At 69.6% G+C, this 57671-nt stretch carries 45 protein-coding genes and 1 tRNA gene (1 of these 46 running past the window's edge); 34 read left to right on the top strand and 12 right to left on the bottom strand.

The window, feature by feature from the left end; all coding sequences use genetic code 11:
* From NS354_RS00935 to NS354_RS00925, 3 genes are all read left to right on the top strand, one after another.
* Window positions 1-929, top strand: partial view of an ABC transporter ATP-binding protein gene (locus NS354_RS00935; RefSeq protein ID WP_058592749.1) — the 3' portion only. 184 nt of this gene lie to the left of the window's left edge; 929 of the gene's 1113 nt are visible here — the last part of the coding sequence; its start codon lies beyond the left edge, outside the window; its stop codon occupies window positions 927-929.
* Between the two features lie 89 nt (window positions 930-1018).
* A complete protein-coding gene (locus tag NS354_RS00930) occupies window positions 1019-1825 on the top strand; it encodes an ABC transporter permease (RefSeq protein ID WP_058592748.1) in 807 nt (268 codons plus the stop codon).
* 32 nt (window positions 1826-1857) lie between these two features.
* Complete coding sequence (locus NS354_RS00925) at window positions 1858-2613, top strand: ABC transporter permease (RefSeq protein ID WP_193750675.1); 756 nt, start codon at window positions 1858-1860, stop codon at window positions 2611-2613.
* An 80-nt stretch (window positions 2614-2693) separates the two neighbouring features.
* Here the strand turns inward: NS354_RS00925 and NS354_RS00920 are convergent, their stop codons facing one another.
* Both NS354_RS00920 and NS354_RS00915 read right to left on the bottom strand, forming a co-directional pair.
* Window positions 2694-3692, bottom strand: a complete 999-nt coding sequence (locus NS354_RS00920) for a LacI family DNA-binding transcriptional regulator (RefSeq protein ID WP_058592746.1) — start codon at window positions 3690-3692, stop codon at window positions 2694-2696.
* A 200-nt stretch (window positions 3693-3892) separates the two neighbouring features.
* Window positions 3893-4933 carry an extracellular solute-binding protein gene (locus tag NS354_RS00915; protein ID WP_193750674.1) on the bottom strand — a complete coding sequence of 347 codons (1041 nt, stop codon included), beginning with the start codon at window positions 4931-4933 and terminating at the stop codon, window positions 3893-3895.
* 341 nt (window positions 4934-5274) lie between these two features.
* On the opposite strand from NS354_RS00915, the gene NS354_RS00910 reads away from it, so the two are divergent.
* Complete coding sequence (locus NS354_RS00910; protein ID WP_082677828.1) at window positions 5275-6429, top strand: DUF3500 domain-containing protein; 1155 nt, start codon at window positions 5275-5277, stop codon at window positions 6427-6429.
* 9 nt (window positions 6430-6438) lie between these two features.
* Entirely contained in the window at window positions 6439-7422 is a 984-nt protein-coding gene (locus NS354_RS00905; RefSeq protein ID WP_082677827.1) for an RraA family protein, read from the top strand.
* Between the two features lie 257 nt (window positions 7423-7679).
* On the opposite strand, the gene NS354_RS00900 is transcribed toward NS354_RS00905, so the two are convergent.
* A tRNA-Arg gene (locus tag NS354_RS00900) sits at window positions 7680-7756 on the bottom strand.
* Window positions 7757-7869: 113 nt separating this feature from the next.
* On the opposite strand from NS354_RS00900, the gene NS354_RS00895 reads away from it, so the two are divergent.
* From NS354_RS00895 to NS354_RS00880, 4 genes are all read left to right on the top strand, one after another.
* Window positions 7870-8397 (top strand): adenine phosphoribosyltransferase, encoded by a 528-nt coding sequence (locus NS354_RS00895; protein ID WP_193750673.1) that lies wholly within the window; start codon window positions 7870-7872, stop codon window positions 8395-8397.
* A 51-nt stretch (window positions 8398-8448) separates the two neighbouring features.
* A complete protein-coding gene (locus NS354_RS00890; RefSeq protein ID WP_193750672.1) occupies window positions 8449-11625 on the top strand; it encodes a hypothetical protein in 3177 nt (1058 codons plus the stop codon).
* A 5-nt stretch (window positions 11626-11630) separates the two neighbouring features.
* A complete protein-coding gene (locus NS354_RS00885; protein WP_058592760.1) occupies window positions 11631-13364 on the top strand; it encodes an AMP-binding protein in 1734 nt (577 codons plus the stop codon).
* A gap of 110 nt (window positions 13365-13474) precedes the next feature.
* Window positions 13475-14674 (top strand): cobalamin-independent methionine synthase II family protein, encoded by a 1200-nt coding sequence (locus tag NS354_RS00880; RefSeq protein WP_058592742.1) that lies wholly within the window; start codon window positions 13475-13477, stop codon window positions 14672-14674.
* Window positions 14675-14703: 29 nt separating this feature from the next.
* Here the strand turns inward: NS354_RS00880 and NS354_RS00875 are convergent, their stop codons facing one another.
* Window positions 14704-15714, bottom strand: a complete 1011-nt coding sequence (locus NS354_RS00875) for an o-succinylbenzoate synthase (RefSeq protein ID WP_058592741.1) — start codon at window positions 15712-15714, stop codon at window positions 14704-14706.
* 236 nt (window positions 15715-15950) lie between these two features.
* On the opposite strand from NS354_RS00875, the gene NS354_RS00870 reads away from it, so the two are divergent.
* The 10 genes from NS354_RS00870 to NS354_RS00825 all read left to right on the top strand — a co-directional run bounded on the left by NS354_RS00870 (window position 15951) and on the right by NS354_RS00825 (window position 31429).
* A complete protein-coding gene (locus NS354_RS00870) occupies window positions 15951-17420 on the top strand; it encodes a purine-cytosine permease family protein (RefSeq protein WP_058592740.1) in 1470 nt (489 codons plus the stop codon).
* Between the two features lie 4 nt (window positions 17421-17424).
* Window positions 17425-18339: a 1,4-dihydroxy-2-naphthoyl-CoA synthase gene (locus NS354_RS00865; RefSeq protein ID WP_010155178.1), complete on the top strand. Its 915-nt coding sequence runs from the start codon at window positions 17425-17427 to the stop codon at window positions 18337-18339.
* 194 nt (window positions 18340-18533) lie between these two features.
* Complete coding sequence (locus NS354_RS00860; RefSeq protein WP_241490285.1) at window positions 18534-19796, top strand: AMP-binding protein; 1263 nt, start codon at window positions 18534-18536, stop codon at window positions 19794-19796.
* Entirely contained in the window at window positions 19793-20749 is a 957-nt protein-coding gene (locus NS354_RS00855; protein ID WP_058592738.1) for a 1,4-dihydroxy-2-naphthoate polyprenyltransferase, read from the top strand. Before NS354_RS00860 ends, NS354_RS00855 begins: the two co-directional genes overlap by 4 nt.
* A 401-nt stretch (window positions 20750-21150) precedes the next feature.
* The gene (locus NS354_RS00850; RefSeq protein WP_153002062.1) at window positions 21151-24300 is read left to right on the top strand and encodes an SdrD B-like domain-containing protein; all 3150 of its coding nucleotides are present in this window, start codon (window positions 21151-21153) and stop codon (window positions 24298-24300) included.
* 110 nt (window positions 24301-24410) lie between these two features.
* The gene (locus NS354_RS00845) at window positions 24411-25886 is read left to right on the top strand and encodes a SpaH/EbpB family LPXTG-anchored major pilin (RefSeq protein WP_082677834.1); all 1476 of its coding nucleotides are present in this window, start codon (window positions 24411-24413) and stop codon (window positions 25884-25886) included.
* Between the two features lie 149 nt (window positions 25887-26035).
* Entirely contained in the window at window positions 26036-26377 is a 342-nt protein-coding gene (locus NS354_RS00840; RefSeq protein WP_058592735.1) for a hypothetical protein, read from the top strand.
* Window positions 26377-27264: a class C sortase gene (locus NS354_RS00835; protein WP_058592734.1), complete on the top strand. Its 888-nt coding sequence runs from the start codon at window positions 26377-26379 to the stop codon at window positions 27262-27264. The genes NS354_RS00840 and NS354_RS00835 overlap by 1 nt, the downstream gene beginning before the upstream one ends.
* Window positions 27265-27536: 272 nt before the next feature.
* Window positions 27537-29603 (top strand): ABC transporter ATP-binding protein, encoded by a 2067-nt coding sequence (locus tag NS354_RS00830; RefSeq protein ID WP_241490284.1) that lies wholly within the window; start codon window positions 27537-27539, stop codon window positions 29601-29603.
* Window positions 29600-31429: an ABC transporter ATP-binding protein gene (locus NS354_RS00825; RefSeq protein ID WP_058592732.1), complete on the top strand. Its 1830-nt coding sequence runs from the start codon at window positions 29600-29602 to the stop codon at window positions 31427-31429. The genes NS354_RS00830 and NS354_RS00825 overlap by 4 nt, the downstream gene beginning before the upstream one ends.
* Window positions 31430-31668: 239 nt before the next feature.
* On the opposite strand, the gene NS354_RS00820 is transcribed toward NS354_RS00825, so the two are convergent.
* Window positions 31669-32121 carry a DUF4229 domain-containing protein gene (locus tag NS354_RS00820; RefSeq protein ID WP_082677833.1) on the bottom strand — a complete coding sequence of 151 codons (453 nt, stop codon included), beginning with the start codon at window positions 32119-32121 and terminating at the stop codon, window positions 31669-31671.
* A gap of 96 nt (window positions 32122-32217) precedes the next feature.
* Between NS354_RS00820 and NS354_RS13735 the strand changes: the two genes are divergently transcribed.
* The 3 genes from NS354_RS13735 (at window position 32218) to NS354_RS00805 (ending at window position 35727) form a co-directional block, all read left to right on the top strand.
* On the top strand, window positions 32218-32943 hold the full coding sequence (locus NS354_RS13735) for a PLD nuclease N-terminal domain-containing protein (protein ID WP_241490283.1): 726 nt from the start codon (window positions 32218-32220) through the stop codon (window positions 32941-32943).
* Window positions 32940-34757, top strand: a complete 1818-nt coding sequence (gene menD, locus NS354_RS00810) for a 2-succinyl-5-enolpyruvyl-6-hydroxy-3-cyclohexene-1-carboxylic-acid synthase (RefSeq protein ID WP_241490282.1) — start codon at window positions 32940-32942, stop codon at window positions 34755-34757. The genes NS354_RS13735 and menD overlap by 4 nt, the downstream gene beginning before the upstream one ends.
* 97 nt (window positions 34758-34854) lie before the next feature.
* Entirely contained in the window at window positions 34855-35727 is an 873-nt protein-coding gene (locus tag NS354_RS00805) for a PPK2 family polyphosphate kinase (protein ID WP_058592730.1), read from the top strand.
* A 29-nt stretch (window positions 35728-35756) separates the two neighbouring features.
* On the opposite strand, the gene NS354_RS00800 is transcribed toward NS354_RS00805, so the two are convergent.
* The gene (locus tag NS354_RS00800) at window positions 35757-37124 is read right to left on the bottom strand and encodes an isochorismate synthase (protein ID WP_058592729.1); all 1368 of its coding nucleotides are present in this window, start codon (window positions 37122-37124) and stop codon (window positions 35757-35759) included.
* 108 nt (window positions 37125-37232) lie between these two features.
* On the opposite strand from NS354_RS00800, the gene NS354_RS00795 reads away from it, so the two are divergent.
* The 3 genes from NS354_RS00795 (at window position 37233) to NS354_RS00785 (ending at window position 40990) form a co-directional block, all read left to right on the top strand.
* Complete coding sequence (locus NS354_RS00795) at window positions 37233-38444, top strand: class I SAM-dependent methyltransferase (RefSeq protein ID WP_241490281.1); 1212 nt, start codon at window positions 37233-37235, stop codon at window positions 38442-38444.
* A 41-nt stretch (window positions 38445-38485) separates the two neighbouring features.
* On the top strand, window positions 38486-39499 hold the full coding sequence (locus NS354_RS00790; protein ID WP_081473372.1) for a polyprenyl synthetase family protein: 1014 nt from the start codon (window positions 38486-38488) through the stop codon (window positions 39497-39499).
* 90 nt (window positions 39500-39589) lie between these two features.
* A complete protein-coding gene (locus NS354_RS00785) occupies window positions 39590-40990 on the top strand; it encodes an FAD-dependent oxidoreductase (protein WP_058592728.1) in 1401 nt (466 codons plus the stop codon).
* Between the two features lie 132 nt (window positions 40991-41122).
* Here the strand turns inward: NS354_RS00785 and NS354_RS00780 are convergent, their stop codons facing one another.
* Together NS354_RS00780 and NS354_RS00775 are read right to left on the bottom strand one after the other, a co-directional pair.
* A complete protein-coding gene (locus NS354_RS00780; protein ID WP_058592727.1) occupies window positions 41123-42031 on the bottom strand; it encodes a Sir2 family NAD-dependent protein deacetylase in 909 nt (302 codons plus the stop codon).
* Entirely contained in the window at window positions 42028-43641 is a 1614-nt protein-coding gene (locus NS354_RS00775; protein ID WP_241490280.1) for a PucR family transcriptional regulator, read from the bottom strand. The genes NS354_RS00780 and NS354_RS00775 overlap by 4 nt, the downstream gene beginning before the upstream one ends.
* Before the next feature lie 85 nt (window positions 43642-43726).
* Between NS354_RS00775 and lysA the strand changes: the two genes are divergently transcribed.
* From lysA to pyrE, 5 genes are all read left to right on the top strand, one after another.
* The gene (gene lysA / locus NS354_RS00770; protein WP_058592725.1) at window positions 43727-45025 is read left to right on the top strand and encodes a diaminopimelate decarboxylase; all 1299 of its coding nucleotides are present in this window, start codon (window positions 43727-43729) and stop codon (window positions 45023-45025) included.
* Between the two features lie 65 nt (window positions 45026-45090).
* Window positions 45091-46017 carry an ABC transporter substrate-binding protein gene (locus tag NS354_RS00765; protein WP_058592724.1) on the top strand — a complete coding sequence of 309 codons (927 nt, stop codon included), beginning with the start codon at window positions 45091-45093 and terminating at the stop codon, window positions 46015-46017.
* Window positions 46014-47003: an amino acid ABC transporter permease gene (locus NS354_RS00760; protein WP_058592723.1), complete on the top strand. Its 990-nt coding sequence runs from the start codon at window positions 46014-46016 to the stop codon at window positions 47001-47003. Before NS354_RS00765 ends, NS354_RS00760 begins: the two co-directional genes overlap by 4 nt.
* Window positions 47000-47824 carry an amino acid ABC transporter ATP-binding protein gene (locus tag NS354_RS00755; RefSeq protein ID WP_241490279.1) on the top strand — a complete coding sequence of 275 codons (825 nt, stop codon included), beginning with the start codon at window positions 47000-47002 and terminating at the stop codon, window positions 47822-47824. Before NS354_RS00760 ends, NS354_RS00755 begins: the two co-directional genes overlap by 4 nt.
* A gap of 93 nt (window positions 47825-47917) precedes the next feature.
* The gene (gene pyrE, locus NS354_RS00750) at window positions 47918-48472 is read left to right on the top strand and encodes an orotate phosphoribosyltransferase (RefSeq protein WP_058592722.1); all 555 of its coding nucleotides are present in this window, start codon (window positions 47918-47920) and stop codon (window positions 48470-48472) included.
* Here pyrE and NS354_RS00745 read toward each other — a convergent pair.
* The 4 genes from NS354_RS00745 to NS354_RS00730 form a co-directional block, all read right to left on the bottom strand.
* Window positions 48430-49965 carry a peptide MFS transporter gene (locus NS354_RS00745; RefSeq protein WP_058592721.1) on the bottom strand — a complete coding sequence of 512 codons (1536 nt, stop codon included), beginning with the start codon at window positions 49963-49965 and terminating at the stop codon, window positions 48430-48432. The two genes, pyrE and NS354_RS00745, sit on opposite strands and share 43 nt — an antisense overlap.
* A gap of 378 nt (window positions 49966-50343) precedes the next feature.
* Window positions 50344-51150, bottom strand: a complete 807-nt coding sequence (locus NS354_RS00740) for an amino acid ABC transporter ATP-binding protein (protein WP_058592720.1) — start codon at window positions 51148-51150, stop codon at window positions 50344-50346.
* Entirely contained in the window at window positions 51147-51983 is an 837-nt protein-coding gene (locus tag NS354_RS00735) for an amino acid ABC transporter permease (protein WP_058592719.1), read from the bottom strand. Before NS354_RS00735 ends, NS354_RS00740 begins: the two co-directional genes overlap by 4 nt.
* A 60-nt stretch (window positions 51984-52043) precedes the next feature.
* Entirely contained in the window at window positions 52044-52937 is an 894-nt protein-coding gene (locus NS354_RS00730) for an ABC transporter substrate-binding protein (RefSeq protein ID WP_058592718.1), read from the bottom strand.
* A gap of 250 nt (window positions 52938-53187) precedes the next feature.
* Between NS354_RS00730 and NS354_RS00725 the strand changes: the two genes are divergently transcribed.
* The 4 genes from NS354_RS00725 to NS354_RS00710 all read left to right on the top strand — a co-directional run bounded on the left by NS354_RS00725 (window position 53188) and on the right by NS354_RS00710 (window position 57574).
* On the top strand, window positions 53188-53913 hold the full coding sequence (locus NS354_RS00725; protein ID WP_058592717.1) for a FadR/GntR family transcriptional regulator: 726 nt from the start codon (window positions 53188-53190) through the stop codon (window positions 53911-53913).
* Window positions 53910-55439 (top strand): gamma-glutamyltransferase family protein, encoded by a 1530-nt coding sequence (locus tag NS354_RS00720; protein WP_058592716.1) that lies wholly within the window; start codon window positions 53910-53912, stop codon window positions 55437-55439. Before NS354_RS00725 ends, NS354_RS00720 begins: the two co-directional genes overlap by 4 nt.
* 111 nt (window positions 55440-55550) lie before the next feature.
* Window positions 55551-56327, top strand: coding sequence for a sulfite exporter TauE/SafE family protein (locus tag NS354_RS00715; protein WP_058592715.1), 777 nt, complete (start codon window positions 55551-55553; stop codon window positions 56325-56327).
* A gap of 386 nt (window positions 56328-56713) precedes the next feature.
* Window positions 56714-57574, top strand: a complete 861-nt coding sequence (locus NS354_RS00710; RefSeq protein WP_058592714.1) for a nitrilase-related carbon-nitrogen hydrolase — start codon at window positions 56714-56716, stop codon at window positions 57572-57574.
* The last annotated feature ends 97 nt before the right edge of the window (window positions 57575-57671 follow it).

The following is a 57671-nucleotide window of genomic DNA, read 5'->3' as shown; positions in this document are numbered from 1 at the left end:
CCACAGCGCTGATGATGCTGGCCGGATTCGAGTCGCCGACGCGCGGGGAGATCGAGCTGAATGGCGAACCCGTCGCGGCCCTCCCCGCCTACCGGCGCAATATCGGCATGGTATTCCAGAGCTACGCTCTCTTCCCCACGATGAGCGTGGCGGATAACATCGCCTACCCGCTGAAGATGCGGAAGGTGCCGAGAGCCGATCGCGAGCGACTGGTGAACGCGTCGCTCGAACTCGTACAGCTCCAAGCCCACCGAGACAAGCGTCCCCACCAGCTCTCCGGTGGCCAGCAACAACGAGTCGCTCTCGCACGAGCGACGGTGTTCACACCTGGCCTGCTGCTGATGGACGAACCACTCGGAGCACTGGATCGTAAACTGCGCCAAACGATGCAGAACGAGATCGCCAGCATCCACCGAACTCTTGGGGTGACCGTGGTTTCGGTGACGCATGATCAGGAGGAAGCGCTGAGCCTGTCAGATCGCATCCTGATCATGGCCGATGGGAAGATGCAGCAACTCGGAACCCCCGCTGAGATCTTCGAACGACCTCGAAACGCATTCGTCGCAGACTTCATGGGGGAGGCCAACGTCATCGACGTGGTTGCAGGCAGGCTCGCGGCGGGCTCGGTACACGTCGAAGGCGGAACGGAGGGGGAGTACGCGGCCATCCGCCTCGCCGATCAGGTCAGCGTGAGGCCCGAGTTGGTGATGTTGGAAGCCGCCTCCGATCACGATGCCGACGCCGGGGTCGTCACGGCGTGCACCTATCAGGGGAGCGTGGTGAGGTACGAGGTGCGTCTCCAATCGGGCGCCTCGCTTGTTGCGAGAGCCTCGACCGGCTCCGAACAGCAGCGATTCGAGCGTGGAGCGTCGGTGAGCGTCACCGTCCGAGCCCACTCGATCGTGCCGCTGGAAGCGGAGCCGAAATGAGTGCTGCGATCACCGCCGCAGCGTCGCCGCGCTCCGAGGGGAGTCGGTCGCCATCCTCATTCTCTCGTCGGCAACTCGCGGCTGCGCCCATGCTCGTGCTCTACGCCGCTCTACTCGCCTATCCGATGGGGCTCGTCGCGGTACGCGCGTTCACGTCGGAAGACACCGGTGCCGTGACACTCGACAACTTTCGCGTGCTTGTCGTCGATCCGATATACGTCTCCGTGGTCCTCGATACGGTGCGCGTGGCGAGCGTGACCACCGCGTTCTGCCTGGTGCTCGGCTTTCTCGTCTCGTTCGTGATCGCTCGGATGCAGCGCTGGGGCGGGCTTCTCGAAGGTCTGGTGCTCATCCCGCTGATGACGAGCGTGCTTGTGCGAGCATTCGTGTGGATCGCGCTCCTCGAGGATCGCGGAGTCATCAACAGCGCTCTCATGGGTCTCGGAATCACATCCCGACCGATACAGCTCGTCTACAACGAGACGGGCGTCATCATCGGGATGGTGCACGTGATGCTGCCGCTCACCATCATCCCGATGCTGGCCGTCTTCCGACGCATTGACAACCGCCTCTTGCGCGCCTCGGACTCACTCGGAGCGAGTCCCTGGACGACGTTCTGGCGGATCTATCTGCCGCTGAGTGCGCCGGGCGTGTACGCGGGTGGGCTTCTCTGCTTCGTCCTATCGCTGGGGTTCTATGTGACGCCGGCGATGCTCGGCGGCGGTCAGACCATGCTCCTGGCGCAGCAGATCGAAGTGCAGGTGAAGCGTTTGCTGCAGCTGAATCAAGCCAGCGCTCTCTCCCTCAGTCTGATCTTTCTCGTCGTTCTCGCCTGGGCGCTCGTGGCTGTTCTGCGGCGCATTCGTTCAGCAACACGAAAGCAGGAACAATCATGATGCGGTATCGGATCGGCAGTGGAGCGGTCACCGTGGTCGCGCTCGGCATTCTGGTGTTCCTGATCGCGCCCACCGTGCTCGTCTTCGGCATGGCCTTCAACGCGGCGCCCGACCTCTCGTTTCCTCCACGAGGATTCTCCATGCAGTGGTTCGAGCGCTATCTCGAGAATCCGGTATGGATTGATGCGACATTGCGAAGCTTGGTGATCGGAGCAGCGTCGACCATCCTCGCAGTTCTGCTCGGAACCGCCGCTGCGGTAGGTTTGGCGCAGACCAGGGGGGCTGTGTTCAACGTGGTGAGCGCGATCGTCGGTCTTCCTCTGGTGGTGCCGGGCATCATCATCGGGCTCGCGCTCTTCGACCTCTACTCGCGCATGCATATCGTGGGTGATGTTGGTGCGATTATCTTGGCGCACACCATGCTCGGCGTCCCGTACGTCTTCGTGAACGTCATCGCGAGCTTTACCAAGTTCGACTTCCGGCTCGAGCAGGCCTCGCTCGGACTCGGTGCCGGCCCGCTGCGTACCTTCCTGCACGTGACCTTCCCCGGGGTGCTTCCGGGAGTCATCGCGGGCGCGTTCTTTGCCTTCATCTCCAGCTGGGACGACCTGGCAGTCACCATGCTGATCGCGGGATCGACGAGTCGCACTCTCCCCGTGGTGATGTTCAGCGGGATCCGATTCAACGTGGACCCCACGATCGCCGCAGTCGCTGCGATTCTCACGGCCGTCGTGCTCGTGTTGGCCGCGCTCCGCACCATTCTCGAGCGGCGCATCAATCACGGGTGAGGCATCAATCCCCTGGTGGAGCAGGAGTGTGCCCGACTCGTGCTCCACCAGGCTTCTCGCGGTTGCGGTGGCAGACCGATCTATCGAGTCGAGTCGCGGTCGCGCAGCATGCCGTGCAGCACCCGGCGGCGTGGGCCGTCAGGAGTGGCGCCGGCGATGAGATCGAGCATGAGCTCGCTCGCGACCTTCCCGAGTTCCCTCGTCTGGCTCGAGACCGACGTCAGTGCTGGTCGAGCGACCCGGAACCAACTGGGATCCTCCAAACCGGAAACGCCGAGATCGTTCGGGATGCTCAATCCGCGGTCTGACAACGCACTCAGCACACCCGCCATGAAGCTGTTGCTGGTCACCAGTATTGCGGTCTGATCGTCACCGAGTTCGCCAGCGATGCGTGCGGCTTGCTGGTATCCCCATTCTTCGCTGTAGGCGCCGTTGCAGAGTACCACCGTGACCTCGGGGTGGTTCGCGGCTGCCTGCATCGCGCCCCGGGCTCGCAGATGGGCGGTGCTGAACTCGTCGGGGCCGAGGATCACGTAGATGCGGGTGTAGCCGCGGTTGATGAGGTGTCGCGTGGCTAACGCGGCGTCACCCTCGTCGTCCATGCACACGGAGAACCGATCGACCGAATCGCTCTGACGAATGATCTCGACCACCGGGGGTCGCACTCCGCCGGAGAAGATGTCGTCGACGCCGTGCGGCGTGCACGGCGCATGCAAGATCCCATCGACCATCTGGCTCTGAAAGGCGAGGGCGTAGCGTCGGTCGAGTTCGGGCTGGTTGAGCGATTGCCCGACGACGAGACCGTAGTCGTGGTTGTTGAGCTCGAGTTGAATGCTCGAGACGAGAACGTTGAAGACCTCGGAAGTGAGGTCGGGGATGAGCAGTCCGATCATCCCCGTGCTCGAACGGCGCAATGCGCGCGCCTGAGAATTCTGAACGTATCCGAGTCGTGCGGCGACCTCGCGGACACGCTCGCGAGTTTCGGGTTTCACCAGTGACGACTCGTTGAGCGCGCGAGACACGGTCGAGGGGGAGAGCTTCAGCTCGCTCGCGATGGAGTAGATCGTTGGCGGTTTCATCCTTGCTCCCAAACTTCGATGCTGAACTCGTCTTCCTCAGGCGCCGCAGCGGGGCCGCACTCGATCCCGATCATGACGAGCGGCGGCAAGGCAACAGCGCCGACCATGCAGCATGCGACGCGTCTTCTGCATCCTACTCAACATTGACAGAGTGCGAGGCGGAAGAACATCGGTTCTCCCGCCTCGCACTGCAGTGGCGTTCAGTTGTACAAGAACTTCTGCCAGGCCTCCATCATGGACGTCGCGTTCTCGGCGTAGTAGTCGGGGTCGGGCCGGAACTGCACCGCCATCGCCTCTTCTCCGGTGGGAAGGTTCGCCACGGTATCGGCATCGAGCCCTTCGAGGGCCTGCGCATTCGTGCCTGCGTAGTTCAGTTCGTCGGAGAAGGCCTGCTGCTGCGGCACCTGGGTCGCGAAGCGAATGAACTCTTTTGCGGTCTCCGCGTGGGGCGCACCCTTGGGAATCGCAATCCAGTCGGTCGCGAGCGCAGCCCCGTTGTAGGTGAATGATCGTCCCTCGTATTCGACACCACTCGGGAGTACCCCCAGCGAAGCTTGTCCGCTGGAGACGAGCTGGAGGCCCTGCGCGTTGGAGTCGTAGACGATGAAACTGTCTCGGATCTCACCGAGCTTCGCAAGAGCGCGGTCGATGTCGAGCGGGTACAGGTCGTCTTTGTCGACGCCGTCAGCGAGGAGCGCGAACTCGAACAGTTGCGCGTCGGGGCCCCAGGAGGGGACCGCGCGCTTACCCGGGAACTTCTCGAGGTCCCAGAAGTCCTCCCACGAGCTCGGGGCTCCTGCGCCCTCACCGAATTCATCAGTACTCCACGCCAGGACGTTCGAGGAGAAGTCCAATCCCACGGCGTAGTCCGTCACCGTGCCATCGATGAAATCCGCTGGATCGACGACGCCGTCGAGGTTCTCGAACAGGCCTTTCGCTGAGCCGAGACCGAGGTCGGTCGTTGAGATCGTGATGGCGTCCCATTCGACATTGCCGGTGTCGACCTGCGTCTGCAGTGACGCGATCGCAGCGTCGGCATCGACGACGTTCACGCCGCTATCGGCGGTGTAGGGATCGAAGAACGCCGACCGCATTGCTTCTGCGTACCGGCCGCCCCAGCTCGCGATCGTGATGGAGCTGGGGCTGCCGTCACCGTCAGCTGAGCTGGAGGGTGCGGCGCTGCAGCCGCTGAGGAGGAGGAGGCCGCAGGTGGCGGCGGCAAGAGTGGCACGCAGTTTCATGAGAAGCCTTTCGGGCAGAGGGGAGAGGAGTGGCGAGTGCATCGGTGCACATCGCCATCGATCATCGAGACGAAAGAGGCGTGTAGTCAGTTCGCGATCGCGTGAGCGATGGTCGGACTGCCTGCGACAAAGATATGCGATAGTGCAATCGGTTGTCTAGAGCATTTTCCCGTCCTTTCGTTCCTGCTCGGTGGGAAACCGTTGCAGCGACTCGATCGTGCCCGCAGCCAGATCGCCCATCGCTGCGACCGTTGGTGAACATCTTGAATTTATGAAATCGATTGGATACTGTGATCGCGAAGTCCATCGACGGTGATGCGAGTCCATGAAACGAGGAGGGTATGAGCACGGTGAATGTATCGGCCACTGCGCGATCCATGTCTGCGGAGGGGATGCGATTCCTCGCATCTCTCTCCCCCGAAGAGCTCCGCGAGGTACGTCAAGACGCCCACGCGCGCCCGGGAAGCGAATGGAACTTCACTCCAGGGGAGCGCCGGGGCCTCGCCCTCTGCGACATGTCGCCGCGGAGCCAGCAGTACGCGCTCCGACTGCTGAGTACCTCGCTCAGCCCCGCCGGGTTCGCGCTCGCCAGCTATGTCATGGGCCTTGAGAACGTGCTCGCAGTCGACGAGGGCTGGACCGAGCTCTACCCCGGCAGGCCGGAGCACGGCCGTTCACGAGATCCCATGATGTACTTCGTGACGGTGTTCGGTGAACCCGGAGATGCAGCATGGGGCTGGCAGTTCTCCGGTCATCACCTCGTCGTCCACGCCTGGGTGGAGCGCGGCGCGGTCGTGAGTCTCACTCCCCACTTCATCGGAGTGAATCCCTCGCAGGCCCCCGCTCTCGGGCGCAATGAACTGCGTCCGCTGCGCGGAGAAGAGATCATCGCCGCAGAGATCGTGGGCCGACTGACCGAGGCCGAGCGTCAGGAGGCAGTATTCTCACCCATCGCACCCAGCGATATCCTGCAGCAGAACCGCCCCCTCGTCGACGACGAAGCTGTGCCGCTCGCCCCTGAAGCGATCTATCCGTCAGGAGTGAGCTCGCGGCAATCGCGTGACTTTCTCGGCGCCCTGGGATTCACCGAGGAGCAAGCGGGTCGGGCTTCCGATCCGCCCGAGATTCTCCGGCATGCGGAGAGTGATCCACGCTCTCGGGGCATGCGTGTGGCAGAAACCGATCCTGGAACGCAGGCCCTGGTCGAGGAGCTGCTCACGCACTACGTCGACCGGTTCCCACGGGAAACGCACCGCCGAGTTTTCGGCTGGACGCCGGGAGACGCGCTGCCGACTGACCTGCGCTTCGCGTGGGCCGGCGAGTACGAGCGTGGAGTCGGTCGGTACTACTGCTTCGACTCTCACGCGATCACCATCGAGTTCGACAACACTCAGAATCGCGCCAACCACATCCACAGTGCTCTGAGAAGTCGGAAGACCGACTTCGCGAGCGACATTCTTCGTGCGCACTACGACGCCGAACACGCGAAAGGCTAAGGGCAGATCATGGTGTCCACGACAGACTTGCGGTTGTCGAATCTCGGTGGAGTCGCCGACGGCCTCGAGCAGTTCCGATCGTTTTTCGAGGGAGCGCGAGGTGCCCGCGTCATGGGCGATGCGGAAGCATCCGGGGTGCGGTATCTGCGAGCCTCTCTGGGGGCGATCGACGTCAACCTGTTCGTCCAGCCGGTATTCACGACGGACGCGGTCGAGCCGGGGTGGAGCCACGTGAGCTTCGAAACGGATCATCTGCAGAGCTTTCTCGATGATCCGACGTGGTCCCGCACCCTCGCGAGAGAGCCGTGGACCATCACGACTCTCGGAGAGTCGCGCCGGATCGCGTTCTTCGAACCCTTTGCAGGGTTGCGCATCGAGATCATGCAGATCGATATGCAACTGCCGTCCGTGGACGAAGTGCCGGGCGCGAGCACGATTTACGAGGCGCGCGGAAGAGCAGGAGATGCGCACGGTCTCGTCCATCGCGCGGGTCCGAGTGCCTGCATCGGCCGTGCGCTCACGGTCGAATGCCATCCCGGCGACAATCTCGCGGTGCACCGAGCTGTGGCGCGAGCAGCGCCGGGCGACGTATTGGTCGTCGCTGGGCGTGATGTGCCGGTCGGCTATCTCGGCGACGTACTCGTGCATGCTGCGCGGCTCGCTGGAATCGCAGGCGTTCTGGTCGACGGCGGGGTTCGAGATCTCAACGAGCTGCAAGGGATCGACCTGCCCGTCTTCTCCACGCGTGTCGCGATGGCCGGCGCATCGAAAGTGAGCCCCGGTGCCATTGGCCGCCCCGTCGTGTTCGCCGGAGCTTCGGTGAGCTCGGGCGATGTCGTGCGCACTGACAGCGACGGCGCAGTGTTCGTGCCGCGCGGGGAGTGGAAAGCGACGCTCGCCGCTGCAGCAGACCGTGACGCGTTCGAGGATGCGGTGATCGAGCGCCTCAACCAGGGCGAGACGACCCTCTCGATCTTCGGGCTTGAAGCCTAGGGGCGTAACGGTGCGCGACGACGGGGAGTGGTGCAGCAGTGCCGCAGCTTCGCGCGCAGCAGCACCCACGGTGCCGGCATCTGCGAGCGTCGACGAGACCGTCTCCCGGCACGGCGTCGATCTCAGCTGATCGTCGCACTGCACTTTGAACGACTCGGAGGACTGGAGAGGCTGAGCGCAGGGCGGCGAGGCCTGCCGAACGTGGCCGTGAGCACGACGAAACCCCCGCCGCTTCCGCGACGGGGGTTTCACGTGACTGGTGCGCCCCAAGGGATTCGAACCCCTGACCTTCTGATCCGTAGTCAGATGCTCTATCCAGCTGAGCTAGGGGCGCCCGTTGGTTTCCCAACTCGAAAGAGACTACACGAGACCTCGGCAAAATGAAAATCAGGCCGCCGCGACGACCGACGGCCGCGCGTGTCGCGGGTGCGCGGTACCCTGGAACGCGTGTCACTGAGCCCAGAACTCGCCCGCGCGGAAGCACTGATCCGCGAGATCGCCAACTACCCGTCGCCGGGCGTCCTCTTCCGCGACATCACGCCGCTCCTCGGCGATGCCGCCGCGCTGCGCGCGACCGTCGACGCCCTGATCGAGCCCTTCAGCGGCGCGTTCGACGTCGTAGCCGGGCTCGAGGCCCGCGGCTTCCTGCTCGCGAGCGCTGCTGCCTACGCCAGCGGCACCGCCCTCATGCCCGTGCGCAAGGCCGGCAAGCTGCCGCGGCCGGCCGCCAGCGTCGGCTACCGGCTCGAGTACGGCACCGCCGAGGTCGAGGCGCACGACGACTTCGCCCCCGGCTCCCGCGTCCTGCTCATCGACGATGTGCTGGCGACCGGCGGCACCCTCGCGGCCGCCCACGAGCTCATCGAGCGCCTGGGGTACGTCGCAGCGGGCACGTCGGTGCTCTTCGAGATCGACGGGCTCGGCGGGCGCGAGACCGTCGGCGACGCGGCGCTGCATACCGTGTTCCGCAGCTGACGCCCGCGCCCACGGTTCGATGAGACCTCGCCGCATGAACGGTTCCGCCGCATGAGCCGCGCGCCGAAGCGCAGCAGCCGACGGCTCCCGGCACCCGACTTCTTCGACCTCGCGGGGAGCGACCCCGAGCTGCTCGCATCGGGGCGGATCCCCGATCCGCAGCCCGGGCACACTCCGCTGTTCCGCTGGCTCGCCCGTGTGCTGCAGTGGGTCGAGCGGCGGCTGCGGGCGCGCGGCGACGCGTCGCTGCGGAACGCGATCCGCGCCTTCTGGGCGCTCGTCGCCCTCGCCGGGGTGTTCCTCATGGTGGGGCCGGTCATCAACGAGCCGCTCGACTTCGACGACGTGATCGCGTCGGCCGAGATCGACGACGTCGACTGGATCGCCCGAGACGCGAGCATCGCGTACGTCGTCGACCGCGATGCGGAGGGCGGCTTCGTGGCGACGGTGAGCGAGCGCTTCGACGCCGAGTTCCGCAACGGGCCCGAGCCGAGCGTCGCGCGCACGCTGCTGAGCGAGTACCACGGCCACGACGTGCGCGTCGCGCTCACCAGCGCCACCATCGACGGCGCCGAGGCCGAGGTCGCCGTGCGCGACGCCCCGACCACCACCGAGCTGCGGCTCTCCCGCAGCGACGGGGAGCCGCTCTCGGGCACGCAGCAGATCGCGATCACCTACGAACTGCACGACCTCGTCATCAGCGACGTCGACGAGGCGACCGATCGCGCCGTCGACAGCTTCGACTGGCCGCTGTTCGCCCCGACATGGCCGCAGGCCACGCAGGGCATCGACGTCTCGCTCACGCTCGCCCCCGAGCTCGACGAGGCGCTCGTGCGCGCGCCCCAGGCATACGTGGGGTGGCTGCTCATCAGCGGCACCGAGTGGCTGACCCCCGAGGGGGAGGGGGCCGACGGGGTGCGCTACGCGTTCTCGAACGACGACGCGCTGCCGCCGAACGCCGACCTCTACGTGAGCGCCACGTTCGAGCCGGGCACCTTCGTGCAGCCCGACACTACTGCGCTCTTCTGGGTGCAGACCTACGGCCCGCTGCTCCCGCTGGTGCTGCTCGCCGTGCTCACGCTCTTCGCGTTCGCCGCGCGACGCGTCGTGTGGGCCGACAGCGCCGGCGATCCGTGGTTCCTGCCGCGCAGCGAGCCGCCCGAGGGCCTGTCGCCGATGCTCGCCGCCGAGCTCATGGGCCGCCGCCGACACGTCGAGTTGATCGCCGAGATCGAGCAGGCGCCGCGCGGATCGGGCGACCGTCGAGAGGCCTGGCTGCGTCGCCTCGCCCGCGCCGCTCGCCGGGCCGGCACCGCGGGCAACACGCCGACCGTGCTGCGGCGCACCCGCTCGTGGGGCACCAGCGACGCGGCGGTGCGCGAGGGGCTCCGGTGGGTGCCCGACAGCTATGTGCGCGACTTCTTCACGGTGGCGCCCCTCGCGATCATGCTGCTGCAGTGGGGCCTGCTGCGGCAGCTCTCGCATCAGGTCATCCTCGCCGTCGTGTGGTGGCCGGCCGTCTTCGTGCTCGTCTCCACCGCGCTGGCGATCCTCTCGAACATCGCGGTGTCGCGGCCCCGCCCGCTCACCCGCGCGGGCGCCCGCACGATGCAGCAGCTGAAGGGCGTCGACGTCTGGGCGCGAGCCACGCGGCTGCTCGACCGCGGGCCGATCGACGACCCGCTGCTGCCCTACGCGCTGCTCTTCGAGCGCCCGCGCCGCGCCGGCCGGGCGGTCATCGGGCAGGCGGCGGCGGAGACCGGCGATCGCTGGGTCGCGCGCGGCTGGCGCACCGAGCACTTCGTGAGCGCCCCCGCGCTGCTCGGGCTGACGGCGGCCGCGGCGGTGCTCGCGGGATCGATCGTCACCGTCTCGACGCAGCCGTCGCCGTACCGCGTCGACAACGACTTCATCACGTGGTCCCACGACCTGCCCGGCACGCTCTACACCGAGGTCTCCGGCTTCGACATCTCGGCCGAGCTGACCCGCGGCGACGACGGAGCGGCGCGACTCGACGTCGTCGAACGACTCGACGTGGTCTTCGACGACTCCGCGTCGAAGGTGCCGCAGTTCGCGAAGGAGTGGCCGACCGTGCGTCTCGGGCAGTCGCTCGGGTTCGACCTGCGATCCGTCACGATCGACGGCGAGCCCGCCCCGCACACGCAGCTGCCGCAGCCCGAGACGCGCAGCCTCGCGATGCTCACGCAGTTCTCCGAGGTGCTCTCGGGCGAGCACGAGGTCGAGATCGCCTACTCGCTGCGCAGTGCGGCGGTGGATGCGCCGGGCTTCGACGCGGGGCAGCAGGTGCGGTGGTCGGCCTGGCTGTCGCACTGGGATGACGAGTACTACGCCGAGCCCGGCGACTACTTCGGCGCGAAGCTGCCCGTGCGCCCGATCCGCGTGCAGCTCACCGTCGCTCCCGATCTCGTCGACGAGCTGACGGATGCGGGGTGGCTCGACTCCGATCCGGATCGCCCCCGCATCCCGTTGGAGCGGGGCAACGCCGCAAAGCCGTGGGTGACCGAGCAGAGCTTCTACACCGACGAGCCCGAGCTCGAGGACCGCACGCACTACGAGCTGCGCATCGGGTCGGAGCGCGAGCGGGCCGACGGGGCCCTCGTCGTCGAGATCGACGCCGACCGCGTCGAGTCCCGTGCGGCGGAGGACTTCACGACGGGCGCTCCGGCGGGGGACTGGACGGTCGATGCCGACATCAACGAGTCGCTCGACGCGTACGCGCTCGATCTGAACGGCGACCTGGGCGCGCTGCTGCACTTCTCGCCGGGCACGTTCGCGCACGTCGAGGAGGAGGCGTTCGCGCGGTACGAGCGGGAGGTCAACCTGCCGTTCGTCGTGCTCTTCGGCATGCTGGGCGCGGTGGTCGCGGCGTCGGTCGGCGTCATGGCGTTCGCGGCGCGGGCGCGGCGCGGCGCGAGCGCCAGTCTGCGCGTCACGTCGTGGCTGACGGTGCCGCTCCTCGCGGTGGCGCAGTGCGTGGTGTTCTGCTGGGTGGTGCTGCCGATGGCGGGGGACGACGTCAGGGGCGGCGTGGCGATCGGGCTCGGCGCCCTCATGCTGACGGCCGTGATCGCCCAGGCCGTCCTGGTCGCGCGGCGCACGCCGCCGCGTCGCCGGAACGAACCGGGCGCCCGCCGCACCCCGCCGCAGCGCAGGATCGAACCGGGCGCGCGCCGCACGTCGCAGCGACGCCGGAACGGAGCAGAATAGTGGGCATGACCGAAATCGACGCCACGGCCGCGTTCCTCGCCGCCCGGGATCAGCTGCTCGCCCTCGCGGGGGAGCCGGAGCGCCAGCGCGCCGAGTTCGCGTGGCCCGACGTCGGCGCCGCGTTCAACTGGGCGCACGACGTGTTCGACGTGCTGGCGGAGGGCAACGACACGACGGCGCTGTGGATCGTCGAGGAGGACGGGAGCGAGCTCAAGCGCTCGTTCGCGCAGCTCAAGCAGCGCTCGGATCAGGTCGCGAACTGGTTCCGCGGCATCGGCGCGAAGCGCGGCGACGTCGCGATGCTGATGCTGGGCAACCGTGTCGAGCTGTGGGAGATCATGCTCGCCGCGATGAAGCTCGGCGTCGTGCTGCTGCCCACGTCGGTGGTGCTCGGCCCCCACGAGCTCGTCGACCGCGTCGAGCGCGGCACCGTGCGCTGGGTGTTCGCCGCCGCCGAGGATGCGATGAAGTTCGGCGAGGTGCCGGGCGACTACCGCGGCGTCGGGGTCGGCTTCGACGCCGCCACGGCCGATCAGCGCGCCCGCCTGTACGACTGGACCCGGTACGAGGAGTCGTCGGCGGGATCGCTCGCCCCCGTCGCGAAGACCACGTCGAGCGGTGACGCGGCGCTGCTGTACTTCACCTCGGGCACCACGAGCCTGCCGAAGATCGTCGTGCACTCGCACACGAGCTACCCGCTGGGGCATCTCACCACGCTCTCCTGGCTGGGCGTGCGCCCCGGCGACACGCATCTCGTCATCAGCGCCCCGGGCTGGGCGAAGCACGCCTGGTCGAGCTTCTTCGGGCCCTGGCACGTCGGGGCGACCGTCTTCGTCGCGAACTACGCCCGCTTCGACGCCGAGTTCCTCGTCTCCGAGCTCGACCGCGCGGGTGTCAGCACGTTCTGCGCGCCTCCTACGGTGTGGCGCATGCTCATCCAGAGTGAGCTGACCCGCAAGCCGCGCGCGCTGCGCGAGATCGTCTCGGCGGGCGAGCCCCTGAACCCCGAGGTGATCGCGCGCATCCGCGACTGGTGGGGCCTCGAGATCCGCGACGGGTACGGTCAGACCGAGACGACCGCGCTCATCGGCAACCTGCCCGGCGACCCGATCGTGCCGGGCGCGATGGGGCGGGCGCTGCCGGGCGTCTCGGCGGTGCTCATCGACCCGACGACGGGCGACGAGGCCGACGAGGGCGAGATCTGCCTGCGGCTCGAGCCGGAGCGCCCCGTCAACCTCATGCCGGGGTACTACGGCGATGCGGCGGCGACCGCCCGCGCCACGCGCGACGGGCTCTTCCACACCGGCGATGTGGCGCAGCGGGGGGAGGACGGCGTGCTCACGTTCGTCGGCCGCACCGACGACATCTTCAAGTCGAGCGACTTCAAGGTGTCGCCCTTCGAGGTCGAGAGCGCGCTGATCGAGCACGCGTTCGTCGCCGAGGCCGCCGTCGTCGGAGCGCCCGACGAGACCCGGCTCAACGTCACCAAGGCGTACGTGTCGCTCGCGTCGGGCGTCGAGGCGGGGGAGGAGACCGCCCGCGCGGTGCTCGCCCACGCCCGTGCCGCGCTGCCCCCGTACATGCGGGTGCGCCGGGTCGAGTTCTTCGAGCTGCCGAAGACCACCTCGGGCAAGATCCGCCGCATCGAGCTCCGCCAGCGCGAGGAGGCGGCGCACGCGGCCGGCGAGCGCATCGCGAGCGAGTGGCGCGAGGAGGATTTCCCGGGCCTCAAGGGCTGAGCGGTACGGGATCGGCGCGCGGGCGGCGGCCTGCACCCTCGGGGCCGATCCGCCGTCATGCGGCGTCACGCAATTGCCGCGTCGGCGATGCCGCCGGATAGTTTCGAGGTATGACGCAGATCGAAACCACCACCGCGGGGAGCCTGCCCCGTACGCAGGCGCTCATCGAGGCGAACGCCGCACGCACCTTCGCCGACGACGGCCTGACCCTGCAGTCGACGCCCGAGTTCGACGCGCTCGTGGCGGAGGCCGTGCGCGACGTCGTGGCGCGCCAGCGCGACCTCGGCATCACGCAGCCGGGCGACGGCGAGTTCGGCAAGGCGATGTCGAACGCGGTCGACTACGGCGCCTGGTGGACGTACTCGTTCCAGCGCACCTCGGGGCTCACCGTCACCGAGCGCAACATCTTCACGCAGGAGCCGGTGCGCTCGACGCCGGGCAACATCCAGCTGACCTCGTTCCCCGACCGCCGCGACTGGGTCCGCTTCTCCGAGGCGTACCAGGACGGCATCAGCACGGGCACGAACGCGACGCCCTTCCCCACGACCACCGATGCGATCACCTACACCGGTCACGACCTCGTCGAGACCGACACCCGCAACCTGCGGGCCGCCCTCCAGCCGGGCGAGCAGGGCTTCATCACGGCGATCGCGCCGGGCTCGGCCGCGCGCATCCAGAACGACTTCTACCCGACGGAGCAGGCGCACATCGACGCGTGGGTCGCGGCGCTGCGCGAGGAGTACCGGGCCATCACCGACGCGGGTCTCATCGTGCAGCTCGACGATCCTTCGCTCGCCGAGAATTGGGATCAGATCAACCCCGAGCCCTCGGTCGAGGACTACCTCGCGTTCACGCAGATCCGCATCGACGCGATCAACGAGGCGATCGCGGGACTGCCGAAGGAGCAGATCCGTCTGCACCTCTGCTGGGGTTCGTGGCACGGCCCCCACACCACCGACATCGAGCTGAAGCACATTCTGAAGACGGTGCTCGGCGCCAACGTCGGCCAGATCTCCTTCGAGGCGGCGAACGCCCGCCACGAGCACGAGTGGGCGGTGTGGGAGGAGAACCGGAGCATCATCCCCGACGACCTGATTCTCGTGCCCGGCGTGGTGGGCCACTCGACGAACCTCGTCGAGCACCCCGACCTCGTCGCTCAGCGCATCCAGCGCTTCACGAATGTCGTCGGAGCGGATCGCGTCATCGCGTCGACCGACTGCGGCCTCGGCGGGCGCGTGCACCCGCAGATCGCGTGGGCGAAGCTCGAGGCGCTCGGCGAAGGCGCGCGCCGCGCGGCGAAGCTCGCCTGAGCGGCGGGCCCGGGCTCGGTGCTGTCGGATCAGCGGGGGGAGCGGAGCAGGGCGGAGGTGCGGGCGAGGCGCTCGCGCCACCACGCCGCGCGATCCGGGGCCGCTCGGTACCGCTCGAGCAGTGAGGGATCGAGCGCCGGGCGCCGCACGGCGATCGAGCCGCGCTCGGGCACGAGCGGCGACGCCGTGACGTCGCCGTCGAGCAGCGCGACCGTGCCGAGCCCGCACGCGCCCGCGAGCAGGTCGTCGGGGAGGGCCGCCGCGAGGTGCAGCCCCATCGCGATGCCCGCGGACGTGTCGAGCGCGCTCGAGACGACCACCGGCAGCCCGGCCCGCTCCACGATCGACAGCGCCCGGCGCACGCCCCCGAGCGGCTGCGCCTTCACGATGAGCAGGTCTGCGGCGCCGGCTCGGGCGACGGCCAGCGGATCCTCGGCCTTGCGCACGCTCTCGTCGGCGGCGATGCGCACGTCGATGCCGCGCTCGCCGATGCCCCGGCGCACCGCGACGAGCTCGTCGACGCTCGCGCAGGGCTGCTCCGCGTAGTCGAGATCGCAGGCGGCGAGCTGCGCGAGCGCGTCGATCGCCTCCGCCGCACTCCAGCCCCCGTTCGCGTCGACGCGCACGAGCCCCTCGGGGCCGAGCGCCTCCCGCACCGCGCGCACCCGCGCGAGATCGTCGTCGAGGCGCTGACCGCGCTCGGCGACCTTCACCTTCGCGGTCGTGCACCCGGGGAACCGGGCGAGGATCGCGGCGACCTCGTCGGCGGGCACCGCCGGAACCGTCGCGTTCACCGCGATGCGCTCGCGCCGGGCGGCCGGCTGCTCCCGCCACCCGAAGTCGAGGGCCGCCGCGAGCCACGGCGCCGCCTCCGCGTCGTCGTACTCGACGAACGGCGAGAACTCGCTGGCGCCCTCGGGGGCGTCGAACACGACGGCCTCCCGCACCGATATGCCGCGGAAGCGGGTGCGGGTCGGGATCGCGACGACGTGCGCGGCGGCGACGATCTCGTCGAGTTCGGGGAGGCGGGCGGGCGTCATGCCTCGATCCTGCCACGCCGGGCTTCGGGCGCGCCCCCGTGCGCGCCGCGATCCCGTTCACGTGCGCGCGGCGCGCCCGTCGGGCTCCGCGGCCGGCGCCCCGCACGGCCCCGATCCGACGTTTTGAGATCCCGGACACGCGCTGCGACCGCGCCCTCCGCCGAGCCGCGCACGGTGCATACGCTGGCCGAACCGCAGTACCCGCACCGATGCGACGACGAAACGAGACACGGACGATGCAGACCGACACTCCCGGCTCCGAGAGCCTCATGACTCGCGAGATCCGCACCATCGAGCGCGTTCCCGACGCGGAGCGCCATGGGCGGGTCGGCAACCAGTTCTCGCTCTGGTTCGGCGTGAACCTGCAGATCACCGCCATCGTCGACGGCGCGATCGCCATCACATTCGGCGCCGAGGCCATGGCGGCCATCGTCGGCCTGTTCATCGGCAACGTCATCGGCGGCATCACGATGGCGTTGCACTCGGCGCAGGGGCCGCGCCTCGGCCTGCCGCAGATGATCTCCAGCCGCGTGCAGTTCGGCGTCAAGGGGGCCGCGCTGCCGCTCGTGCTCACGATCCTCATGTACCTCGGGTTCCAGATGACGAGCGTCGTGCTCTGCGGGCAGGCCCTCAACCTCATCTTCGGCTGGAACGCCCCCGTCTGGGGCATGGTGCTGTTCGGGCTCATGACGACCTGCGTCGCCGTCGTCGGCTACCGGCTCATCCACATGATCGGCCGCATCGCATCCGTCGTCGGCCTCATCGGCTTCGGCTACGTCGCCATCCGCCTCTTCGCGGGGTACGACGTGCAGTCGGCCTTCGGCCAGGTCGACTTCACCTGGGCGTCGTTCATCCTCGCCATCGCGCTCGCCGCAGGCTGGCAGATGACCTTCGCGCCCTACGTCGCCGACTACTCGCGCTATCTGCCGCAGCGCACCTCGGTGCGGGCCACGTTCTGGAGCACCTTCCTCGGCTCCGTGATCGGCGCCCAGATCGCGATGACCCTCGGCGTGCTCATCGCCGGAGCCCTCGGAACCGATGCATTCCTCGCCAGCCAGGTCGGCAGCCTCGGCGAGATCGCCGGAGGCGGGCTCGTCGCGATCCTCATCTACGTCGTCATCGTCGTGAACAAGCTCTCGGTCAACTCCCTGAACGCGTACGGCGGCTTCATGTGCATCCTCACGATCATCACCGGATGGACCAGCCACCAGCGCGTGTCGCAGACCGTGCGCACCGGCATCATCGTCGGCTTCACCGTGTTCGCCACCGTCGTCGCACTCATCGCCAACGAGGTGGGGTTCCTCTCGGTGTTCAAGAACTTCGTGCTCGCGCTGCTCACCGTCTTCATCCCGTGGAGCGTGATCAACCTCGTCGACTACTACCTGATCTCGAAGGAGCGCGTCGACATCCCGGCCCTCTACGACGCCGGCGGGCCCTACCGCGCCTTCAACTGGGTCGCGATCACGAGCTACGGCATCGGCGTGCTGGCGCAGGTGCCCTTCATGAGTCAGGCGCTCTACACAGGCCCCGTCGCGCAGGCGCTCGGAGGCGCCGACCTTTCGTGGCTCGTCGCGATCGTGGTGACCTTCGCCGTGTACACCCCGTGGGCGCGCCGCACGCAGTACGTGCCCGACCGGCTCATCACGGAGCGTCCCGCGGATCCGCCCGGCGCGCCGGCCCCCTCCACGGGCCGCGCCCTAGGCTAGGGGCATGACGCAGCAGGTATCCGAGCTCTTCGACCCCGCCGAGTGGGAGGTCGCCCCCGGCGCCGACCGCTACACCGACATCACGTCGCACCTGAGCCGCGACGGGCGCATCGCGCGCGTCGCGTTCGACCGCCCCGAGGTGCGCAACGCGTTCCGGCCCCGCACCGTCGACGAGCTCGCCGACGCGCTCGAGCGCGCCCGGGTGAACCCCCGGGTCGGCGTCGTGCTGCTCACCGGCAACGGGCCGAGCCCCAAAGACGGCGGCTGGGCGTTCTGCTCGGGCGGCGATCAGCGCATCCGCGGCCGCGACGGCTACCAGTACTCCGATGACGAGACCGGGGTGGGGCCGGAGGCGGCGGCTCGGGCCGGGCGCCTGCACATCCTCGAAGTGCAGCGGTTGATCCGCTTCATGCCGAAGGTCGTCATCGCGCTCGTGCCCGGATGGGCGGCCGGCGGCGGCCACTCGCTCAACGTCGTCTGCGACCTCACCATCGCGAGCCGCGAGCACGCCAAGTTCAAGCAGACCGACGCCGACGTGGGATCGTTCGACGCCGGCTACGGCAGCGCCTACTTCGCGAAGCAGGTCGGCCAGAAGTTCGCGCGCGAGATCTTCTTCCTCGCCGAGGAGTACTCGGCAGACCGCGCTCGCGAGATCGGCGCCGTGAACGCGGTCGTGCCGCACGAGGAGCTCGAACGCACCGGCATCGCCTGGGCGCGCACGATCCTCGGCAAGTCGCCGACCGCGATCCGCATGCTCAAGTACGCGATGAACGCCGTCGACGACGGGATCGTCGGTCAGCAGCTCTTCGCCGGCGAGACGACGCGCCTCGCCTACGGCACGGACGAGGCGGTCGAGGGCCGCGACTCGTTCCTCGAGAAGCGCGACCCCGACTGGTCCCCGTACCCGTACTACTACTGAGCGGCGGGGCGGGCAGCGGGCGGCGGCGGTGCCGTCGTCCGCCGCCGTCCGCCGCCCGCCCGCCCCAAACCGGAGCGGGGTCACTTTCGGAGCGTGTTGCGGCGTCGCACCGCTCCGACACGCTCCGAAAGTGACCCCGCTCGCACGGGGGGGGGGCGGACCCCGAGCACGGCGACGCGGAGTACCCTGGTCGGGTGACTTCGCCCCACCGACTCCGCGCGATTCCGACCGAAGATCGAGCCTGGTTGACCGCCGCCCTCGCCGATGCGCTCCACGGCGGGGCGCCGGTGGTTCCGCTGGCGCCCGGGGTCGATGCCGACGAGGTCGCGGTGCTGCAGCAGCAGGAGCTGCCCGAGGGCACCGCCGTGGTGGTGCGCACGTCGGGATCGAGCGGTCGGCCGAAGGCGGTCGCGCTCTCGGCCGATGCGCTGCGTGCGAGCGCCGAGGCGACGGCCGAGCGGTTCGGCGGGCACGGCCAATGGCTGGTGGCGCTGCCGACGCAGCTCATCTCCGGCCTGCAGATGCTGGTGCGCAGCGAACTCGCGGGCACGCAGCCCGTGTTCTTCGACGGGCGGTTCGATGCCGCCGCGTTCCTCGATCGTGCAGAGGAGCTCGACGCCGAGCGGCGCTTCGTCTCGCTGGTGCCGGTGCAGTTCGCGCGCCTCGTCGATCTCGCCGAGCGGGATCGCGCCGCCGCCGACGCGCTGCGCCGCTTCGACGCGGTGCTGGTGGGCGGCCAGACGTTGAGCGTGTCGTTGCGCAGCCGGGCGCACGAGCTCGGGGTAGCCCTGAAGCGCAGCTACGGGATGACGGAGACGGCGGGCGGTTGCGTGTACGACGGCGTCGAGATCGGCGATACGCGCGTGCGCATCCGCGGTGGAGAGGTGCAACTGGCGGGTGCGTCGCTGGCGCTGGGATACGTCGGCGATCCCGAACTCACGGATCGGGTGTTCATCACCGAGACGGGCCGCGACGGGGCTCCGGTGCGCTGGTATCGCACGGGCGATTCGGGCGAGCTGCTCGGCGGCATGCTCACGGTGACGGGGCGTCTCGACCGGGTGATCGTCTCTGGCGGTGTCAATGTGTCGCTCGACGAGGTGGAGCGCGTCGTGCGCGAGCAGCCCGGCTGGGCGAGCGCGGTGGCGCTCGGCGCTCCGCACCACGAGTGGGGGGAGCGGGTGTCGCTCGTCGTCGATCTCGACCGGGGCGACGCGGGCGAGCGTCTCGCGTTCGACCGGGTGCGGGAGGTGCTGCGCGCGTCGCTCGGGCCGGCTGCGGTGCCGGAGTGGGTGACCGAGATGGACGAGGTGCCGCGGCTTGCGGGCGGCAAGCCCGATCACGCGGCGATCGGGGCGTGGATGGCCCGCTTGCGGTCGAGTTTCGATGAGGCGCGGCGCGCGGGTGCCGCGTCGGGGATGGGCGACGCGCGATCGCGTCGAGAGAAGGGTGAGTCGTGAATCAGGCGAGGGATCGACGGCGCTCGGGCAATCCGGCGGCACGGGCGGCTGCTGAGCGGCAGGCTGCGGCGGGTGCCGCGCCCCGCATCACGTGGCGCAACTGGGTGGGCGGTGCGCGCCTGCGCACGCTCCCGCTCGCCGTCGCCCCCGTCGCGGCGGGGAGCGGCATCGCGCACATGGTGCAGGGCTTCTCACTGACATTGAGCCTGCTGGCGCTCGCCGTCGCCGTGTTTCTGCAGATCGGGGTGAATTACGCGAACGACTACTCGGACGGGGTGCGGGGCACCGACGAGTTCCGGGTGGGCCCGGCTCGTCTCACCGGTTCGGGGCTGGTGAACCCGAAGCGGGTGCTCGCGCTCGCGCTCGTCTTCTTCGGGCTCGCCGCGGTGGCGGGCCTCGTCGCGGTCGTACTCAGCGGGCGCTGGTGGTTCCTCGCGCTCGGCGCGGTCGCGATCGTGGCGGCCTGGTTCTACACGGGGGGCAAGCGCCCCTACGGGTATGCGGGGCTGGGCGAGGTCGTGGTGTTCGTGTTCTTCGGGATCGTCGCGACGGTCGGCACGGTGTGGCTGCAGACGGACATCGAGGTGCAGGAGCCCTGGATCGCGGGCGCCGGGGTGGGGCTCTTCGCCGTCGCCGTGCTCGTGGTGAACAACCTGCGCGATATTCCGACGGATCGGCTGGCGGGCAAGCGCACGCTCGCGGTGCGCATCGGGGATCGGGCGTCGCGCATCCTCTACGTGGTGTGCGTGCTGCTGCCGTTCGCGGTGCCCGCGCTCTACGCGGTGGCTCAGCCCGGCATGATCCTCGTCTGGTTCGTGCTGCTCATCGCGATTCCCGCTTCGGTGATCACGCTGACCGCGAAGACCCCGCGAGAGCTGATTCTCGTGCTGCAGCTCACGAGCCTCGCGGCGCTGGCGTACGGCGTGCTGCTGGGCATCGCGTTCGCCTTCTGATCCGTCGAGCGGCCGCGGATCGGGCGCTCCCGCTCCGAGCGGGGCGCGGCGGTGGCGGCGCGCGATGCCACCGGCGGGATCCGGGCCGGGTCGGTGCGGAAAAGACATAGCCGCTCACACTGCAAAATGTCGACGATCAGTCACATAAGTGGTTTTGCATACTGATTTTCGGAGAACTGCTACCCAAGCACAGGGTGCTCACTACTTAAACCGCCCGAAACACCTCGAAGACCCCGTGACCCTTTGGGACCGTATGAACGGCACCTGAGGCGGGAGCCAGTGAAGGAATACCCGCCCGATGATCACCCTCGGGATCTACTGTGAAATCACTTCGAAGAACTGGCCGTCGCCTCCTCGCGGGGATGCTCGGGCTTGCGGTTGCGCTCGGCGGAGCCGTCGCATTGCAGGCTGCTCCCGCGCAAGCGGCCCCGCAGGGGGCGTTCCAGTCGGCCGCTCTCAGAATCACCGACGACGGCACGAGCAGTGCCCCGGGCGACGAGTCGAACACGGACGGCAAGGTCGCAGTGGGCGGTCGGGCGACCTTCAGCTGGGCGTTCGTGGTGAACGGGCTCAAAGACGCGCAGATCTCCCAGACGCTCCCCGAGGGGTGGACGTGGAACGAGAGCTCGCTCCGCACGGCGGGCATGATGAACCTCGACGGGGTGAACGGCTACACCTCGTCGTTCGCGCTCACCGACGACGGGCGCACCGTCACCGTGACGCTCTCGGGCAGCGGGCAGGCGTCCGACAGTCAGCTGATCGAGTTCAACTACCCCGCCGCGATGGTCTCGGGCACCAACGCCGATCTGCTCGGCTCGGTGTACGCGCCCGAGCTCACCGTGACCGATGCCGCCGGATCGCGCACCGTCGGAGCGACCGGCACCCCGAGCTCCCTCGAGGTCGTGGGGCTGTGGCAGGGCTCGCTGACCCGCGCCACGTTCGTCGGCGAGAACCAGGGCGTCACCACGTGCGACTTCGGCGACGGAGCCGAGCCCGCGTACTTCCACGGCTACTCCGTCTTCGTGCGCAAGTCAGCGAACCCCGACGGCACGTACTTCGACTGGAAGACGCCGGTGCGCATGACCGCCAGCTACGGGTTCACGCAGGGAGGCGTGACGCTCGACGATCTGAAGAACCAGGTCTCAGTGGTCTCGGCGAAGAACCGCTGGGACGCCTCGGGCGAGCCGACCGTCACGATCGAGAACCTCGACACATCGGCGCACACCTTCGACATCGTCATCGACGGGAGCCTCGACGAGCAGGTGACGGTGCGCATGCAGCAGTGCATCCCGCTGTCGGAGGTGCCCGACGTGAGCGCGGGCGAGCAGAAGATCCGGCTGAAGTACGACCTCGCCCCGGTCGATTGGACCACAGCGGACGGGCACCCGGTCGAGAACACGTCGCCCCCCGTCAGCGGCATCTTCGACTTCGCGTACGACAACGGCGACGCCTCGGTGGCCTCCGGCCCCGAGTCGGCCATCGTCGAGGCCGAGCGCATCGACACGGTGATCAACCCCACCCGCCTGTTCGTGTACCCGGGAACGCCGTATCGGCACCGGCTGAACTTCAAGCCCGCGTACACCAGCTCGATCGAGGGCGGCGTGGAGGTCACACCGACGTCGGGCGTCAACCTGTTCAGCTTCTGGGATCCGAGCGAGACGCAGCTCGTGGACCCGGAGACGATGACGGACGGGGCGGGCAACCGCCTCACCATGGGCGAAGACTACCTCGTCTACGTGACGACGGAGGATGGCAGCGAGGTGGCGAACGTCGGTGAGGCGCTCGACTACTCGTGGACCCGACTGGACGACTTCGCGGGCGACCTGGGCACGGTCTCGGGAGTGCGGTACGAGTACATCGCCAACGGTGGCGTGTGGGAGGGCGCCGGCTCCTCCGAGATCGCCGATTCGGATCTGCGGGCGTACCCGCTCTTCACGGTCGTTCGCGACGCCCCGAACCTCGCGGACGACAGCGAGGATACGGGCGACGTGCATCACCGCGCACTGTTCGCCGGCGATGTGCACGACGCCGAGGAGAGCCGGGTCGATGTGCTCGCCGTCGACCGTGTCGTGGTGCGCGGCGCCACCGGAACCATTCCGCAGCGGGGAGTGGTGCTGACGCAGGACGGCGAGGTGCAGCAGCCCGAGACGGTGTACGCGCTCGCCGGGCAGTCGGTGCGGTACACGCTCGAGCCGAAGGTCATCTTCACGAGCATCTACGGCAATCCCTCGAGCGCCGTCTACCGCGACATCGTGATTCCCAACGTGGTCGTCACCGACGTGCTTCCTGCGAACCTGCTTCCCTCGTCCCTCGACTTCTCGCGGTTGGACACCGAGAAGTGGAGCTACGAGATCGAGACGAACATCGACGACGCGGGCAGCACGCGGCTCACATTCCGCTATCTCGGCGACGCGAAGTACTACTCCGATCTCGAGCCGATCGAATTCGACGCGCGCACCTCCTCCGTCGCGCCCTCCGGCGGCGTCTTCGTCACGAAGGCCTCGATCCGCGCCGACACGCTCTTCCCGAGCGACTCCATCAAGGGCACGATGGACACGGAGTTCACGATGCACGCGTCGCAGCCGAACGTCGCCCTCGTCGAGAAGAGCTCCTCGACGCCGGTGATCGAGGGAGACGAGTCGGCGCAGTACACGGTGTCGTGGTTCAACTTCCTCTCGGTCACCCAGCAGGAGACGAAGTTCGTCGATGTGCTGCCGTACGACGGAGACGGCCGCGGCACCGATGTGACGGGACCGGTGGTGCTGCGCGACGCGACGATCGAAGCGGTCGACCCGTCGAACGTCGAGCTGCAGCTGACGACGGATCCGGCCGTGCGCTCGGCTCCGAGCGCCCCCGCCGACCAGGTCGCCTGGGTCGCCTACGACGCGGCCTCGAAACAGCAGATCGGCTCGGCGACCGCGCTTCGCATCCTGATCCACGACTTCACGCCCGGACCCGACAGCGTGGGTACGCTCCGGTACACGCTGGACCTGCCCGACGCCGAGAACGGCGAGCGAATCGACAACACGGTCTCCGGCGCGCTGATGAACGGCGAGACGCTCATCGGCGAGGGCGAGCCCGTCGAGGTCGCCGTGGTGCGGAGCGTCGTGGAGGGGCGCGTGTGGGACGACCGAGACGGGAACGGCCGCATCGATTCCGGCGAACCGTTCCTCGAGGGCGCCACGGTGACGGTCGCGGATGCGGCGGGGAAGACCGCCACCGCCACCACCGATGCCGACGGCGTCTACCGCGTCGGGCGCCTCGCCTCGGGCGAGTACGTCGTCTCGGTCGACGCGGAGTCGCTTCCGTCGTCGGACGGGCAGTGGGTGAACACGTTCACCGCCGCGGGAGGTAGCGACGGCGTCTCGGGTGCGATCGCGGTCGCCCCGGGCACGACCGTGAGCGACCAGGACTTCGGCTACCGCTCGATCGTTCCGGCGATGCCCGCGCTGCCCATGACCGGCGTGGGAACGCAACTCCTCGCGCTCCTGTTCGGCCTCGGAGGCGCGGCGGCGCTCGGCACCCTCCTCTGGCGACGCCGCATCGCCTAACCCGCGGGCCATCCACTCTTCGGCCCGTACGCGAGTCGGGCTGTCGCAGCAGGGCGCACCGTGCACCCTGCACCAGCCATTCGGCTGAACCAGTCGGCATTCACCAGCGAATGTCCTCATCGAGAAAAGGCAACAACATGTCAGTAAAGAAGTTGGGTCACCGCGCGAAGCGCGTCCTGACCGGCGTAGGCGCAGTGATGCTTGCTGTCGGAACGCTCGGCCTGGGCGGGAGCGCGGCGTCCGCAGTCGGTATCGGCAACATCGATCCGACGCAGACGGGATCGATTACGATCACGAAGCTCACGCAGCCGGATCAGGTCGGCGGGATCGCGGGAAGCGGCGCCATCGAGAGCCTCCCCGCCGGTTCGCTGCCTCTGGAGGGCGTCGAGTTCACCGTATCGCCCGTGGAGGGCGTCGACTTGACCACCCTCGAGGGGTGGCAGGACGTGCCCGAGATGACGGTCGACGAGGCGCGATCGCTGGGCCTCGGGGCCCCGCAGTCGCTGACGACCGCGGCCGATGGCACTGCGACGTTCGCGAACCTCCCGCTCGGGCTGTACCTGGTCGAGGAGACCGACTTCTCGTCGGCGAAGCAGAACGGCGAGGACGTGCAGATCACGAGCGCGTCGAAGCCGTACCTGGTCGCGGTGCCGTCGTACATCGAAGAGGCCTGGCACTACGACATCTTCTCGTACCCGAAGAACTCGACCTCGGAGATCAGCAAGACCGTGGACGAGTCGGAGGCGCTCGGCCTCGGCTCGCCGGTCGCATGGGACATCTCGGCCCAGGTGCCGAAGCTCGGAGCCGGTGATGTGCTCGAGGGCCTCCGCCTCACCGACGCGCTCGATCCTCGACTGGGGTACGTGTCGGTCTCCGACGTCGCCTACAACGGCACCGCCCTCGCCGCGAGCGACTACACCGCAGAGTTCATCGACGGAGAGGTCGTGGTCACGCTGACCGCCGCCGGTCTCGCACAGGTGCAGGGCGACGCTTCGGGGTACGCGCTGACGTTCTCCATCAACACCCGAGTCACGAGCCTGGGAGACGACGGCATCGTCAAGAACAGTGTCTCGGCGTTCATCAACGTCAACGGTCAGGAGAACCCGATCACGTCCAAGGAGGACACGACCGAGTGGGGCGCCCTCCGCATCGTCAAGTCGGATGAGGCGAACGGGCAGGCGCTGGCGGGCGCCGTGTTCGAGGTGTTCGCGAGCGAGGCCGACGCCGAGCAGGGCGCGAACCCGATCGCCGTCGACGGCGCGACGGAGTTCACCACCGGCGACGACGGCACCGTGCTGATCGCCGGCCTCCTGACCGATGCCGACACGCACTCCAAGACCTACTACGTCAAGGAGAAGGCGGCTCCGGCGGGCTACATCCTCTCCGACACCGTGCACGCCGTCGACGTCGTCACGGGCGGCATCGCCGCACCGGTCGACCTCAGCATCAGCAACACGGCATTCGCGTTCCCCAACCTGCCGATCACCGGCGGCGCGGGCACCGCGCTGTTCACCCTCGGCGGGCTCATCGTGCTCGCCGGTGCCACCACGCTGATCCTGCGGCACCGCCGCAAGATCGGCGCGTAACTCCAGAGCACGCGCACCGAGCGCGTGCCGCGCAGTCCATCGCCGTGCCCGGGACGCCCCGTGAAGACGCATCTTCATCGGGCGGGCCGGGCACGGCGTGCTGCACGCAGTGCGCCCAGAAGGCGCGATCGATTCGCAGGGGAGCCGGAATGCTCGATTCGAGAGAGACGCACGCCGCGAGCGCGCACATCCGCGGCGCCCGCCGCCCCCGCGGCGCCGCACCGACGCGGTGGCCGGTCTCCTGCGCAGTGGCCGCGTTCGCGGTGGCGGCCTGCGCGGTGCTCGCCTGCGCGGTGGCGCTCGTGCTCATCACCGGTGACGCCGCACTGGCCGCGGCGGCGCCGCCGGCCGCGGCGCCCGCCCCCGCCGTGGAGGTGGAGCCGACCACGGGGCACACCCCCCTCGCCGCATACGTCTTCACCGTCGTGGGCGGCGCGTTCGTGTGCGGGGCCGTGCTGCTCTGGTGGTTGCTGCGGCGGAGAGGCGAGTGATGGCACGTGCCGGCGGTCGGCGCTCCGAGACCCGACTCAGGCTGAGCGTGTCGCTCATGCTGCTGCTCGGAGCCCTCCTGCTGCTGTACCCCCAGACCGCGAACTGGTTCTCGCAGGCGAACAAGTCCGAGCTCACCGATGAGTACGCGGAGGAGTTCGCCGGGGATGCCGCAGCCGAGTACCAGGCCGAGCTCAGCCGGGCTCGCGAGTACAACGACGCGCTCGAGACGGGCGCCGCATACGACCCGTTCACCATGGGAGTCGCCGATCTGCAGTCGCCGCAGTACCGGGAGTACCTCGACGAGCTCTCCGACGGCCACCGGGGCGTCATGGCCCGGGTGCGCATCCCCGAGATCGGGGTCAAGCTCCCCATCTTCCACGGCACCACCGATTCGACGCTGATGCGCGGGGCGGGCCATCTCTTCGGTACGGCGCTGCCCGTGGGCGGCGCCGGCACCCACAGCGTGATCACCGGCCACTCGGGGCTCGCAGACGCGGTACTGTTCACCGACCTCGGCAAGCTGCGCGCGGGCGACGCCATATACATCGACGTCTACGGCGAGACGCTGATGTACCGGGTGACGGACTCCGAGAAGGTGCGCCCGCACGAGACCGAGTCACTGGCCTCGGTCGAGGGGGAGGACCTGCTGACGCTCGTCACGTGCACGCCCGTCGGGATCAACTCGCACCGCCTGCTGGTGCACGCGGAGCGGGTGTTCCCCCTGCCGCCGAACATCGACCCCGCCGAGGCCCCTGACGCACCGGGCTTCCCATGGTGGATCGTGTGGTCGTCGCTCGTCGTGCTCGCGAGCGCGGGCTACGTCGCGAACGGGGCGATGCGGGATCGCCGCGCGAGAACGGCGAGTGCGGCTGCGGCGACCGCCTGATGCTCGGAGAACGCGTCCTTGTGCGCGAGCGCGCCGCCTGGATAAGCTGAACCCCGGAAACCCTGAACCCGGAGAGGAGCGCCCCATGGCAATCATCGGCACGTCATCGGCATCGCGACTCCCCGGCGCCCTGCAGCCGGGCAAGTAGCCGTCGCGGCCCGATCGCGGGCCGCCGCCCTCCCAGCTGCAGAACTCAGCACTCCATCTTCCCGCGCCCCGCGCCGCCCACCTCTCGGGCAGCCGCTTCCGGGCGCCGACGCACGTCAGGCATCATGAATCACACCGCCGCTTCCCCGGGCTCCGCGAACGACCCAGCGAACGACCCCGCAAATGGCCCCGCGCACAACGCCGCCGAGCGCACCCCCGCCGCGCCCGTCAGCACCGTGCGGGCGCTCGCGCGACTCCTCCCCTTCGCCCGGCCAGCGCTCCCCAGGCTGATCACGGGCCTGTTCCTCGGCCTCGGGGCAGCCGTCGCCAGCCTCATCATCCCGCTTGTGCTCGAGTGGGCGGTCGACGGACCCATCGCGTCCGGCGACCGCGCCCGCATCTTCTGGGCGACCCTCGGCGTGCTGCTGCTCGGCGTGCTCGAGGCGCTGCTCGTGTTCCTGCGTCGGCGCATGGTGCTCGCGCCGTCGGCGGCGATCGAGTACGCGGTGCGGCAGTCGTTCTTCGAGCGTCTGCAGCGCCTGCCGGTCGCCTTCCACGACCGGTGGCAGTCGGGCCAGCTGCTCAGCCGCATGATGCAGGACATCAGCTCGATCCGCCGCTGGTTGGCGTTCGGCCTGATCCTGCTCGTCGTGAACCTGCTCACGATCGTGATCGGCATGGCTCTGCTCTTCCGCTGGCACTGGGCGCTCGGCGTCGCCTTCATCGTGTGCTCGCTGCCGATCTGGATCGTCGGTTACCGCTTCGAGCAGCGCTACGGCGTGCTGTCGCGGCGCAGCCAGGATCAGACGGGCGACCTCGCGACAGCGGTGGAGGAGAGCGTGCACGGTATTCGCGTGCTCAAGGCGTTCGGCCGCGGCGGCCATGCGCTCTCGCAGTTCACCCGCAGCGCCGAGACGCTGCGCGAGACCGAGATGCGGAAGGCGCGAGAGGTCGGCGGGCTCTGGTTCTGGTACGAGCTCGTGCCGATCCTCGCGATGGGGGCGTGCTTCATCACGGGCGTCTGGCTCGCGGCGCACGACCTGCTCTCGACGGGGGAGCTCGTCGCGTTCTTCGCGATGGCGGCGGCGCTGCGCTGGCCGATGGGGTCGCTCGGGTTCCTCGTCTCGTTCCTGATCGACACCCGCACGGCGACCGACCGCGTCTTCGAGGTGTTCGACGCCGAGCAGACCGTGCGCGAGCCGCAGCATCCGCAGACGATCGAGCACGGCAGCGGAGCGCTCGAATTCCGGGGCGTGCGCTTCCGATACCCCGACGCCCGTCCCGACGAGACCGACCTCATCGACGGCCTCGACCTCGCGCTGCGGCCGGGTGAGACGCTCGCGATCGTCGGAGCCACCGGAAGCGGCAAGACGACGCTGACCACGCTGCCGACCCGGCTGTTCGACGTGACCGGCGGGGCGATCGTGCTCGACGGCGTCGATGTGCGCGCTCTCGCGCTCGGAGACCTGCGCCGCCGGATCGGCGTGGCGTTCGAGGAGCCGATCCTGTTCTCGGCCTCGGTGCGCGAGAACGTGCTGCTGGGGCGGGAGGATCTCGATCCGAACGGCCCCGACGCCGACCGCGTGCTGCGCGACTCGCTGGCCGTCGCCCAGGCCGGGTTCGTCTTCGACCTGCCGCAGGGCGTCGACACCGAGGTGGGGGAGGAGGGGTTCAGCCTCTCGGGAGGCCAGCGCCAGCGACTCGCCCTCGCCCGCGTGGTGGCGGCCGCGCCCGACGTGCTGGTGCTCGACGACCCGCTCTCGGCGCTCGACGTCGACACGGAGGCGCTCGTGGAGGCGGCGCTGCGCCGCGTGCTCGTGGGTACGACGGCGCTCGTCGTCGCGCACCGGCCGTCGACCGTCGCGCTCGCCGACCGCGTGGCGGTGCTGCGCGACGGACGCATCGACGCGATCGGCACCCATTCCGAGCTGCTGCGCGCGAGTGCCCACTACCGGCACCTGATCGCGGGGATCGAGCGCGACGCGCTCGCCGATGCCGGCGACGGGGATGCCGCGGATGGCATCGCCGCAGAGACGACGGCAGGCGGCTCAGCCGCAGAGACGACGGCAGGCGGCTCAGCCGCGGAGACGACGGCAGGCGGCTCAGCCGCGGAGACGACGGCAGGCGGCTCAGCCGCGGAGACGACGGCAGTCGGCCCAGCCGCAGAGAAGTCCGAGGAGGTGCGACCGTGAGCCCCGAGAGCGTGCACGGCACGAGCGGCGAGGACCGCAACGTCTACACGCGCGAGGAGAGCCGAGCGATTCGGCGGCGCTCGCTGCGGCTGCTCGGCTCGATCCTGCGCCCCCTGCGTCGGCTCATCGCGCTGACCGCGGCGGTCGTGATCGTGTCGTCGGTGATGCGCGCGATCGGCCCCTCGCTGATCGCGTACGGCATCGACGTCGCACTGCCGGCCGCGCTCGACCGCGGCGACTGGCTCCCCGCAGCCGGCGTGACCGCGGCGTTCGTGCTCACCGGCGGCCTGGGGTCGCTGCTGGTCGGCTGGTACGTGGTGCTCATCGCCCGGCTCACGCAGGCGGTGATGCTCGAGCTGCGCACCCGCATCTTCCGCCATACGCAGCGGCTCAGCCTCGAATTCCACGAGGGGTATACGTCGGGTCGCATCATCTCGCGCCAGACGAGCGACCTGGAATCGATCCAGGAGCTGCTCGACGGGAGCCTCAACGAACTGGTCGACGCGGTGCTGATCGGCGCGTTCACGCTCATCATGCTGTTCCTGCTCGACTGGAGGAGCGGCCTGATCCTGCTGTTCATGGGCGTTCCGCTCGCGATCCTCATGCGCTGGTTCGTGGTGGAGTCGCAGAAGGGGTTCCGCTCGACGCGCGTCGTGAGCGCGCGCCTGATCGTGCAGTTCGTGGAGACGATGACGGGCATCCGCGCGGTGCAGGCGTTCCGTCGCGAGCGCCGAGGCGACGCCGACTTCAGCGCGATCTCGGACGAGTACCGCAGCGCGAACCTGCGCGTGCTGCGCCTCTTCGGCGTGCTCGACCCCGGGCTGATCCTGCTCGCGAACGTGACGGTGGCCGCGGTGCTGCTCTGGGGTGCGCTGCGGGTGAGCGCCGGCGAGCTCGCGATCGGCGTGCTCATCGCCGCGGTGCTCTATGTGCGCAACTTCTTCGGCCCGCTCGAAGACGTCGCCATGTTCCTCAACTCGTACCAGTCGGCGACGGCCGCGCTCGAGAAGGTCTCGGGCGTGCTCGAGGAGGAGCCGACGGTGCAGGATCCCGCGGACCCCGTCCGTCTCGAGCGCCCGCGCGGCGCGCTCACGTTCGACCACGTCAGCTTCGCGTACGGAACCGCCGGTGCGGGGGCGCGCACCGTGATCGACGACTGCGATCTCGAGCTGCCCGCGGGCCAGACGGTGGCGCTCGTCGGAACGACGGGTGCGGGCAAGTCGACGCTCGCGAAGCTGCTCGCGAGGTTCTACGATCCGACGGAGGGCGCCGTGCGGCTCGACGGGGTCGACCTGCGCCGGCTCGACTCCGCCGATCTGCGCCGCGCGATCGTCATGGTGACGCAGGAGGCGTACCTCTTCAGCGGCACCGTCGCCGAGAACATCGCGCTCGGGCGGCCCGATGCGACCGCTTCGGAGATTCGAGCGGCCGCGCGAGCGGTGGGTGCGGAGGAGTTCATCGAGTCGCTCCCCGACGGCTTCGAGACGGACGTGAACAAGCGCGGCGGGCGGGTATCTGCGGGGCAGCGCCAGCTGATCTCGTTCGCGCGCGCGTTCCTCGCCGACCCCACCGTGCTCATCCTCGACGAGGCGACCGCGTCGCTCGACCTGCCGAGCGAGCGCCTCGTGCAGAGCGCGCTGCAGCGCCTGCTCGCGGATCGCACGGCCATCATCATCGCGCACCGCCTCTCGACGGTCGCGATCGCGGACCGGGTGCTGGTGATGGAGCACGGCCGCGTGGTGGAGGACGGCTCTCCCGAGGAGTTGGTCACCCTCGGCGGCCGGTACGCGCAGCTCTACCGCAGCTGGGAGTCGACGCAGGTGTGATGGGGTTTCTGACGCTCGGGGCTCCCGCGGCACCGGCACCGGCACCGCTTTCTGCGCCGGTTTCTGCGCCGCTTCGGTGAGGGATTCGGCTTCGGTGAGGCGAACTCGCCTGAGAAGGTCTTACCGAAGCCGAACCCCTTACCGAAGCCGAATCCCTCACCGAAGCCGAATCTCTCACCGAAGCGAGGGCCGGCATCCGGCAGGCATGCGGAGAGCCGCGCAGAACGTGCCGCGTAGGGCTACGAGTCGGCGGGGCCCCGGTTCGTCGCGGAGGGAGAGCGGGTCTCCTCAGCGGGCGCGGGGGCCTGCGGTGCGCCCAGCCCCGGGGTGTGCGACGCATCAGTCTGCCCGGGGCGCGAGGCGTCGGTCGTACCGTTCGTCTCGCCCGCGACCGGATCGATAGCGCCGGGTACTGCGCCCGGTGCGGCTCCGGCGGCGCGCGCCTCCACGGCCTCGTCCTCGACGATGTCGTCGGCGGTGCGTCGGCGGTTGCGCCACTCGTAGATGCTCTCGGACGCGGTGGAGCGCGTGCGCGCCAGGAAGATCACGGAGAGCGCGACGCCGATCAGCGCCGCGAACACGGCGGCGACCCAGGGCGTGAGGCCGATGGCGTAGAGCACCGCGAACGGCACTGCGAAGAACAGCAGGCGCAGCACGATGTACACGATCCAAGCGGTGCGGGGGTTGCTCACCCGCACGAGTGTACCGGCGGCACCTGGGGCGCGGCTCCGTGCAAGCCCCAGGGATTCACGAGTGCTTGCGGGTACGATTGGGGTATGGTGCGGTTCGTGATAATCGGAGTCGTCATCGCCGTGGCACTGACGCTGTACGCGCTGGTCGACGCCGCGATGACCGACGGATCGCGTGCGCGCGGGGTGAACAAGCCGGTGTGGATCGTGATCATCGCGGTGCTGCCCGTGATCGGAGCGCTGCTCTGGTTCTTCATCGGCAAGGGGTCCGCCGCCGCGCAGACGGCACGACGGATCGCTCCGGATGACGACCCGCGCTTCTCGGGTACGCGGCTCTCGAGCTCGGACCTCGACGCGCACATGCGCGACCTCGAGGATCGCCTGCGCGAACTCGACGACGAGACGTTCCCGGGCGAGGAGCGCGCCGGGCGACGCGACTCCGCGGCTCCCGCCGGTGCCGGTGCCGACGCCGGCTCGGTGCTCGACGAGTCGAGTTCCGAATCCTCGGCCTCGGGGCTCGATGCCGGTGCCGTCTCTGCGGGCCCGGAAGACACGTTGAGCACCGGCGGGGAGGGCGCATCGCGGTCGCCTCGGGGCGACGGGGCGGATGGTGCAACGGACGCGCCCGCGGCGGCCTCTGATACGGGCGCCCGCGGCGGAGGCGCACCCACCGGCGACATCGGCGCGGACGGCGACGCCCGCGAGAGCACTGCGGACGCCGGCGCGGACGCCGCCGATGCGGACGCGCGGCAGCAGGAGCGCCGCCAGCCCCGCGGAGCTGCGGAGGGGCCCGGAACGCGTTCCGACGGCGACCCGAAGCCGTGAGCGCGGCGCAGCCCGAAGCCGTGAGCGCGGCGCAGCCCGCAGCCGCATCGGTCTTCGCAGTCGAGCTGCTCGCCGAGTTGGTGCGCCGCGGCGTGCGCGACGTCGTGGTGTGCCCGGGGTCGCGGTCGCAGGCCCTCGCCCTCGCCGCGGCCGCCGCGCAGAATGTCGATGCGCTGCGCGTCCACGTGAAGCTCGATGAGCGCACCGCAGGGTACTTCGCGCTCGGCGTTGCACGTGAAACGGGCGTTCCGGCGCCCGTGATCGTGACGAGCGGAACGGCGGTCGCGAACCTCATGCCGGCGGTGCTCGAAGCGCATGAGGCGCGGGTGCCGATGCTGCTGCTCACCGCCGACCGTCCCGAGGAGCTCCGCGGAATCCGCAGCAACCAGGCGACGCGTCAGGCGGGTCTGTTCGGGCAGGCCGCCCGGTGGTCGGTGGACGTGCCCGCACCTGAATTCGCGGGCGGCGACCTCGTGCGCGATGGGCTGCGCGATCCGGCGTCGCTCGCCGCTCGGGGGCTCGCGGCGGCGCTCGGCGCGTTCGGCGGCGGCCCTGCCGGGCCGGTGCAGCTGAACCTCTCGTTCCGCGATCCGCTCTCGGGTGCTGCGGGATTCGAGCGGATGATCGCGGAGGGGTTCGCGGCGGCGGCCGCTGAGGCTGCGGAGCGGGGGCGCGAGGCGAACGCATCGGCGGAGCGACCTGACGCGCAGCCGCACCCGGACGACAGCTACGTGCACTCGGGCGACAGCCTCGCCGTCGTGATCGCGGGTGCGGGTGCCGGATCGGAGGCCGAGGAGTTCGCGCGGGCCGCCGGCCTGCCGCTGCTCGCCGAGGTCGTGAGCGGTGCTCGGTTCGGGCGCGAAGCGATCGCCGGCTACGCGACCCTGATCGACGATCCGCAGATCGGCGGCCTCGCCGAGCGGGCGATCGTGTTCGGGCACCCGACCCTGACCCGCCAGATCCCCCGGCTGCTGCGCCGCGACGATGTCGATGTGGTCGTCGTCGATCCGCATCATGCCTCGGGTGCCGAGTACGTCGATCCGAGCCGGGATGCCCGCGTCGTGTCTGCGGCGCGGGTCGCTCCGGATCACGATCCGCGGGCGCTGCGCCGCTGGCTCGGGGCGTGGGTGGTGGCCGATCGTGCGCTGCAGCGCGAGCGCACGACAGTGCACGAGCCCGACCTCGCAGCCGCGCTGGCCCCGGGGTACAAGGAGCGCAACGCCTACGCCCGTTCCGAGGTGGCGACGATGCGCGAGCCGGTCTCGCGGGAGCTGCTCGTCGAGAGCGTCTGGCGGGGCACGTGGCCGCACGACCGCCTGGTGATCGCGGCGTCCCGGCTCGTGCGGGTGCTCGATGCGCTGGCTCCCGCCCGCCGGGTGAGTGTGCACGCGAATCGCGGGCTCGCGGGCATCGACGGCACGGTGGCGACGGCGCTCGGCATCGCGGTGACGAGTCAGGACGCGGAGGATCCGGCGCGCGCGGCGGGGACGACCCGCGTGCTCATCGGCGATCTCGCGCTGCTGCACGATGCGGGATCGCTGCTGCTGCTGGAGGGCGAGCGCCGCCCGCGCCTGCAGCTGTTCGTGGCGAACGACGGCGGCGGCACCATCTTCGACGGTCTGGAGGTCGCGGGCACCGCGGATCCCGACGCGTTCGCGCGCGTCATGCGGACGCCGCAGCGCGCCGACGTCGGTGCGCTCGCTGCGGCGTACCGGTGGGAGTACCGCCGCGTGGAGACGCGCAGCGAACTGGAGCGGCTGCTCACCGAACCGGTCGCCGGGCCGATGATCGTCGAGGTTCCGCTGACCGGCTGAGGTGCCGGGTGCCCCCGAGCGCGGCTCGTGGCGGCGCGCTCGTGCGCGGGCGCCGCGCCCCCGTACAGTGGGAGGCGACGCAACATGAGGAGGCACCATGACGCAGGCGTTCTGGACCGATGAGGTGGGCGAGCTGCTGCGCGTGCGCCCCGGCTTCCGGCTCAGCGAGGTCGATCCGTCGGCGACGCCCGGCACCGAGGCGCGGAAGCACGCCGGCCTTGCGGAGCTGGAACGCGCCGCTCAGGAGCTGCGCGTGCTGCAGGAGAAGCTGTTCGCCCAGAGCCGTCTCGGGGCGAAGGATCGGCTGCTCGTCGTGCTGCAGGCGATGGATGCCGCGGGCAAGGGCGGCATCGTGAACCACGTCTTCGGGCAGACCGAGCCGTACGGCCTCGCGCTGACCGCATTCAAAGCGCCGACCGAGGAGGAGCGCGCGCACGACTTCCTGTGGCGCGTGGAGCGCCGGGTGCCCGAGCCGGGAGTCATCGGGGTCTTCGATCGCTCGCACTACGAAGACGTGCTCATTCAGAAGGTGCGCGGCTTCGCCCCGCCCGAGGAGATCGAGCGCAGGTACCGTGCGATCAACGATTTCGAGGCGAGGATCACCGCAGACGGCGTGCGCGTCGTGAAGATCATGCTGCACATCTCGCCCGAGGAGCAGGCGGAGCGACTGCTCTCACGGCTCGACGACCCCGAGAAGCACTGGAAGTACAACCCGGGAGACGTCGACGAGCGCCTCCACTGGCCCGCCTACATGGACGCCTTCCAGACGGCGATCGAGCGCACGCACTCCGAGACGGCGCCGTGGTTCGTGGTGCCGGCGAACGCGAAGTGGTACGCCCGCGCGGCCGTGCAGCGCATCGTGATCTCGGAGCTCGCGGGGCTCAGCCCGCACTGGCCGCGCCCCGACTTCGACGTCGCCGCCGAGCGGCAGCGGGTGGTCGATTCCCTCGACCTGCGCTGGCCCGCGTAGCGGGCGGCCGCTCGACCGGCAGCGGGTGCTCAGGCGGCGAACGCCTCGGTGATGGGGCGGAACTTCGACACCGTCTCGCCGAGTTCGTGAGTCGGATCCGAGCCGGCGACGATGCCGCCGCCGGCGCTCGCCACGATCGACCGCGCCCCCGTCTCCGCGTCGGGCTCGCCGAGCTGCGCGCAGCGCAGGGCGATCACCCATTCCCCGTCGCCGTCTGCGTCGATCCACCCGACCGCGCCGGAGTACCGGCCGCGGTCGAACGGTTCGAGTTCGGCGATCGCCGCGACCGCTGCCGCGGTCGGGGTGCCCGCGACGGCTGCGGTCGGATGCAGGGCGCCGACGAGTTCGATCGACGAGCTCCGCTCGCCGAGCGCGGCTCCGAGGTCGGTGGCGAGATGCCACACGTTGGGCAGTCGCAGCGGGAAGGGCTCGTCACTGGTGCGCAGCTCGCGCACGTGCGGAGAGAGCGCCGTGACGACGCTCTGCACGGCGAAGGCGTGCTCGTGCTGCTCCTTCGCGCTCGTGAGGAGTTCGTCGCGGGCGCGCGCATCGCGAGTCGCGTCCTCCGGGTGCCGCCCGCGGGTTCCTGCGAGCACCCGTGCCGAGACGGCGCCGTTCGTCGAGCGGATCAGGGTCTCCGGGCTCGCCCCGATGAGGCCGTCGACGGCGAACGTCCAGCAGTCGAGATAGTGCTCGGCGAGCCTCGTGAGGGGCACCCGCAGGTCGGAGCCGCCGGGCAGCCGTCCGTCGAGCTGCCGCGCGATGACGATCTTCTCGAACGCGCCGCGTTCGATGCGTTCGCCCGCCTCGCGCACGCCGGCGAGGTACGCCGCCACCGAGTCGCCGCCGCCGTCGAGCTCGCGGTCGCGCAGCGCCGCCCCCTGCCACTCGCCCGGCTCGGCGGCGGCGGGCACCGCGGAGCGGGCGGTCTCGGCCGCGAGCGTCGGAACGCGGACGTCTCCGGGCAGCACCGCACGCTCCGCAGCCTCGTCGGCCGCTCCGACCTCACCGGACCCCGACGTCTCGACGACCTCGGTGATCCACGCGCGGCCGCGATGGCGGGCGACCAGCACGCGCGGCACGATGAGTACGCTCTCTGCGGCGCTGCCATCGGCGAACGCGAACGACCCGAGGGCGACCAGCCCGGAGCCGGGCATGCCGACGGGGTCGTCGACGGTCGCGGCCGCGGCGATCCGGCGCCACGCCTCGGCGGCATCCGAGAAGCGTCTCGGCCCGGTGAAGGTGAGGCGCAGCACCTCGCCGATGCCGACGCAGCCCCGATCGCCGCGCGTCCAGATCAGCGGCGCGCTCGGGTCGGCCAGGGCGAGGAGGTCGGGAGCCTGCTCCAGGGGCCGGGTCGTCGCGCGCAGGCGGGGCGCCGGGGGAGTGCTCGTCACAGGGCCAATCTACTCCTCCAGCCTGGGCGCGCCCCGCCCGGGCGGCCTCGTGAACGCCGCAGGCCGCGCCCCAGGAGGCGCATAGCCGTTCGAGATACGATGGTGAGCGTGACCCGACCCGATACCGCGACCAAGCACGCCGCAGACGTCTCAGCAATGTTCGATGAGGTCTCGCCGCGATACGACCTGATCAACGACGTGCTCACCGTCGGCAACGACCGGTTGTGGCGCGTCGCGACGACGAAGGCGATCGCTCCGCGCAAGGGCATGCGCGTGCTCGACCTCGCGGCGGGCACCGGCACCTCGTCGGCCGCGATCGCCGCGCACGGCGCCCACGTCGTCGCCGCGGACTTCTCCGAGGGCATGCTCGCCGAGGGGCGCAAGCGCCACGCGGGCAACGATCTCATCGAGTTCCAGTGGGCCGATGCGACGCAGCTGCCGTTCGCCGACGACTCCTTCGACGCGGCGACCATCTCGTACGGGCTGCGCAACGTCAACGATCCGAAGGCGGCGCTGCGCGAGATGCGCCGCGTGGTGAAGCCCGGCGGTCGCGTCGTGATCGCCGAGTTCTCGACCCCGCCCTCCGCGCTCGTGCGGGGGCCGTACGCGTTCTACGGCCGCCACGTGCTGCCGCGCATCGCGGGCGCCATCAATCGCGATGCCGCAGCCGCGTACCGCTACCTGAACGAATCGATCGAGGCGTGGCCCGATCAGGCCGAGCTCGCCGCGTGGATGCGGGAGGCCGGATTCGAACGCGTCGTCTACCGCAACCTGACCTTCGGCATCGTCGCGCTGCATCGCGGCTTCGTGCCGCGCGAGGCGCCGCAGGCCGCGGCGGCGAAGCAGCCGGCCGACGCGAAGCCGGCACCTGCGAAACCCGCTGCGCCGAAGCCCGCACCGAAGAAGCCCGCTGCGCCGAAGCCCGCCGCTGCGAAGCCGGCACCGAAGCAATCGACGCCGAAGCCGGCCGCTGCGGAGCCCGCCGCTGCGAAGCCGGCAGCGCCGAAGAAGCCCGCCGACGCGAAGCCGGCACCGAAGAAGCCGGCCGCTGCGAAGCCGGCAGCCGCGAAGCCCGCTGCGAAGCCGGCACCGGAGAAGCCCGTCGCCGCGAAGCCCGCTGCGTCGAAGTCGGCACCGAAGAAGCCCGCAGCCGCGAAGCCCGCAGCCGCGAAGCCCGCTGCCGCGAAGCCCGCTGCCGCGAAGCCCGCTGCCGCGAAGCCCGCTGCGAAGCCGGCGCCGAAGAAGTCCGCCGCCGCGCCCCAGCAGCCCGCCGCCGAGGCGCCGAACGAGACCACCCCTCGACCTGGAGACACCCCGTGAGTCGTCCCATCGCCGAAGACACGGCAACGCAGGCGCTCCCCATGCGCCTCTTCCGCGGAGCGGCCGATCGCCGGCACGCGAAGGAGATCCAGCAGCAGCTCGAGCTCGTCGAGTCCGAGCTGCTCGAGCATCTGCGCTTCGCCTCGCCGGTCGCCGACGCTCCCGCCCGCTACCTGATGGGTGCGGGGGGCAAGCGGATCCGGCCCCTGCTGACGCTGCTCACGAGCGAGCTCGGCACCGGCCCGAACGAGCTGGTGCGCCGGGCGGCGGAGGCCGTCGAGATGACGCACCTCGCCTCGTTGTACCACGACGACGTGATGGACGATGCCAAGCTGCGGCGCGGCGTCGACGCGGCCCAGACCGTCTGGTCGAACTCGGTCGCGATCCTCGCCGGGGACCTGCTCTTCGCCCGCGCGTCCTCGCTGGTGTCGGGCATGGGCGAGGAGGCGATTCTGCTGCAGGCGCGCACCTTCGAACGACTGTGCCTGGGTCAGCTGCACGAGACGGTCGGCGCGCAGCCGGGCGACGACCCGAAGGCGCACTACATCCAGGTGCTCGCCGACAAGACCGGCGCACTCATCTCGACCGCGGCGCGCATGGGCGTGATGTTCGGCAACGCTCCCGCCGAGTTCGCCGACCCCGTGACGGAGTACGGGGAGCGCATCGGCGTGGCCTTCCAGCTCATCGACGACGTCATCGACCTCTCGCCGAAGAAGGAGCAGACCGGCAAGCGGGCCGGCACCGATCTGCGCGCCGGCGTGGTGACGCTGCCGTACCTGCTGCTGCAGGATCGCGCCGCCTCCGGCGACGCCGACGACGCCGCGCTGCTCGCACGCATCGAGGCGGGCGTCGCCGAGATTCGCGGGGGCGCCGATCCGTCGCTGCTCGATCCCGAGGTGCAGGCGCTGCAGACGCACCCCGTCACCCGCGAGACCGAGGCGACCGCCCACCGCTGGGCGGAGGACGCGGTGCGCGCCCTCGACCCGCTGCCGAAGTCGTCGGTGAAGCGCGCACTCGAGCGCATGGCCGACTCCATCGTCAACCGCGAAGGCTGACGCGCGGCGCCGAGCGCCGCGGCACGACACCACCCACTCGCGAATCCCCGCGGATGACACCGTCAGGGGAATGGAAGGAAGAACCGAGCGATGAGCAAGATGCGACTGGCGATCGTGGGAGCCGGACCGGCGGGGATCTACGCCGCCGATCTGCTGCTGAAGGCGGAACGCGATTTCGCGGTCGAGATCGACCTCTTCGAGCAGCTTCCCGCGCCGTACGGGCTGGTGCGCTACGGCGTCTCGCCCGACCACCCGCGCATCAAGGGCATCATCACGGCGCTGCGCGACGTGCTCGACCGGGCGAGCGCGGGCGAGACGGGCGACGACTCCATCCGCTACTTCGGCAACGTGCGTTACGGCCAGGATCTGAAGCTCGACGACCTCAAGCGGCACTATCACGCGGTGATCTTCTCGACCGGCGCGATCCGCGACGCCGCACTGCAGATCCCGGGCATCGACGCCGAGGGCTCCTACGGCGCCGCCGACTTCGTGAGCTGGTTCGACGGGCACCCCGACGTGCCCCGCACGTGGCCCCTCGAAGCCCGCTCCGTCGGCGTCATCGGCAACGGCAACGTCGCGCTCGACGTGTCGCGCATGCTCATCAAGCACGCCGAAGACCTCCTGCCCACCGAGATTCCGCAGAACGTCCACGAGGGGCTCGAGGCGAACCCCATCGAGGAGCTGCACCTCTTCGGCCGACGCGGCCCGAAGTACGTGAAGTTCACGCCGCTCGAACTGCGCGAACTCGGTGAGGTGCGCGACGTCGACATGGTGATCGACGAGCGCGACTTCGCGCACGACGACGCGTTCGCCGACGAGACCCTGATGAAGAACAAGCAGGTCATCGTGATGACCCGCATCATGGACAAGTGGCGCGACGAGCAGCGCGCGCGCGAAGCCGGCGAGGTCGAGCCCGCATCGCGACGCCTCCACCTGCACTTCTGGTCGAAGCCCGTCGAGGTCGTGGTCGAGGAGGGCCGCGTCTCAGGTCTCAAGATCGAGCGCACCGCTCCCGACGGCCAGGGCGGCATCGTCGACACGGGGGAGTTCGAGATCATCCCCATCCAGTCGCTGTACCGCGCGGTCGGGTACTTCGGATCGCCCCTCGACGAGATTCCGTTCGACGACGCGAAGGGCGTGATCCCGAACGCGCAGGGGCGGGTGCTCGACCTCGAGGGCCAGCGGATCCCGGGCGTCTACGCGACCGGCTGGATCAAGCGCGGGCCGGTCGGCCTCATCGGCCACACGAAGTCGGATGCCATGGAGACGCTGGAGTGCCTGCTCGAGGATCGCGACGCGCTGTGGACCCCCGACGAGACGGACCCGCTCGCGATCCCCGCGCTGCTCGACGCGCGCGGCGTTCCGTACACGACCATCGAGGGCTGGCACCGGCTCGACGCGCACGAGCTCGGCCTGGGCGAACCCCACGGCCGCGCCCGCATCAAGGTGGTGCCGCGCGACGAGATGACGCGCATCTCCCGCGGCGAGTAGCGCGGGCGCGGGCGCGCGCGAGTGCGCGTGCGCGTGCCCGAGTTCGCCTGTGCGCGTGCGTGCTCGCGCGATCCCGATCGGCGACAGAAAGTCCGCTCCTCAGCGGGGCTCGAGCGGAGTTCCCGTCGCATTTCAGGAGGAGCCGAGCAGGTGCTCGAGCGCGGCGAGGGTCTCGGCCGCGCCCGCGTCGATGCGCACCGTCACCGACTCGCGCGCATCGATCGCGGTCGGCCCGCGGTTGATCACCCCGATCGGAATGCCCCGCAGCTGCGCGCGGTGCACCAGGCGGATGCCCGTGTTCACCGCGAGCGAGGTGCCGATCAGCAGGAGGCCGCCCGCCGACGCGACGAGCGCCTCCGCGGCCTCGAACACGGGCCGCGGCACGAGCTCGCCGAAGTACACCACGTCGGGGCGCAGGATCGACCCGCACTCCGGGCAGCTCGGAGCCTCGACGGCGGCGGTCTCGCTCACGAGGGCGTCGCCATCGGGGGCGATCTCGGCTCCGGCGTTCCGCGCCGCGAAGCCCGGGTTGAGATCGTCGAACCAGCCCAGCACCTGATCGCGCGTGAAGCGGTGATCGTGCTCGGTGCACCGGATCACGTTCCCGTTGCCGTGCAGCTCGACGACGCTCCGGGATCCCGCCCGCCGATGCAGATTGTCGACGTTCTGCGTGATCACGCCGTTCGTGAGCCCCGCGGCCTCGAACCGGGCCAGCGCGAGATGACCGGAGTTCGGGGCGACGCCGGCGGCCCGCAGCGCGCCCACGCGCGCACCGGCCCAGAAGCGGCGACGGTACGCCGGATCCTCCATGAACTGCGCGATGCTCATCGGCGTGCGCGGCGGCGTGCCCGCACCGCGGTAGTCGGGGATGCCCGAATCGGTGCTGATGCCGGCACCCGTGAGCACCGCGAGCGGGGCGGCCCCGAAGAGTGCCGCGAGCCGCTCGAGTTCGGCCGGATGGCTCCCGGACGGGTCGCTCGCAGCCGCCGCCCTGCGGGGCCGCGCCTCGGTCGAGCGGTGTCGGGCGGAGTGATCGTTCATCTGGGGTTCTTCTTTCCCGCGATTCGACGTGCGCGAAGCTGGAGCCACGTGGTGAGGAGCACGTCGGCGTTGGAGAGGTCGATGCCGTGCTGTTCCTCGATCTGACGCATACGGTATCGCACGGTGTTCTCGTGCACGGAGAGGGCGCGGGCGGTGCGGGCGACATTGCCGAGATTCGCGCACCAGGCCTCCAGCGTCTCGACGAGGAGTGCCTGTTCCGCCTCCAGGGTGACGAGCCCCGGGGCGAGCAGTTCGGGTTCTGAGACGAATACCGCTTCGACGCGTTCGAGAATGAGCAGCGTTCGCACGGCGTCGACCGTGACGATGCGTCGGGAGATGATCCCGTCATGTCGTTCAGCCGTGTCGAGCAGGCGATCGGCGAGCTGTCGCAGCGCGGCGACTTCGCCCGAGCGATACGCGGCGCCGGGCAGGGCGACAAGCGTGCCGGGCCCGACGAGCCGGTCGATGACGGGAAGCAGCGGTTCGACGAGGTGCGTCGCGGGGAGGAGCGGCTGACGCGCGACGAGCGCGTACACGCGATCCCCGCGCGCGACCGTCACCGACTCCGGGCGATGGAGGGCGAGATGGCGCTGCACCGTCGACCGCAGTTGCGCGAGTGCGGTCTGCCGCGCATCTTTCGCGGGGGAGAAGACGATGAGCTCGCTGCCGCGCTCCTCGGGATGCCCGAGTTCTGCGAGTTCGGAACCCGTGACGTCGCTGCCGTCGAGGAGCGTGCGGAGCCTGGCCTCGCGGGGGATGTGCGTCGTGCGTCGCGCGTGGATGTCGCTGAGGAGGTGCGCAGCAGCCACTGAGGCGGCCTCGCGGATCCTCGCGCCCTGCTCCGCGGTGAGTTCGGGGAGACCGCTCGAGTCGATGGCCCAGATCGTGCCGAGCGGGAGCGCCCCCGCACGTATCGCGAAGGCTACCCGCGGCTCCTCGTCGCCGAGACGCGGATACTTGATCGGATCCTCTGAGCGCAGCACGGTGCGGTACTGGTCGTCGTTGAAAGGGGAGTCGGGCACTTCGCGGGTGAGGATTCCCTGGGTGCGGAGCCGGTCGATGAGCTGCCCCGGTACCGATGAGTAGGCGATGATGCGGCGCCCGAGATCCTCGATGGCGACCGAACCGCCAAAATGCTCCGCGAGCTCGTTGGCGAGAGCGAACAACGGCTCCAAGCCGCGATCCCGGTGCGCGTCGTCGCGGTGGCGCCGCTCGCCGAGCGCTTGGGCGAGCAATGAGTCGAACAGGCGCCAGCTCACCTGGTCCGCGATGCGGATGCAGGGGATGCCGACGCGTTCGGCGAGCAGCTCGAGCGCGGCAACGTGGTCGTCGCTGCACTTGACGACGATGCCGGCTGCCGCGTGGCGCGCCGCCAGGTTCGCGAGGTCTGCGATGTGCTGCACCGACAGCTGCTGCGGCGCGGGTACGAGGAGCAGCAGCCCTGCTTCATCGGGAATGGCGTCGCGGGCGTCGTAGAACTCGGCGCCGCGCACGAGGTGCTGCAGATCGCGCGCGCCGAGCGGCGTCGCGATCCCCGGCTCGAACAGAGCGAGCAACTCGGCGAGGGGCACTCCATCGGAAACCGGGATTGGAGAAATCTGCAGATCCACACTCCAAATATATGCCAGAACCACAGAACTCTCGGCCGCTTCGAAGCCTAACCTGGACACGCAACGACGCCAACGGAGGCCCCTTATGCACACCATGCCGCCCGCTCCCCAGGACACCCGTCTGAGTGAACTGCGGGAGGTGCTCCCGGAGGAGTCATCCGTGACAGCCGACGGAGTGCTCTCGATCGGGGGCGTGCCCGTCACGACCCTGGCGGAACGCTACGGCACCCCGCTCCACGTCATCGACGAGACCGGGCTGCGCAGACAGATCCGCCGCTTCGTCGACGGCCTGCAGAGGCGATGGCCCAACGCGGAGGTGCTCTTCGCATCGAAATCGCTTCCCGTCGTCGGCATGTATCGCGTCGCTCAGGAGGAGGGCATGTCGGTCGACATCGCCGGCGGCGGCGAGCTGCGGCTCGCGCTCGCCGCCGGGGTTGCCCCGGAACGTCTCCACTTCCACGGAAACGCGAAGACCGATGCAGAGCTGCAGATGGCGCTCGATGCCGGAATCGGCACGATCATCGTCGACAACTGCGACGAACTCGATCGCCTCGAGCGATTGCTGACGCGGCCCCAGAAGCTCCTGCTCCGGGTCATCCCCGGAGTCGACGCAGACACCCATGCTTCGCAGGCCACGGGCGGAGAGCGCTCGAAGTTCGGTCTGCCGATGCGGCAGGCGCACGCCGCCATCGAGCGCATGCGCGCCCACCCCTTCATGGAGTTCGAAGGCGTGCACCTGCACATCGGATCGCAGATCCTCAACACGCGGCAGTTCGCCGAAGCGGTGGAGAAGATCTCCTCGGCGGGAACGTTCGACACCTACGACGTGGGCGGAGGACTGGGGGTCAAATACACCTACGATGAAGAGGCGCCGAGCGTCGAGGCCTATCTCGACGCCATCGTTGCGGCCGCACGCGACCACCTGCCGGCATCCGCCCGCCTCATGATCGAGCCCGGGCGCTCGGTCGTCGCTCGCGCAGGCATCACGCTCTATCGCGTCATTTCGGTCAAGCGGACCGGCGACGTGTTCGTCGCCGTGGACGGAGGAATGGCCGACCAACTCGACGTCGCGCTCACGCATCAGCGATACGAGGCGGTCATCGCCGATCGGCTCGACGAAGCCTGGACCGAACGCGTCCAGCTCGTCGGGCGCCAGTGCGAGTCGGGCGATCTGCTGGTCGACGGCGCCGACTTCCCCGCCGCCCGCGTCGGCGACCTGGTCGCTATGGCGACGACCGGTGCGTATGCCTACACGATGGCCAACAACTACAACGGCGCCCTCAAGCCCGCGATCGTCTTCGTGCGCGAAGGCGAGGCGCGTCTCGTCGCTCGACGCGAGACGTACGACGATCTGCTCGCTCTCCATGCCCCTGCTGCCCTGTAGCGGGACGCCCCGTACCCGCCGTACCCCGGCACTCACGACACCTCTCAACGACGAAGGATCTGCTCATGACGAAGTTCCCACTTGCCCTGCTGGCCACCGCAGCCGTTGCGACTCTCGCACTCTCCGGCTGTTCGGGATCCGGCTCCACCGATGCAGCGAACGAGACGGCCTCGTCGAGCCTGCCGACGGGTGACGAGATCACGACGACGACGGACGCCGCCCTCGGCGAGCTGCTTCCCGAGGACATCGTCGACGCCGGCGTCATCAACATCGCCGTCGACATTCCGTTCCCACCCATGGCGATGTACGACGACAGCAATCGCGAGATCGGTTTCGACCCCGAGCTCGGTCGTCTGCTCGGCCAGAAGCTCGGCATCGACGTCTCGCTGAACAAGCAGGCGTTCGACTCCGTGATCCCGTCGTTGCAGGCGAACAAGAACGACATCATCATGAGCGGCATGAACGACACCCCCGAGCGGCAGGAGACGCTGAGCTTCATCGACTACACGCACGGAGGCTTCGCCATCGCCGTGCAGAAGGGCAATCCCGAAGACATCACCACGCAGCGCGACCTCTGCGGGAAGACCGTGTCGGTGCAGAAGGCCACGGTGCAGGGGGACCTGCTCCGCGCCATGGACTGCGACGTCGACGTCATGGAGCTGCCGAGCGATCTCGACGCCCAGACCGCGCTGCGGGCCGGAAAGAGCCAGGCGTACACCGCCGATGCAGTCGTCGCGGAGTACGTCGTCGCCACCACCGATGACGGGAAGGCCTTCGAGATCGTACGCGACCCCGAGAACCCTGCCGGGTTCAACCCCGTCTACAGCGGCATCGGGGTGCTGAAAGACGATACCGAGCTCATCGAGGCCGTGCGGCAGGCGCTGCAGGCGCTCATCGACGAAGGCACCTACCAGGAGGTGCTCGAACGGAACAGCATCGGCGCATACGCCGTGGAATCTGCAGAGGTCAATCAGGGAGCTGATGCCTCATGACCGTTCAGGCTTCCGTCCGCGAGGGAGTGACCGTGCCGGTGCCCTCGACCGAGGACGACGTCGAGGCGATCCCGCTGCGACGTCCGTGGCGGTGGATCAGCGCCGTCGTCGTGCTCATCGTGCTCGCGGCGTTCTGCTACGTGATCGCGACGAACCCGAATCTCGACTTCGGCACGGTGGGCGAGTTCCTCTTCGACAAGCGGATCCTCGAGGGGGTCTGGCTCACCATCGTCATCACCGTGATATCGATGGTGGTGTCCACTGTGCTCGCCATCGTGATCGCCGCGATGCGGCTCGCGTCGAACCCGGTGCTCTCGAGCGTCGCCTGGTTGTACGTCTGGGCGTTTCGCGGAACGCCCGTCCTCGTGCAGATCGTGCTCTGGGGGTACCTCGGATTGCTCTTCGACCGGATCGCCCTCGGCGTGCCATTCACCGACGTCGTCTTCTGGTCTGTCGACACGAATTCACTGGTGACGCCCTTCATCGCCGGACTGCTCGCACTGACACTCAACCAGGCCGCGTATTCGTCGGAGATCGTGCGCGCCGGAATGATGTCGGTGGACGAGGGGCAGCGCGAGGCCGCCTACTCGCTCGGCATGTCGCCGCTCTACACGTTCCGCCGCGTCCTGCTGCCGCAGGCCATGCGCGTCATCATCCCTCCGATGGGGAATGAACTGATCTCCATGCTGAAGAACACTTCGCTCCTGTCAGTGATCGCGGTGATGGAGCTGTACACGCAGGCGTCGGTGATCTCCTCGTCGAATCTGAAGCAGGTCGAGCTGCTCATCGTGGTCAGCGCGTGGTACCTCTTCATGACGAGCGTGCTCTCGGTTCCGCAGTACTACCTCGAGCGCCGCTTCGGGCGAGGAGCTACCCGGGCGCTGCCCCCGACTCCGTTCCAGCGCGTTCGGGCGATGATCGATTCCCGCAGGCCCGGGCCCGAGCCCGCCCCTGCGACGACGAAGGTGGAGGTGGTCGAGAGATGACCGCGAACAATGTGCAAGTGGAGACTCGCGGGCCGGAGCTGGAGCGGGAGCGGGAGGTTGGGAACGCGCTCGTCGAGATTCGGCGCGTGCGCAAGAGCTTCGGGGCGCACCAGGTGCTCCGAGACGTGTCGCTCGCCGTTCCTGCGGGCACCGTCACCGTGCTGCTCGGGCCCTCGGGGTCGGGGAAATCGACGCTGCTGCGGTGCGTGAACCACCTCGAGACGATCGATGGCGGTCGTATTCTCGTCGACGGCGACCTCATCGGCTATCGGCAGTCCGGGGCGAAGACCCACGAGATGAGCCCCCGGCAGATCGCTCGCCAGAGGCGCAGCATCGGGATGGTGTTCCAGCGGTTCAATCTGTTCCCCCATATGACGGCGCTCGAGAACGTGTGCGAAGCGCCCATCGGCGTCGCGGGGCGATCGAGGGCGACGGCGCGGCAGCGCGCGCGCGACCTGCTCGACCGGGTGGGCCTTGCCGACTTCGCCGACCACTATCCGGCGCAGCTGTCGGGCGGTCAGCAGCAGCGCGTCGCAATCGCGCGGGCGCTGGCCATGGATCCCAAACTCATGCTGTTCGACGAGCCGACGAGCGCCCTCGACCCAGAGCTCGTCGGAGACGTGCTCGACGTGATGCGCGGGCTCGCCGATGACGGGATGACGATGATCGTGGTGACGCACGAGATCGGGTTCGCCCGGGGCGTCGCGGACCAGGTGGCGTTCATGGACGGCGGTGTGATCGTCGAGGCCGGACCTGCCGGCGACGTCATCGATCGTCCGCAGCGCCAGCGCACGCGCAACTTCTTGGAGAGCGTGAGGTGAAGCCGCCCGTCGCGTCGTTCGCGCCGTTCGCGTCGTTCGCGCCGTTCGCGTTGTTCGCCGGGCGGATCCGACCCCGCCGGTAGAATCGTCGGCATGACCAGTGCGCGCGAACAGCTCATCGACCTCATCACGAGCGAGGCCGTCTTCCACGGCGACTTCACCCTCACGAGCGGCAAGAAGGCGACGTACTACATCGACCTGCGCAAGCTGAGCCTCGATCACCGGGCCGCTCCCCTGATCGGGCAGGTCATGCTCGACCTCATCGACGACATCGACGGGGTCGTCGCCGTCGGCGGTCTGACGATGGGCGCCGATCCGATCGCGTCGGCGATCATGCACCAGGGTGTCGCGCAGGGCAAGGTGTACGACTCGTTCGTGGTGCGCAAGGAGCCGAAGGATCACGGGCGGGGCCGCCAGGTCGAGGGGCCCGATCTCGCGGGCAAGCGCGTGGTCGTGGTCGAAGACACCTCGACCACCGGCGGATCGCCGCTGAAGGCGATCGAGGCGCTGCAGAAGGTCGGCGCCGAGATCGCAGCGGTGGCGGTGGTGGTGGATCGCCAGGCGCCTGCCAAGGAGCGCATCGAGGCGGCCGGCTTCGAGTACCGCTACGCGATCGGCCTCGACGACCTGGGGCTCGACCCGCAGTAGCGGCGCACGCCGGCCGGCGCGGGCGCCGCCCCCGCCGGCCCGCGCCGCCCCCTCAGCGGCCCCGCAGCCGCGAGTCGAGGAGCCGGTAGGCGACGCCGAGCAGGGCGATGATCACGAGTGAGGCCACGGCGACGATGCTGAAGTACTGACCCTCGGATCCCGGCTGGTAGAGGCCCGACACCCAGCCCGAGAGGGTCGATCCGCCCGCCATGGTGAGGAAGTAGAGGGCCGTCATCTGCGCGTTGGCGGCGCGCGGTGCGAGCTCGGCGGTGAATGACAGGGCGGACGGCGCGAACAGCGCTTCGCCGAATGCGAACAGCAGCATGACTGGGATCGCGGCGAGCAGCGGCATCGACTGACCGGCGCCGAGGCTGAAGGGCACGATGAGTGCGGCGCCGAGCGCCGACGACGCCGGTGACGAGCTTGCTCACCGGCTGCATGCGGGCGGCACGGCTGCGGGTCCACAGCACGGCGAGCAGGGCCGTGATGCCGGCGACGGCGAGGCTCTCCAGGGTGACGATGAGCGTGGGCGGAATGGTGACGGAGCCGGCCGTGAGCTGGATCTTCGTATCCGCGAAGACCGCGAACGCCGTGAAGAGCTGGAAGAGCAGCGTCCAGAAGACGAGGCTCATCAGGAAGACGGGGACGTACCGGACCACGGAGCGGCGCTCGGCGGGGGTCACCTGCCGGTTCGTCAGCAGCATGGCGAAGATGGCGACCGCGGCGGCGACCACGACGAGGGCGACCGCGTTGCTGATGTTGTCGGCGCGCACCATGCCGGTGGCGACGACCAGGGCGACGAGCGCGATGCCGGCGGCGGCCGCGATCGCCCACCGGGGGCGGTGCGCCGGGGGGAGCGGGTTCGGCACGACCGCCGTGCTGGCGGGCAGCTTGCGCATGCCGATGGCGTACTGGGTGAGGCCGACCGCCATGCCGGCGGCCGCGGCGCCGAACGCGATGTGGAAGCCCCACTCCTGGTGCAGCCACCCGGTGAGCAGCGGCCCGAAGAATGCGCCGATCGTGATGCCCATGTAGTAGATCGAGTAGCCGGCGTCGCGCTTCGCCCCGCCCTTCGGGTAGAGCGCGCCGACCATCATCGTGGTGTTGACCTTCAGCCCGCCGGTGCCGATGACGATGAGCGCGAGGCCGATCACGAGGCCGAGGAGGCCCGGGACGACGGCGAGCATGATGTGGCCGGCGAGGATCGCGCTGCCGCCGATGAGCACCACGTACCTGGGCGCGAGCACGCGGTCGGCGATCCAGGCGCCGACGATCTGCGCGATGTAGACGAGGCCGCCGTAGGCTCCGGCGATGCCGAGCGCGACGGGCTGCGGCAGGCCGAGGCCGCCGTCGGTGACGGAGTAGTACAGGTAGTAGGCGAGCAGCACCTGGAGGCCGTAGAAGCTGAACCGCTCCCACATCTCCGCGGCCGACAGCGTGATCAGGCCGCTGGGCTTCGCCTCGTCGGCGACGACGCCGAGTGCGCGGGTCACGCCGATGCGCTCGGTCGCGGTCTTCGTTCCGCCGGTCGGGGAACGTCGGGGGAGTATTTCGCCATTGGTGCTCCTGGGTCGAGTGCGCGCATCGCCGCGGGCACGTCAGTTGCGTCGTGCAGATCAGCGGGCCGCCGCGGCCCGCGGCTGCGCGGGTCGAGACTCGTCCCATAGGGCAGTTGGTCAGACCAACTGATCGACATTCAAATGGTAGTGGCGGCCGTGGGGCGTGTCAAAACGGCGTGCGCCGGGGCGCCGGGGCGCCGCAGCGCCGGGGTGACGCTCCGCAGAGGCTTCGGGGCGCCGCTCCGCGGGAAAACGCGAACGGGCCCTCGTCGCCACCGGAGCGGTGGAGACGAGGGCCCGTGGGGAACGGCGTCAGAGCACCTTCGACAGGAACTGCCGGGTGCGCTCGTGCTTCGGGTTCGAGAAGACGAGCTCGGGGTCGCCCTGCTCGATGATGGCGCCCGCGTCCATGACGATGAGCCGATCCGCCACCTCGCGGGTGAAGCCCATCTCGTGGCTCACGATGATCATCGTCATGCCCGCCTTCGCGAGATCCTGCATCACCTGCAGCACCTCGCCCACCATCTCGGGGTCGAGCGCGCTCGTCGGCTCGTCGAACAGCATGAGCGCCGGGCGCATCGCGAGGGCGCGCGCGATCGCGACGCGCTGCTGCTGCCCGCCCGAGAGCGAGCGGGGCCGCACGTCGGCCTTGTCGGAGAGGCCGACGCGGTCCAGCAGCTCCCGCGCGTAGGCGACCGCCTCCGCCTTCTTCTCGCCCTTCACCCGCACCGGCGAGTGCCAGATGTTCTCGAGCACCGTCATGTGCGGAAACAGGTTGAAGTGCTGGAAGACGAAGCCGATATCCGCCCGCTGCGCGGCGAGCGCCTTGGCCGAGATCTCGGTGACCTTGCCGTCGTCGCGCACCCGCTCGCCGATGCGCTGCCCGTCGACGTAGATCTCCCCGCTGTCGATGGGTTCGAGTCGGTTGAGCGTGCGCAGGAAGGTGGTCTTGCCGGCGCCCGACGGGCCGACCAGCACGACGACTTCGCCGCGTTCGATCTCGAGCGACACATCGGTGAGGATGTGGCGATCCCCGAACCACTTGTTCACCTCGACGGTGCGCACGATCGGGCCGTCGGAGACCGATACCGGGGCGGTGTACTCGCTGAGCGCGTTCATGCCGCGACTCCTTCCAGGTCGGCGATCGGGCTCTTCGGTGCGACGCGATCCCGCTTGCTGCGGAAGCCGAACAGGCGCTTCCAGACGGATTCGGCTTTGGGCAGGCCGGCCTTCGCGTTGAGCCAGTTCTCGATGAAGGTCTGGATGATCGTCCACACCGTGGTGAGCAGCAGGTAGTACAGCGCGACGACGATGTAGATCTCGAACACCTTGAAGGTGGCCGCGCTCATCGAGCTGCCCACTTGGAACATCTCGGCCACGCCGATGATGGAGAGGATCGAGGTGCTCTTCATCAGGCCGTTGAACGAGTTGCCGAGTGGCGGCACCATGACGCGGATCGCCTGCGGCACGATAATCCACCGCATGGAGGCGAGGGGGGTCATGCCGAGCGACAGCGCCGCCTCGGTCTGCCCCTTCTCGATCGACTCGAGGCCGCCGCGCACGATCTCCGAGATGTAGGCGCTCTCGTTGAGCATCAGGGCGACGATGGCGGCCTGCACGGCGCCCTTGATGAGGATGCCGACGGTGACGTCTTCGAGGCGGAGCCCCAGCGTCAGATCTTCGAATCGGAAGAGGTTCGCGGCGGCGAACCCGGTGTAGATGATGACGAGTTGGACGAGCAGCGGGGTGCCGCGGATGATCCAGATGTAGAGGCTCGCGAAGATGCGCAGCGGCACGAACCGGCTGCGGCCCATGAGCGCGATGAGGAGGCCGAGGATGAGCGCGAGCGCCATCGCGGCGATCGAGATGACGATGGTGAGCGCGAGCCCGTTGAGGAAGCTCTCACTGGGCGTGAAGAGGCTCTGCCAGAAGTAGTCCCAGTCGAATTTCATGAAGTGTCTTTCCTGTCGCCGCTGTCTGCGGCGGCCGCGGGGGCCGCCGCAGACGACGGGTTACTCGGGCTGGGTGATGTCGTTGCTCTCGACGCCCCACTCGGCGAGGATGTCGGCGTAGGTGCCGTCCTCGACCATGGCGGCGAACGCCTCGTCGAGCGCGTCGTTCAGCTCGGTGTTCTCCTTCAGCGTGGCCGCTCCGATGCGGATCTTGCCGAACGGTTCTCCGACGGCTACGAGGTCGCCGTCCGACTGCTGCTCGTAGTAGCTCATGATCTCGGTGGTGTCGATGAACGCGTCGGCCTGGCCGGCGAGTACCTGCTGCAGCGCGCTGGTCGCCTCGTCGACGAGCGTGATCGCGAGCGGCTCCTCGCCGTTCGCGACGCACTCGTCCGACTTCTCCTGCGCCGAGGCGGCGCCCGTCGCTCCCGTGATGCCGACGACCTTCGTGCCGCAGAGGGAGTCGTCGAAGCCGGTGACCTGCTTCGGGTTCTCCTTGCTCACGGCGACCGCGGTGCCCGAGTAGAGGTAGGGCACGAAGTTCGCGATCTCCTCGCGCTCGGGCTTGATGTAGAGGGACCCCATGATGACGTCGCACTGCTTGGCCTGCAGCGCCGGGATGAGGCCGGCGAAGGCGTACTCGCCGAGCGTCGTGGTGACGCCGAGCTTGTCGGCGAGCGCGTTCGCGATGTCGATCTCGACGCCCTGCAGCTCGTTGTTCTCGTCGTAGTAGATGTTGGGCGCGCTGTCACCGGTGCAGACGGTCAGCGTGCCCTCCTTGATGATGGTCGGCGGTGCGAGCGTCGCCTCCGCGGCGCTCGTGTCACCCGAGCCGCCGTCGTCGCCGGAGTCGTTCGAGGTGACGGTGCAGGCGGCGAGCGACAGCATGAGGCCGGCCGCTGCGGTGAGCGCCAGCGCGGGCGCGAGGCGCCGTGCTGATTGGGGGAAAGCCACGATGATTTCTCCGTTCGGTGATCCCGGCTGGTGCCGGGAGAAACGTTGCATACTCCGAGAGTTTCGGGTGTATGCTGCGATCAGCTGTTGGTCAGACCAACTGCTGAACTGAATGGAACATACATCGGCACCCTGCCCCGCGTCAACGGGCAGGCCGAGCCGAAACGCAACCGAAACAGAACCCGGCCAGCGCGGTCGGTATAGCATCACGAGGGCGCGAACTGCAGCCCGAGACCACGATGGAGGCGTAGTGGATTGGAACGACATCGGTCGAGCGACAACGCTGTCGCTGCCGGATCGGCTCTCCGTCGACATCGAGCGGCTCATCCTCGACGGAAAGCTCGAACCGGGTGAGCGCCTGCCGCCCGAACGCGAACTCGCCGACCATTTCGGCGTCTCCCGCGTCTCCATACGGGAGGCCCTGCGCGAACTCGAGAACCGCGGCCTCATCGACCGGAGGCCCGGGCGCGGCACCATCGTGCTCAGTCCCGGTGAACGCGCCGGGATCGCAGACGGCGCCCTCGGCGAACTCGCCGCCCTGCAGCCCGAGCTGCACGACATCATGGAGCTCCGCGCCATCGTCGAGCCGCCCATCGCCCGCATCACCGCGACGCGCGCGACCGACCGCGACATCGCCCAACTGCGCGAACTCGTCGAGGCCATGGAGGTCGACGTCACGAAGGAGCGGTACGCCGAGCTCGACCGCGCCTTCCATCAGGCCATCGCCCAGTACGCGCACAACCCGCTGCTCGCGCTCATCAACGAGCAGATCGCCCAGCGCATCGCTCCCAGCCGGGCGAGCCGCTACCAGACGCGCGCCCGCAGACAGGCGTCGAGCATCGCGCACCGCCGCATCTTCGAAGCGATCGCGAGCGGCAACGCCGCCCTCGCCGAAGACGAGGCCCGCGCCCACGTACTCGACATCAGCACCCAGATCGCGAACGCCGCGACGACCGAGGAGGAACTCCCCGCATGACGACCGCACCCGCCGCCCGCGGCGCCATCTCGACCTCGCACCACCTCGCCACCGAGGCCGGCGCCGAGGTGCTGCGCGCCGGCGGCAACGCCATCGACGCGGCGATCGCCGCAGCCGCGACCCTCTGCGTCGTGTACCCCAACAACGTCGCCCTCGGCGGCGACCTCGTCGCGCTCGTGCGCAACCCCGAGGGCGAGGTGCGGTTCTTGAACGCCACCGGCACCGCCCCGGCCGGGCAGTCGATCGACGTGCTGCGCGAGCGCTACGGCGACCTGCTTCCGGTGCGCGGCATCGACACCGTCACCGTGCCGGGCGGCATCTGCGGCTGGAACGCCCTCCACGAGTACGGGGCCACGCGGCGGTGGGAGCAGCACCTCGAAGCGGCCACGCGCCACGCCGAGCAGGGGGTGCCGACGGCGCGATCCGTCGCCGCCGCCATCGTCGAGAACCGCGAGGTGCTCGAACTCGATCCCGGATGCCACGGCGTGTTCTTCGACCAGGGCCTCCCGCTCGTCGAGGGCGCCCCCTTCGTGCAGCCCGCGCTCGCCGCATCGCTCAAGCGGCTCGCCGCAGGCGGATCGACCGAATTCTACGAGGGGGAGCTGGCGCGGCAGTGGGTCGACGGGCTGCAGCGCCTCGGCTCTCGCATCACCCTCGAAGACACGGCCGCGTACTCCGCCGAGTGGGGCGAACCGCTCGAGGGGACCTTCCAGGGCCACCGCGTGCTCACGGGGCCGCCGAACACCTCCGGCTTCATGCTGCTGCGCGCCCTCCGCGACATCGAAGCGGGCATCGCGGATCCCCTGGGCGCCGGCGCCGGCGACCTCGCCCGGTCGTTCCGCGCGAGCAACGCCGTGCGCGCCGCATCGCTCGCCGACCCGGCATTCGGCGGCGCCACCGGCGACGAGCTGATCGCAGCCGCTGCCCCCGCCCATCCGCCCGTGCGCGAGGCCAAGCCGAGCGGCGACACCGTCGGCCTCAGCGCCGTCAGCGCCGACGGGTGGGCGATCTCGCTCATCAACTCCGTCTACTTCGGCTTCGGCGCCGCCGTGCTCGAACCCGAGACCGGCATCCTCTTCCAGAACCGCGGCACCTCGTTCTCGCTCGACCCCGCGCACCCCAACGCCTTCGCGCCGGGCAAGCGGCCGCGCCACACGCTCATGCCCGTGCTCGTGCTCCGCGACGACGAGCTCGCCTGGGTGCCCGCGACGATGGGGGGATCGGCGCAACCGCAGATCCACACGCAGCTCCTCGTGCGCTCCCTCGCCGGCGCCGCCCCCGAGGCCGCCACCCACGCCCCCCGTTGGATCGTCGACGAGCCCGGCGCCGACGGCGTAGTGCGCGTCACGATCGAGGAGGACGTGCCCGCGGCGGTGCACGAGGCGATCGCCGCAGCCGGGTTCCCGCTGAAGGTCGTACCGCCCGCCGACGAGGATCTCGGGCACTCGAACCTGATCCGCCTCGCCGCGAGCGGGGTCGACGCCGCGAGCGACCCGCGATCCGACGGCTCCGCGATCGTCGTGTGACCGGCACCCGCGCGCAACCTCGCGCCCTGCGCATCCTTCGCGTCCTTCACCGGTGACGCCGCCGGGCGCCCCATCCGCACCACTCCCCGAGCTTCAGTGAGAAAGCAGCACATGAACCAGATCGTCCGCCCCGGGTTCTTCCCGCTCCTCCTCGTCGGCGTCGCCGGCGGCATCCTCTCCGGGCTCTTCGGGATCGGCGGCGGCACGATCATCGTGCCGGCACTCGCGCTCTGGCTGAGCATGCCCCAGAAGCTCTCCGCGGGCACGTCGGTCGCGGCGATCCTGCCCACCGCCATCGTCGGCGCGACGACGTACGGGCTGCAGGGGCATGTCGACTGGATCGCGGGTGCCTGCCTCGCCGTCGGCATCGTGATCGGCGCACAGGTCGGCGCCGCGCTGCTCGCGAAGCTGCCGGTCGGCGCGATCCAGTGGGGGTTCATGGTCTTCCTCGCGATCGTGATCGTGAGCCTCTGGTTCGTGGTGCCGCAGCGCGGCGACGAGATCGAGATCAACGCGCTGACCGTGATCCTGCTCATCGTAACCGGCTTCATCACGGGCGTGCTCTCGGGGCTGCTCGGCGTGGGCGGCGGCGTCGTCGTCGTGCCCGTGCTCATGTTCTTCTTCAGCTCGAGCGACCTCATCGCGAAGGGCACGTCCCTGCTGATGATGATCCCGGGGTCGATCTCGGGCACGATCGGCAACTTCCGCCGGCAGAACGTCGATCTGCGCGCCGCCGCGATCGTCGGGCTCGGCGCATGCGTCTTCGTGCCGGTCGGCAACCTCTTCGCCGTGCTGGTCGACCCGTTCTGGGGCAACGTGGCGTTCTCGCTGTACCTCGTCTTCATCCTCGTGCAGATGCTGGTGCGCAAACTCCGCGCGAAGAAGTAGCGGGGCGCCGGGCGGGGCGGGCGGGGCCGGGCCGGGCCGTCCGGCCCGCCCGGCCCGTCTGGCCCGTCTGGCCCGTCCGGCCCGTCTGGCCCGCACCTCCTGCGAGCGGGGTCGCTTGGGGAGGGTGTCGGCGTCGTGCGGAGTTGCGACACCCTCCCCAAGTGACCCCGCTGCGGTGTGCGCGGTGGGAGGGGTGGCGGCGATCCGCCGCCCGACCGCCGCGCGCCCCTCTTCTCCGCAGCCGGGTCACTATCTGTGCGTGTCGGCGGCGCGACACGCACAGAAAGCGACCCCGTTCGATCGGGAGCCGCGTGATGCAGGCGGCGCGCACGCGATCCAGACGTTTTAATTGTTTCATTTGGGCATAATTGTGCTTGAATGAACGCATGACCGATGCCGTTCACCCCCTCGTCGTCGCAGTGTGGCAGGCTGCGAGCACGCCGCGCGACGTCGATGCGAATCTCGCCGCGCTCGACGCCGTCGCCGCTCGGGCCGCTGCGGACGGCGCGCACCTGCTGATCACGCCCGAGATGTACGTGAGCGGGTACAACATCGGCGATGCCATGGCCGGGATCGCTGCACGCCAACCGCTGGAGCGCGTGCGCCGGATCGCGGAACGACATCGCATCGCGATCATCGCGGGCGGACCCGAGCTGCTCGACCCCGCCGAGGCCGACCCCGCCGAAACCACCCCCGCCCACGCCGATCCCGGCCGGCCCGTCGCGAACGCGGCCTGGTTCATCGACGACACGGGCGAGGTGCTCGCCCGTCACCGCAAGATCCAGCTCTTCGGCGAACTCGACCGGGATCTCTTCGTCGCCGGCGACGCACCGCTCACGATCGCCGAGTTCCGCGGGCACCGCATCGCGATCCTCATCTGCTTCGACGTCGAGTTCCCCGAAACCGTGCGCGCCGCGGCGCTCGCGGGCGCCGATCTCGTCGCCGTGCCCACCGCGCAGATGGAGCCGTACGGGTTCGTCAACGAGCACGTCATCCGGGTGCGGGCGTGGGAGAACTCGGTGTTCGTCGCCTACGCCAATCAGCACGGGCCCGACGGGGAGCTCCGTTACGTGGGTCGCAGCGTCATCGCCGACCCGTTCGGCGCGCACGTCGTGCAGGCGGACTCAGCCGGGGAGGCGCTCATCTTCGGTGACGTCGACCGCATCGCGCGGGAGCGGGCCCGTCGGCAGAACCCCTACCTCGACGAGGTGCGCACGGCGCTGTTTCGCTCCGGCGAGCGCACTTGACGCAACGGGTCACCATGCGCCGCAAGCCGCAGTGATCCACCGAAACCGACCCGACTCCACCGAAAGTCTCCCGACTTCACCGAAACCGACCCGACTC

It is taken from the genome of Leucobacter chromiiresistens (assembly GCF_001477055.1).
In the GTDB taxonomy this organism is placed as follows: Bacteria; Actinomycetota; Actinomycetes; order Actinomycetales; family Microbacteriaceae; genus Leucobacter; species Leucobacter chromiiresistens_A.
The sequence above is the reverse complement of the archived record's forward strand: the minus strand, read 5'-3'. Positions and strand labels throughout refer to the sequence as shown.

What these genes read in the sequence shown, in the direction of transcription:
- NS354_RS00885 (WP_058592760.1), top strand. Translation starts at nt 11,631, where the DNA reads ATGACCGAAATCGACGCCACGGCCGCGTTCCTCGCCGCCCGGGATCAG.
- NS354_RS00890 (WP_193750672.1), top strand. Translation starts at nt 8,449, where the DNA reads ATGAGCCGCGCGCCGAAGCGCAGCAGCCGACGGCTCCCGGCACCCGAC.
- pyrE (WP_058592722.1), top strand. Translation starts at nt 47,918, where the DNA reads ATGACCAGTGCGCGCGAACAGCTCATCGACCTCATCACGAGCGAGGCC.
- NS354_RS00740 (WP_058592720.1), bottom strand. Translation starts at nt 51,150, where the DNA reads ATGAACGCGCTCAGCGAGTACACCGCCCCGGTATCGGTCTCCGACGGC.
- NS354_RS00930 (WP_058592748.1), top strand. Translation starts at nt 1,019, where the DNA reads ATGCTCGTGCTCTACGCCGCTCTACTCGCCTATCCGATGGGGCTCGTC.
- NS354_RS00835 (WP_058592734.1), top strand. Translation starts at nt 26,377, where the DNA reads ATGGCACGTGCCGGCGGTCGGCGCTCCGAGACCCGACTCAGGCTGAGC.
- NS354_RS00735 (WP_058592719.1), bottom strand. Translation starts at nt 51,983, where the DNA reads ATGAAATTCGACTGGGACTACTTCTGGCAGAGCCTCTTCACGCCCAGT.
- NS354_RS00910 (WP_082677828.1), top strand. Translation starts at nt 5,275, where the DNA reads ATGAGCACGGTGAATGTATCGGCCACTGCGCGATCCATGTCTGCGGAG.
- NS354_RS00920 (WP_058592746.1), bottom strand. Translation starts at nt 3,692, where the DNA reads ATGAAACCGCCAACGATCTACTCCATCGCGAGCGAGCTGAAGCTCTCC.
- NS354_RS00845 (WP_082677834.1), top strand. Translation starts at nt 24,411, where the DNA reads ATGTCCTCATCGAGAAAAGGCAACAACATGTCAGTAAAGAAGTTGGGT.
- NS354_RS00715 (WP_058592715.1), top strand. Translation starts at nt 55,551, where the DNA reads ATGAACCAGATCGTCCGCCCCGGGTTCTTCCCGCTCCTCCTCGTCGGC.
- NS354_RS00790 (WP_081473372.1), top strand. Translation starts at nt 38,486, where the DNA reads ATGCGCCTCTTCCGCGGAGCGGCCGATCGCCGGCACGCGAAGGAGATC.
- NS354_RS00780 (WP_058592727.1), bottom strand. Translation starts at nt 42,031, where the DNA reads ATGAACGATCACTCCGCCCGACACCGCTCGACCGAGGCGCGGCCCCGC.
- NS354_RS00880 (WP_058592742.1), top strand. Translation starts at nt 13,475, where the DNA reads ATGACGCAGATCGAAACCACCACCGCGGGGAGCCTGCCCCGTACGCAG.
- NS354_RS00865 (WP_010155178.1), top strand. Translation starts at nt 17,425, where the DNA reads ATGACGCAGCAGGTATCCGAGCTCTTCGACCCCGCCGAGTGGGAGGTC.
- NS354_RS00765 (WP_058592724.1), top strand. Translation starts at nt 45,091, where the DNA reads ATGACGAAGTTCCCACTTGCCCTGCTGGCCACCGCAGCCGTTGCGACT.
- NS354_RS00805 (WP_058592730.1), top strand. Translation starts at nt 34,855, where the DNA reads ATGACGCAGGCGTTCTGGACCGATGAGGTGGGCGAGCTGCTGCGCGTG.
- NS354_RS00760 (WP_058592723.1), top strand. Translation starts at nt 46,014, where the DNA reads ATGACCGTTCAGGCTTCCGTCCGCGAGGGAGTGACCGTGCCGGTGCCC.
- lysA (WP_058592725.1), top strand. Translation starts at nt 43,727, where the DNA reads ATGCACACCATGCCGCCCGCTCCCCAGGACACCCGTCTGAGTGAACTG.
- NS354_RS00710 (WP_058592714.1), top strand. Translation starts at nt 56,714, where the DNA reads ATGACCGATGCCGTTCACCCCCTCGTCGTCGCAGTGTGGCAGGCTGCG.
- NS354_RS00720 (WP_058592716.1), top strand. Translation starts at nt 53,910, where the DNA reads ATGACGACCGCACCCGCCGCCCGCGGCGCCATCTCGACCTCGCACCAC.
- NS354_RS00870 (WP_058592740.1), top strand. Translation starts at nt 15,951, where the DNA reads ATGCAGACCGACACTCCCGGCTCCGAGAGCCTCATGACTCGCGAGATC.
- NS354_RS00840 (WP_058592735.1), top strand. Translation starts at nt 26,036, where the DNA reads ATGCTCGATTCGAGAGAGACGCACGCCGCGAGCGCGCACATCCGCGGC.
- NS354_RS00785 (WP_058592728.1), top strand. Translation starts at nt 39,590, where the DNA reads ATGAGCAAGATGCGACTGGCGATCGTGGGAGCCGGACCGGCGGGGATC.
- NS354_RS00915 (WP_193750674.1), bottom strand. Translation starts at nt 4,933, where the DNA reads ATGAAACTGCGTGCCACTCTTGCCGCCGCCACCTGCGGCCTCCTCCTC.
- NS354_RS00875 (WP_058592741.1), bottom strand. Translation starts at nt 15,714, where the DNA reads ATGACGCCCGCCCGCCTCCCCGAACTCGACGAGATCGTCGCCGCCGCG.
- NS354_RS00905 (WP_082677827.1), top strand. Translation starts at nt 6,439, where the DNA reads ATGGTGTCCACGACAGACTTGCGGTTGTCGAATCTCGGTGGAGTCGCC.
- NS354_RS00755 (WP_241490279.1), top strand. Translation starts at nt 47,000, where the DNA reads ATGACCGCGAACAATGTGCAAGTGGAGACTCGCGGGCCGGAGCTGGAG.
- NS354_RS00830 (WP_241490284.1), top strand. Translation starts at nt 27,537, where the DNA reads ATGAATCACACCGCCGCTTCCCCGGGCTCCGCGAACGACCCAGCGAAC.